Origin of the sequence: Neobacillus dielmonensis (assembly GCF_000612665.1) — a bacterium.
Taxonomy (GTDB): domain Bacteria; phylum Bacillota; class Bacilli; order Bacillales; family Cytobacillaceae; genus Neobacillus; species Neobacillus dielmonensis.
The window spans coordinates 57672-115342 of sequence record NZ_HG942058.1; the positions used below are offsets into that span (position 1 = coordinate 57672).

Sequence of the window (57671 nt, forward strand, 5' to 3'; positions counted from 1 at the left end):
TGATATTCTCTTTTCGCTTTCTCCGCTGCCAATTCACTATTCGCATTATGAATTTTTTGCTGAAGAGATTGCCAGCTCTTTACCATCGGACCAACTTCATAAAAGATGGAACGCCTTAACAGTGGTGTCTCTTCTTCATTCATATGGAGAGCCTCGCTTTTTGGAAACTCGATATCAGGAAGAATCTCTTTTAAAAAGCCTGTTTGCATCTCCGAATGCATTTTCCAATGTTCAAATGTCTTTCTCCAGTTAGCAAGACGTCCTTCTCTCTCTTGTTTATCCTGATCTAAAGTACCTATACGTTTAACAAGTACCGCTTCTTTTGTCTGAGCCTCCGATTTCAAGTCACTATATTCTTGAAACTGCTTATAAGCCGCTATCCAAGACTCCATCTCGTTTAATTTCCTCAGGCCAATTTGCCGGTCTTGGTCATTTTGCTTCATCTTTTTCACAAGCTCTTTAAGGGTCGAGTCTATCGAAACTAATTCTTGTTCTAAAAGCTTCTTCTGACCTTCGAGATCCGTCAAATGCCCGTTGAGATCTTCCTCTTTCTGAAGGATTTCCTGATAAGTGGTAACGGAAAGAACTTTTACCGTCTCCACCAGCTGACCAACATCCTCTTGCCTGGACCTTACCTTCTCTAAATCACGGGTAAAACCAGCTGTCAGGGCAGACAGATTTTCCTTCCACCGGTTCCATTGATCGGGTTGAAACGCCATCGAAATTCCTTGTTCCCGAATAATCTCAAACGGTAGGGAGAATGCCTGATTCATCCTTTCTCGTATAAAAATCGGTACAGGAGAATGAAGCAATAACGTTTGTAAACTAACTTGATTAATGTTCTTTTCCCAATCCTGCTGATGAACCACAATTCCATAGGCCAATAACGGATAGCGTTCCATAACTAAGGATTGTTCTTCCCCACTCAACTCCTGAAGCAGCTGAGTCCCATACATGGTCGGAATGCCTTCATCCGCCAGCAGGTCGGCAATTTTCTTAACATCATGGTTGGCCACCCAATATTCCCCATTCACCAAAGATGTATCCAATTGGTGATACCAGTACTCTTTTTGGATATGGTCATATTGGGACCGCAATTTTTCTGCTTCCTGTTTCAACTGCTCGGAAATGTCCAGCCAATCATCAGCAGAAAAGGCTTGAAATTCCTGGTCAGATAAAAAGTAGCGGCACCAATTTTTATGAAAGGAATGTTCCGCCTTGATTCGTGCTTCTTTTTTCTGTTTTATTTTATGCAAGTCAGCTTTTTTCCCGCTAATAAGGGCCTCAATTGTTCCTAATTGATGTTTTGCCTGCCCCTGCTTTTGCTGCAGCAAAGTCGTTTCCGCTTGCATGTCTTCTAAAGCCGCCACAAGCTCCTGCATTTCTTTCGAAAGTTTACGCTGGACACTATCCGGGTCACGGTTAACATCCCGCCCGTATTTCTGCTCCATCCCTATCGCCTTTTGGTTATGGGCCTTGATAAAATTCGTATAAGTGCCCAACTTGGACCGAACACCATTTAACTCCTGTTGTTCGAGGTTCATTTGCGATTGGATTGATTTTATTTCTTTTACGAGCCTCGCTTCTAACGAATGGAACTTTCCCAAATCATCTCGTATTTCTAATTCAATCGTCTTCCAGTTTTCCGCAAGCTGCAACTCGATTTTTTCCATCTGAACTTTTTCTTCATTCAAATTCTGGGTTTCTTCTAAAAAATCTATCCGGGCATCAATAGCTTCCAACGCCTGAGTGGATTCAGCATAATCCTTAAGGGCGATGTCCACATTTAATCCATGTTCTTCCGTTTCAAGTACTTGTTGCTTCTCTTCCAATTCCTTGACACGCTCTTCAGCCAGTTGGATTTGACCGGAAATATCCTCATACGAACGACATTCTTTCGCATACTCCAAATTATCCTTTTGCCAAAAAAATTCAGCCTGCTGCTTTTCGGTATTCCGTTGATCCTCTTCCCACTTATTCTGGTCAAATTGATTGGTCTGCTTCTGTTCTTCCATCCCAAAATAAAGATAATTCGCCCGGTCATGATGCTCCTGCACCTCTACCTCCAAGCTTTGCCCTTCTTCTAACGTGGCTTTGATGGGCACCAGCTTTTCCTGGATCAGCTGATAAGCTTCCTCCCGTTTTAAAAGCTGCGGTAATTTTTGAGCAATAATCGAATTGTCCCGAAAAATCTTGATAAGATTTTCTTCCTGGTCCTCTTGCAAATAGGCACTAATTTCCGGAATAATCAGATGGTGAAACAATCCAAAGTTATCCAGGCCTTTTTTAAAATAATGCTCAATCCCTCCCTCATCCCGGTTAATCTCTTTCATCTGGCGCCATTCCGCTTTTTCAATGCCATAGGAAGAGAGATATTGGAAATAAGCATTTTGTTTCGAGCGGGAATAAAATTGAAACTGCTGCTTATGTTTCTTCAGCCAGTTCTCCCACTCTTCATATGTAGTGGTCAGCTTTTTCTCCTCATCGTATAAAGGAATGGTATCAATGGTCCAATCCTCTGGTTTGCGGTATTTGCTCGTATATAAAAAGTACTGGGGCTCTGTTTCAACTTCATCGTTGTCTTGGGCCGTCTTGCGTGCCGTCACGCAAATCCCGGTCACTAACCACTCAGCGGGATAGGTATCTAACCGCCATTCCAGCGCCACATGAAAGGTATAAGGATTAAACTGCTGCTTTTCATTATAAAACAGGGCATCAATATGGTTCTCCCCATTCTTTCCCCAAGTCGAAAGCGGCATCAACGCTTGAAACATCATCTGCAGCAGCATCCCTTTACCGCCGCCATTAACCAAGGTTAACAAGGCATGCTGGGGCTCTTCCTCATGGATAAAATCAAAAATCGTATTTTCATAGTGCTTTTTCATCTTGTCATACCGCACACCGGTAATCCGGACTTTTTCAATTCTAGGCATCTGTTTCACCTCCAGCCCTTAACGTCGTCAGCACAATGTCACGCATTTCTTCATAGCGCGCTTGCTGGTGATAGCCTTCTTCCAAACGTTCATATAACTCTATTCTAGGAATCACGCGCTTTTCATCCTCGATAATATAAACGAGTCCTTCGTCTCTAAGCACCCTTATGGCTGTATGGATAAGTCCAATATGTGTCCTTCTTGTAGAGGAAATTCGTTCGTCCTCGTTTTCTGTATCCGAATCGACTGCCATCGAGCCCCACAGTTCGGCCATTTCATTGACCGCCAGCCCATAGGCCTCACTGAACTTCCCTTCGGTATCCTTATTCTCCTTATCCCACTCGGCCAATAGCTGGGTCATATTTTTTTCCAGCAAATAATAAGATACACCGGCATGTTCCCAGCGAAGATTGGAGGTGGAAGGTATATCAATTTCCGCTAGAAAAACGAAAATAATCAAATTCATCAGGTAAAAATGCTTCTTCGTTTCCACTTCCCCATATCGTTTCTTAAATTGGGTATAAGAAGTGGCAAAGATCGATCCTTCCGGGCGGGCAACCAAATGAATGCGGTCGGCCGTTTGGATAATCCGTGTCCTCGATTCCTCCGCTAAAACTTTCAAGGCATCCCGAACTCCGTCCTCTTCAAAATATGGACTCATCATCGGATCATTCGTTAACACCATTTTCCGATTCAATAATTGAAAAAAGATCTTGGCCGCATCCTGCAGCTGCTGTGTTGAAATACTCAAAACATCACTTCCTTTAGGTGCCTGGCACCATTACTCCGTTATCCGCAAGACAAACGGGGAAATACTTACACCCTTCCACTGAATCATGGGCTGATTGGCGTCAATCAAAGAGGAAATGGTCTTCCCCTCTAGCTTGAAAAATCGATCCTGTCGGCGGACTAAATGAGTGAGCAGGATTAACCGTTCATCCTCATGCTCTTTCTCGGCATCCAATTCAGGAACCGCCAAAGACTCACTGTGAAACAGCATCCACAAATCGACCGTTTCCTTTTGTTCCAGCCACTTCTCCTGTAGCGACTCAGGAATATCTCGCAATCTGGAAAGATAGAACTCTCCTTTTTCCAGCAGTTCAACAAAAAGCGGCTCCCACAATCGGACTACCTTGTCCCAATCCACTTCCCGCTTATGATGCTCTACTTCTTCGGTATCCTCTTCGACAACGTCTTCTTCTTCATCTATCAGAATATCTGTTTCCTGCTCCATCCAACCCCAATCCAGCGGATAAATAAAATGAGGTTGTGGCGAAAACAAAGGTTCTAACAGCATTCCCATATCATCCGGGTGTGGAAGTCCTTCGAGCACCAGCCAATCCTGAAAATAACTCTTCTGAAACGTCACATTCTGCTGTTTCCAAAAGAGATTGGGAAATTCATAGCGGAGCTCAATTTCCAAGCGCATATTCTCCACCACATAACTTGCCAGCTGGTCATGAACCCTTCTGGTTTGTTCCAGTTTCTCGGCTATTTCATAATGCTGATTGGAAGACGAAATCCGTTGCAGCAGCTGTCGCATTTGCTGAAAGCGGGTTCGCTCTTCCTGAAATTGCTCCTTTACCTCTTGTTCACGGCCGCTCCTGAGTTCATGCTCTTGTAGAAAAATAATCTTCGGATTCCGCTTCATGCTTTCCCGATAATCCAATTCCCTGGCAATCATCCGTTTTACCCGTGCCATCAAATCATCTAACCCGGAAAGCGCCTGTTGAAAATGGCCATTTTTCACTAAGTGCTCAATATACAGCTGGTCAATCGTAATCTCCAGTTCCTGAAGGATTTCCCGGCTCATAAAAATTAATTCTTTCGCTTCATCCGAGCAGCGATACACCGTCTTGCCGCCTTTTTCCCACTGGGAGGTTTCCCGGTCTTCCACTAAATATCGAAAACGATGTTCCTTGATTTCTTGTTCCTTTTCATCAAACCACTTGGCGGTAAACGGCTGATGCAGTTCAGCTTGTCCGCTCCAAAGCAATCCGTCTACAAACCTCTGAATCAACTCATCCTGATTGTCGGGCTCCAGGTTGATCTGTAATTCGTTGATACAAGATTTCGTGATTCCTACCAAATCCTGCTTTTTTCGATCTGGATTATTTTCAATTTCGCGGTAAAATACCTCCAAGAGGACACTTAGGGCCAGCATTTGTGCATAATCCTTCAAAGCTGCAAGCTGCATGCCAGATCCCAAATTCCATATTGGGTTTAACCGCTTCATTCGTTCCCCAAAGCCTTGCCATCGCACTTTCATACTTACTCCTTTATCCGTCCAATATTATCAAGAGACAGCACTTCCTGCGGAACTCTCCGCTTCTCCTCCCAAAGCTGTTGGATCCGTTCAGCCAAGTCCGGTCGTCCATGCTGCTGAAAATCTTCCACCACCCGTTGCAAATAGGTACGATTCTCATTTTGATTCTTTTCTGTGTGGTTAGTTAAATATGTATCAAGCATTGCTTCATAAATTGATACAGCCAGACCAATGTTGGCAGAAGGATAGGTTTCTTTTAACCTCACATAAATCCCCCATCCTTCCGGATCAATATCCCCGACATAATCAATCGTTACAGCCTCCATGTTGGTGATATCATGTAAGAAATTAAAGCTTTTCTCAATCTTCTTACCTTCTCCATAAATCACCAAATCCGGTTGAATCCCCTTAATATCCTTGCCACGATTGATTAATAATCTACATGTATGATAAAAAGATTGATTCTCTACGATAAGAACGGTTTTGGCATTTCGAATGTCACCATGAGGCGCTAGCCAAAAAGCAAACGGCTCCCCATAGACTCTAGCTTTCAAATCATCCAACGTGATCTGCAATCGCTGCAACAATCCAGTACCCTCATTGGCAAGGAATTTTTCTTCCCTAAACAACTGAAACGATCGCTCTTCCCTTGTCACCCAGGTGTATTGTTCGATTTGTTTTAAAAAAGAATAGAGGATTTCGATTCGCTTCCATTCTTGAACGGTTTGCCATTCGGGATGCTGCCGGTATTTGCTTAGATTCATAAGGTTAGATACAGCCATTATTTGTGTATCACTCCACTGAGTCGCTAGGACTGCCTTTTCCAGCCACCATTCGGTATGCAAGCTAGGTCTTCTCCCGTTCAAAGGACTTTTCTTAACGGGGGTAACAATACCCTCTTCTGTTAATTCATTCATGATTTGAACAAAATAACGGTAACCGTTCTCGGCTTGATAGCGGATGGGTTCTTTTAGTTTATCTTTGATGAGGTAATTTTCTAGTTGTTGGATATGTATCTTTTTTCGTTTGGTTGGCAATTGAAGCGCTTTTAGATATTCCTGTAACCACGTCTTCATCTTATCCTTCATCCGGTTTCCACCTTTCCAACTCCTCCTACTATTTTACTAGATTTGACAAAAAGCGCCAATTGAAAAATACCAGTCCCCGATGGGCCTGGCTATTTGATATATGCTAAAACATATTAATTAACATGTAAGACTTTTTATTTTAGTTTTATTATACAGTTTATGTTAACTTTCAGGACTTCTACTAATGCAATGTAAACCTTCCTTTATTATTATTAAATTCTTTTACTTTCTTACTTTTATTTACTGTTTTTTTTTGACAAGACTTAAACGAGAAAGTCTTCAATTTTGTTGCATAAAGTTCGATATTAACTTGTGTTATATTTCCTAAAACTTATTCTAATTTCCCGTTACTTTTCTCAACCATATATTTTTCCAAACTCTTATCACAACAATAAACATAACAACCTTTCATTCCTCTTGTCATTAATGTCTTATATGTATTTCGGATTAGTTCCTCAAGTGGGTCAGTTTGACCTTTTTTTGGTTTAGCAGGTTTTGCACCTTTATCTTTAAACTCGTCCCGCCTAATAATAGTCTTTTTGGTATCTTCATTATAACCCAGGTCATTACCGATGATGACACCAACATAATCCATTTCTAGTCCTTGTACGGTATGAATACAACCTATTTGATTTGAACATTCAGGGTGAATGGCCCAATCAATTCGATTAGGGTCATTCCATGGTAAGGCAAAATTATGCTCCTCAATAATTACATCATCGGGGAGTTTTCCATTCACACTTACTTTATTCCATCCCCAAGAATAACCAGCTAAAAGTCTTCCACCACGCTTTACAACAATTTCCTTAAATAATTGTTGAGGAGTCGAAATGACTTTAAAATCAAAATCCCCTTCAAGCTTAAATGTTTCTTTTTCATTGTTGAGTATGCTATCTAACCAAGAGATATAATTTCCTGATCCTGAACAGCGGTACTGCGACTCCAGCTCAATTTTATGGATTTCGGCTCCAAATCTCGCAGCTTCTTTTTCTACTTCTTTAACACTTCCAATGTCTTTCTTAGAAATTTTTTGTAAATCATCTATAAAAAATACACTTATCCTTGATGATCTAATTATTTGTGTAACCTGATTTTCCCCTTCAATCTTTTTTTTCATATGGCCTTGCTCTTTTAATCGATGGGCTTCATCGCAAATTAGAACATCAAAATAATTTTCAGGTGCATTCACATAAGAGGCTGATCCTTTAAATAAATCCCTTACCTCCAAATGACCTGAAGATCCGATTAACTTTTTTCTAAGAACTTCTCTAAATGCTTGATTTGGAGTTATATACTCTACATATGCTTTTTTGTTTAACATATAGCCCATCAAATTTAACCCAATGACAGATTTACCTGTTCCTGGGCCGCCCTCAATAATAATCACGTGTTTTTGTTCAGTTTGTTTTCTAAATTGATTATATTTGCTTACTACCTTTTCATACGCTACTTTTTGTTCATCTAATAACACAAACTCTTCATTGCCCTTTAATAGTGAACTAACCGTTTCCACTAGTTTTTTTGATGGCCTAATTTTAGCCTTTTCGATTGCTTCAGCTATTTCCCTTCCATTACCTTTAGAAACAAGTTTACGAATATTTTTTGACAATTCCCGATCTCCAAATTGGAAATACAGCGGAGATTCTTGAAGATAGTTGCTATACCTTTTATCAAGAAGCGGCTCCCCGATACTTGCCATAATATAGTTATGTAAATAAGCACAAGAATGAAGTTGAATATTAGATGTATCACTATATAATGACTCGTTAAAATTCTGTAAATATTTCTTATAGGATGAGGCTTGGTAGGACGGATGCACTGTCTCCCGTTCCCTTCCCCCTAAAAAGGTGCTAACGATTCCATCCCCCTCAGCAGCCTTTGCTTTTTGCCATTGTTTCAATTCAATAATGACAGCATTTTTCCTTCCTTGTTCATCTTCCCCTGCCACTAGAAAATCAATTCTCTTTTCAGAAGACGGAAGTTTATACTCTAATAATACATGTGTATCATCTTTTAAATCGGCATCTCTAATTACCTTTGCCATTTGTGGAAGTGAGTTTTCCCAAGACCTTAGTTCGCTACCGGAAACTACTTTATTCATTTTTGTTAAGACATTTTCTTTTAGGACATAACCGATTTTTTTCTCATAGATATGGTGTAGAAATTTAGAAGAGGTCTCATTATAAATAATCATTTGCTTACTTCCTCTTTGGTGATAACTGGATATTTTACTGCATTTTTATTAAGCTTACTAAAGACTTCCTTTTCTAGATCAATCTCCATTTTATCGGCTAGTTGCACGAGATAAATTAATATATCCGCCATTTGTTCTCTAATATTTTGGTTTGACTCAGCGATTGCTTCTTCACTTGTCCTCCATTGAAAATTCTCAAGCAACTCACTCGCTTCCAGAGATATTGAAATAGCCAAATCCTTTTCAGTATGATATTGTTTCCAACCTCTTTCATCACGAAAGCTTAAAACTTTGTTGCGAATGGTATTCATCTTTCTCTCTCCTAAATTCAGCAATATACTTCATTATTACCTTATTTTAACACTTCTTTCCTAATTCGACACCAAAGAACAAATGCTAATCAAAAAAGCTTTCTAAGAGTTTATACTTTATTCACTATTTAGTATTAATTAATTACTTATCAAACAATAATGTAACATTTTTTAACAATTTCTTATAATTCACATCCGGTCTCATACGAGAGTTAGAAACAGTATTGCGAAATTCATACTTTTTCGAGATCTACATTGATCTAATATTTATTTATGTAATTCAGCATAACCCTGAGAATAAAACTTTGACAAATTACCACTAGGGTGGAGTTAAAAGGTAATTGGGACGTGTTTATGGAAAAATACCTACCGTAAAGAAAGGGTCTATAAAGGAAGCATCTATAATTTAATAGTAGTTGAATTTTCTCATTTTGCCTTGGCCAAGGATCCAACATGAATTTCTCACCTATTGGCCAACAATCAACATCGACTCATCTTCTGCAATTAAGTTGGTATTATTCTTGATTAATTCTTCTACATCGTGCTCATTCATGCCTAAATCAGAAAAACTTGTAGGCTCAATAGGCACTGCCTCATTGTTCCTTATGTAAAACAATTGTCTCCCTCCATCCTTTAAGAGGTGTAGCTAATTGAAATTCTTTATTACCACTCATTATTAAATCATTCCTTATTTTAGTTTTTCCAAATGATGGTCAAAATTACTTTTTCCCCGCTCTAAATTTTCTTCCCGTAAATTAAATTCCATCTTGCGTAACCGATAAGTTTCATGCGGCGGGACATCTTTTAGTTTTATATTTTCTTCATTTAAAATCATTAGCAAATCTGCTTCTGATGAGAACAAGTCAACATCTATTAAAGACCTGCCTGTATTTTTATAAGCCCGAATGGTAAACACGTATTTTTGAAATTCTCCACGTATGTAAGATGTTTGAACCTCAGCTGGTCGAAAATCAGGAAAATCATGTCCATCGGCAGTGGGATTATATGAAAATTCATAAGCATCACTTTCTCCATATTCCAATGTCAATGGCTTGTTTCCTTTTCCATTTCGCGCGATGGCAATGATAAAAAATTACGGTAAATTTAAGTAATCCGCTGAACCGCAGTCCCCATTACTGGGATTGGCCCAACCTTCGAATGGTTCATCATACGGATGGCTATGATAGGTGCCCAAACAGTTTGAAGTTGAAAATAATTGTTTAGCAGATTGAATGGCTAAATCTACCTTCGAATCCGGCATCACGGAAACATCGTCCCGTCCAGCTACGCTACCAACAGGAAATGCGTAATCACACTCCACTGACTTTTCTTTATCCATTCCAAAAATGAGCCCATGCGCTTCAGAATGAACCTTTTTTGTAGTGTGTGGAAAAAATTGTACTGCGTCTAAGATGATTGTTGATAGGACATGGTGAATAAATTCTACTGGTTTATTATTTTTACTTAAACGTGACTCCTTCTTAACTTATCTCATAAGTTACAAATTTTTTTAAAACGTTCGGTTCTTCTTCTGATACGTATACCTCTTTACATGGAACCCCAAGTAAACGATCCGCCAAGTACATAAATCGCAACTGCGGTTCACGCAAAAAGTCTTTTCCCTTTTTGACTTCGGCGAAAAAACAGGAGTGGGTATTGAAAACAAATAAATCTAGGTTTTCAATTTTGTAGCCTTGATCATATAGGGTTTTTCCCTTTTGGCTAAAAGATTCATATTTATCATTACCAACCATCATTTTAATAAGATCATTATACCGTTTGTATTTAGATGTTTTTGAAAATAAATCGAATTCATTATTAATCACATAATATCCAAGGGAACGGAAATATCTCTCTGCCATCCACTCTCCAAAACCATAACCATTCGCCACACCATTCCCCTTCCAGGCTAAAGCAAACTCTGGTACGATAGCCGGATCACGCTCTTTCCAGCGAAACAATGAATCTTTTTCCGTTGGAATCATCAGTTGCTCTATTTCAATTCGCACTGTATCTCCCCCCGCAATTTTGGATTAACTTGTCTCTCATTGGAACTCAGTTCTTAATTTTTATTTTCTCTCCCAATAGATGCATTAAGCTCTTCCATCAGCTTTAAAAATAGGTATTATTTCGACAAACCTTGAAAATATCCCTTTAATATATAGGAATAAACTCCTATAATATCTGTTAGGACTAGAATACTTTTACACTTAGAGGCTGAAATGATATGAATCACTGAAAGAAAAAGCGTTAGAATGGCTTACCCAGCAATGCGAAAGTAATGGGCTCAATGAACAAACAAAAGTCTTCATGAATGTTCCGGTTTATTTTCAGGTAACAGGATTTGCTGATGGACCTAAAATTTACATACATCCGACTGATCTCGGATTAGAATTTGGTTATGAGGCGGTTCAATGGCACGGTCACATCCCCTATCCAGGTATGATCAAGAAAAATTTAGTAGGTTGGGAAACGATGGAATCAATGAGTAGGGAAATGCAGCAACAGATATTGCTTGAACTGTTAATGAAGACCATTAACTCAAGAAAAAGACAATATCGGAAATGTCAATTTTGCGGAGAAAAGGTGGCGATTGAACATCGATTTGATCAAGATACTTGCCATGGATGCGCCACTGAACAATATGGGGTTGTCTATTAAATAAAAAGTTGGTTCAAATAAAAACTACTTTTCTATTAAAATTATTCCCTTTCACGGATATTAATTATTTAAGTTAAAATCTTTATGTATAGTAAAGACACCTGTTGTGTTTCCCTAAACAGGTGTCTTTAGTAAATTATTCGTTGTATTGAGTTCTCCATCCATTTAATTTAAGTCAATGAAAGAAAAAAAACAGAATAATACATATGGATGTAGCGTTTGCGATATCTTATGGTATACCCGAATTAAACATCCCATCAGAAAGACATATTATCAGATATTCCTCACTCACATTTTTCTTTATTTTTTTCGCAACTCTAGTATCTTCCTTACTAAATAAATCCCACCTAAACCAATGCCCCCCCATAACGGTGTGGCGATCCATGGAGTATACGATTTATTGGCCGGCCAATGTGAATTATCTATAAAGGAAATGAGCCCCGTGCTGTCATTTATCGTTGATAGGATAACAAAGCCAGTAGTAACGGCTAAGATAATGTTTTCAATTTTTTTGCTTCTCTTAGATTTTTCCATCTCTGTTATGGACGAGAGAGCTTCAATTTCAAGATGCAATTCATCCATTAAGTCCTCAATTCTTAGTACCCTGCGGAACATCTCATACAATGCCGTCTGATGAGTAATAAAACTAACTTGTTTAAAGGAACATCTTAAAATAAAGAAAACCATCTTGGATTTTAGGCTTTCCATATCCTTTTGGGCATCTTTTTTATCCTCTAAATACTCTTCCAACGTAGCCGGAAGTCTTGAGGCCAAAATAGAAAAATATTGCAAGGTATAATATTGATTCAGCACTAAGATATATAAATAAAAGTACACGTCCCTGATATTTGCTGCATGGGTCTCTTTAAAAAATGTATCGGATTCATCATTTTTCAAGTAAGCAATGTGAGCCGCACCCTCTAGCGAAACACCCCAAAAGCTGTTTTCAAATAACTGAATAATTTCATCATTGTTGTCCGGATCATATTCTGATGGGGCCGCCGCATACGTTTCCTTAAACGACCGCCTCATTCGAAATAGATAGGTAAGTAACTGCTTATTATTGTCTTGAACACTATTATAATTAGAATCCATTAATACAGAACTATATATCAAAGCATAACTTGGCAGCTTCTTTATTTCTTCAAAATAGGTATCTACGGTGACGTTACTCAAAAACTCTTGAACTAGTTGACAAAAAGAAACTTTCTCCTCATCATATGTATTCTTGCCCGTTCTCTTAAAATAACGCAACTCATCTTTATATTGGTAGATTTTCTTCAAATAATAATTACATAAAATAATATCATCAATCTCTTGACCAATCGGGTACTTGATATCGAAAACAACAAACCCAGTTTGTGTTTCAAATAGGTAAAAGTGAACACCAGAAATGGCAAACTGAAACTTTTGCCCATCAGGTGTAAATTCCATTAAATCATTATTATTTTTGGGAAGGTTAAAGGTCGCTCGTGCCTCGTGTTTTAAGGCAAATCGTGTACCAATCGCTTCATTTTTATGGATGGAATCCTTATCAATTAACCGATTAATGTGGGCAAATAAACGATGTTGATTAAAACTTTCCTCTTTCCAAATTTTTTCTGATTCGTTATTTTTCTTCTTTACAAACTCCGCATTGGTTATTTTTTCAATCGTTTCCTCATAGCTTGACTTGATGGCAAAAGGTACAATCAGGAAAGTTGATTGGGTTTCACTTTTATACCTGTACATTTTAATGCCTGCCTTTCTTTCCATTTAGTTCAGATCCAATATACCCCATCGACTTTCATTTCAAGAGCCGAGATTTCGTTGTAACAAATGATTGGCAATCCGCCGAACATATCCTACACTTCACTACTTTAGCTTCGTTTTTTCTCCTGGACCCATTCTTCTAAGTTGGCAAAAAAATCTTGATTCAGCTCATTTTTGCTGTCAGGTTTTAATAGGTTCGTAATATGCTTCACATTATTTTGCCATTCGAATTCGATAACTGGATAGGAATTCCAATCTCTATCAAATATCCCGTCACTATATATATCTGATTGGCAAGTAACAAATACGTCTTTATTTAAGGCACTCGCTATTCCTGCTTCAAGATGCAGCCAGCCGGAAGAGTATTTTTTATGTATTTTATCTTTTTGTTTTTCTCCACCTACTCGATCGCGTAAAAAGTAAGCATGGCTTCTCTCAAGACCAATCACAATCATTGCCTCACATTCTAAAACAGTGTCTGTTACTCTTCCTATGGGGTCCTTCTTTTGATATTTGCCGATCGTTACCCGAACAGGTTTAATTCCCATTTTTCTGAGTCGGTTAGAGAAAGATTCTAGGAAAAATCTTTGGAACTCTGTGTCGGGATTGACGGTACTAATGAAAACTGGGATTAAGTCTTCGTCATTTATGGTTTCATTTTCCTTGATAATTCGTTCTAAATGATTAGAAAAGTTTTTTGTATATACCTTTAAAATAGTCTGTATAGAATCAAGAATCATATCTGCAGCACTTTGCGCAGAATCTTTGGAATGGCCTGTATCATGCACTAAACCATTACGGATTTCTCTGATTAAGTTACATCTATAAATGATTTCTTGTGGAATTTTTATTTCATTATTTCCTTCTCGATTATTGAAATTTCTTAAATGTTCTATGTAGTCATTTAATACTTTAAAATCGGTTTTCTTAGCCTTTAATTCACGCATGAAATCAGCTAAAAACCCTTCTAAAAATACAGCCCCCCATACTGCCGATGCAAAATATTGCTCCGTGTTAAAGTTCATCGAACAATTTTGCAAATGATCAAAAGTAGATTCGGAAAGATACGGTTCATATTCAAAAAATTCATATCTTTTTTCTGGCATTAAACTCACCCTTAAACAAATAGTTGTTATGTACTGCAAAAAAAGTTATAGGCTAATTATAGTACAAAATGACCATTCAAAGAATAGATTTCTACCTATCTTAGTAATAGATGGTTCTTACAAGCATAGATAGAATTAGAACCCCATACCGTTACGTTTCCTACTTATCTGAGTCAACGGACGCCATAAAAGTGGATTATCGTGTGGCTATGAGGTTCATCCTATTATCTTACCTTTTTATATAATTTTTGATTAGGTACCACTTGTTCAAAATGGTTAGCGACATTCTTAAAAGCAATCGTTTCTTTATCTCCGAGCCCCAAGATTCCAAACATCCCTAAACTATCATAGAAGAGCTTCAGTACATGATCCTGCAAAGTATGATTAAAATAGATGAGAACATTCCGGCACAAGATTACATTGAACTCGTTGAAGGATCCGTCCGTTACGAGATTATGCTGGGCAAACACCATGTTCTTTGTAAGGAAAGGATGAAACTGCACCCCATGACTCGTCACACTATAGTAGTCAGAGAAGCTCTTTTTGCCGCCTGACTGTAAGTAATTGTTTGTGTACTTCTTCATCTGATTTAGTGGAAACAGCCCTGTTTTGGCCTTTGTTAACACATCGGCATTAATGTCGGTGGCATAGATGGTCGCTTTTTCGTAGAGCCCTTCTTCAAGGAGCAGAATCGCCATTGAGTATACTTCCTCTCCCGTTGCACAGCCGGCATGCCAGATGCGGATGGTAGGATAAGTCCGCAGCATCGGGACAATATTCTCCCTAAACTCACGGAAAAAGGTCGGATCCCGGAACATTTCCGTCACGTTTATCGAAAAATCAGCCAATAACCGCTTCAAGCAGGCCGCATCATGCAACAATCGTTCTTGCAGACCGGAAATCGTCGAAAGCCCCTCAGCTGAAACGCGATACCAGATCCTTCTTTTAATAGAATGATAGGCGTAATCTCGGAAATCATAACCATACCACTCATACAGTGCTTGAAGAAGCAGAGAGATTTCCAGCCTTTCCAACCGTTCCTGCAAGCCGGTATCAGTTTGTTTTTCCATCGGCAAATAACCACACCTTTATGAGCGAAATTAGCTGTTCAGGATTGACGGGCTTCGTGATATAATCTGAGGCCCCTGCTTCGATGCATTTGGCCCGGTCATCCATCATCGCTTTCGCTGTTAAAGCGATAATCGGCAAACTCTCAAATTCTGGCTGTTTCCGTATTTGTTTCATGGTTTCATAGCCGTCCATTTCTGGCATCATAATATCCATCAATATTAAATCAAAATCAGTTGGGTGCTCCGAGAGCGTCTGCAGGCACTCCCTGCCGTTCTCAGCAAAGGAAATTTCCATTCCGCACCCTTCTAAAATATTCGATAGCGCAAAGACGTTGCGGACATCATCATCCACTATCAGTGCTTTCTTGCCTTCCAGATAGTTCCGATTGGATGAGGTTTTTACCGTATGGGAATGCTGCATAATTGGCTGTGAGTCGCCTTGATCACGTAAAAAGAATTCAAGCTCTTCCAATAACCGCTGCGGCGCAAGGGCATCCTTCATGATAATCGTATGGGCCTGTTTTTTCAGCCACACTTCCTCTTTTGCAGTTAACTCCCGGCCTGTATAAATGAAGATTTTAATTCCTTCGTTTACTGAATGGGCCCTGATTTCCCCAAGGACTTCGAATCCGGTTGTATCCGCTAAGCCTAAATCGAGAATCATTCCGTCGAATGCCCCTAGCTTTAACTCTTCTAGTGCTTCTGCACCTGTGGCAACAGCTTTCAAAACCACATTTCGATTGCCGATCAGCTCCATCAAGCTGTTTCGCTGCCTCCGATCATCATCGACAATTAACAGCCGTTTAATGGGCTGAGCGACATCTGTTGAGATAGGCTGATTAACTTCTTTTGTCTCTGGATCTTTAACAGGGATCTGGGTTTCATGTTCTTCTGCGGCAGAGGAGGCTGCCACTTCCTCCGCTGCAAGACGCCATTCTTCTTGAACAGATTGATAATCTCCTAAATAAAAAGTAAACGTACTACCCTTTCCTTCGACACTATCCACCGTGATTTTCCCGCTTAATAGGATAGAAATTTCACGACAAATGGATAACCCTAAACCGGTTCCGCCATATTTTCGGCTGGTTGTACCATCAGCCTGTTGGAAGGCTTCAAACACCAAATCATGTTTGGACTCTGGAATTCCGATCCCCGTATCGGAGACCGCGAAATAAACGGAATACGGATCAGCCCCTTGGCCGATTTCCAAAGTGACCTCTCCCTGATGGGTAAACTTAAACGCATTAGATAACAAATTCATTAATACCTGCTGAATGCGCTGGGAATCATTATAAATGAATGTCGGCGTTCCTTGCTTTCGAACCACATGGAAGGTGAGTCCTTTTTCATTGGCGACCTGCTGAAAGCTCCTTTGGGCGAATTCCATTAGGTCCTCTATAGACACGGCAGCGGGTTGAACGTCCATTTTTCCCGACTCTATTTTCGCAAGGTCTAAAATATCGTTAATGAGTGTGAGTAAATCACTGCCAGAGGAGTAAATCGTTTGAGCAAATTCTACTTGCTTTTCGGTTAAGTTCTGTCCTTGATTATCACCAAGAAGCTTCGATAGTATGAGCAGACTATTTAACGGCGTCCGTAATTCATGAGACATATTCGCTAGGAACTCAGATTTGTACTTGGAACTTAACGCCAGCTGTTTCGCCTGTTCTTCCAACTCCCTGCGGGCCCTTTCCATTTCTTGGTTCGTCTGGGCTAATCTCTTATTTTGCATTTCAAAGATTTCTGCCTTTTCTCTTAACGTCACGTTCGTTTCTTCCAGCTCTTCCTGCTGGGCCTGGAGTTTTTCCTCTGACTCCCTAAGCGCGACTGTTTGTGACTCAAGCTCTTCATTCGTGGCTCTTAATTCCTCTTGCTGGGTTTGCAGCTCTTCCGATTGAGCCTGGAGTTCTTCTGTCATTACTTGTGATTCCTCAAGCAGTTCTGCCAAGCGGGCTCGGCTTATGATGCTTTCCATCATGATTCCGACATGTCCAACCAGTTCTTCTAACAATAATTGCTGCTGGTGCGAAAACCGGTTGAAGGAGGCAATTTCCACTACCCCTTTTACGTCGCCCTCAAAACTGATAGGCAAAACATAGATTGTGTTCGGAGAAGCCTCACCTAGGCCGGATTGGACTTGAAGATAATCACTAGGAACATTGGTTAGCAGGATTGGATACTTCTCAACAGCAGCCTGTCCAACGATTCCTTCCCCAAAGTAAAAGTAGTTGGGCCGGTTACCACTTTCGTAAAAGGCGTAACTGGATAATCGGTTTAACAACGGTTTCTGTTGCTCATCATATTCTTTCAGATAAAAGACCGCTTGGCAGGCTTCGATGAGTGGTACAACCTTTGATAAAAAGGTGCTTGTAAAGGCCTCAAGTTCGTACTTGCCGCTTAAAGCAGCCAGTATATCGGCGAGATTGGCCTTAATCCAGGCATATTCCTGATTTTCTTTTCGAAGTCTCTGCTCCTTTTCAACCTGCTCGTCTAAGGACTGGGTCATCCGATTAAACGACTCCGCCACCTCACCGATTTCATCCCTATTGGTGATAACAATCCGCGTTTTCAAGTTGGCGGTTCCGGCCGAAACATCGGTCATGACATCGGCTACACTTTTTAAACGTCGTGCGGCTCTCCAAAGGCCTCGAATCATCACAACTAGTCCTAATAGGAGAACGGCTAGCGAAATCATCATTCCCCAGATCAAGTTACTCCGGTACTCCTCGGATGCTTGGTCTAGTGACGTTTTCATACCCTTTTCAAAGGAATCAATAATGTTCGTAATACTTTGAAAATACTCATCATGAAACTGTCTACTATTGGTTTCCATCAGTTCGATTGCTTCATCGCTTTTCCCTTCGCTTACGAGGAGTAGGATTTGGTCCTTATAGGCCATAAACGTTTGATTGGTCTTGTTTAGTTCTTGGAGCAGTTGCTTCTGCTCTGCTGTTACTTCATATTCTTGAAGCGAAGCAATCTTCTGATTAATCGTCTCACTTTCTTCCTGGATGCTGCTCATTTCCTTATCAAGGGATTTCGTTTGGGGGTAAATGACGAGATTTCGTAATTCGATCGCCACATCTTTCATGTCCGTTTGGACCGCTTCGGTCTTAAAGACCATTTGGTATTTTTCTTGAAGTTGATTGCTCGTTTTTGAAAAACTAGCAATTTGATACCAGCCCACCCCTACTAGAAGTATAACCACAAGCGGAAGTACACTAAGGCCCCATACTAATTTTGTCTTCATTTTCATGTTCATTTCCTACCTGCTGTTCTTGTTAGTAGTTTCTCCATCACTTCTGGTTCCACTGGAGGGCTATAGAGGTAACCTTGCATTTCTTCGCATTTCAGCTGTTTTAGTATAGTAAGCTGTTCTTCCGTTTCGACCCCTTCGGCTACCACCGTCATGTTCAAACTGCCAGCTAAGGAAACAATCGCAGCCACTAAGGCGGCCGCCTCTTTCTCTCGATTCGAAAGGTCCTGAATAAATGATTTATCTATTTTAAGGGTATGGAGCGGAAACTTACGCAAGTAGTTTAACGAAGAATAACCTGTTCCAAAGTCATCCAAACTAATCTTAATCCCTTTGCGCTTGATCTCCTCCAACACAGTCGTCACCATCTCTACGTTCCGCATGATACAGGTTTCAGTAATCTCTATCTCCAGCCATTCAGGGCTTAGACCCACTTCCATTAGGATTCGCTCAATTACTCCAACGAGTTCTTTCTGTAAAAACTGCTTTGCTGAAAAATTGACCGCCATTCGAATCGGTATCATGCCTGCATCTTGCCAAGCTTTATTTTGGCGGCAGGCCGTTCGTAATACCCATTCGCCTATTTCTAAAATCAATCCGGTTTCTTCGGCCAATGGTATAAATTCCAGTGGAGAAACCATTCCAAGACGAGGATGGTTCCATCTTAGAAGCGCCTCCACGCTTGTGATGGCCCCGGTTTTCCCATCGATTCTTGGTTGGTATACCAGCCGCAGTTCCTTTTTTTCCACCGCTTTGCGCAAATCATTTTGCAACGTAAACTTTTTATAAGAATTAGGATTCATCCCGGCATGGAAGAATTGGTATTTATTTTTCCCCTGCTCTTTGGAACGGTACAGAGCCGCATCCGCATTTTTCATTAACGTAATTTCATCTTCACCGTCAAAAGGAAAAACGCTGATGCCGATACTGGTTGTGACATGCAATTCGTATGCGTCAAGATGAAAAGACTCTTGAAACGCAGAAAGAATGCCTCCTGTAATTTCAACCACCCTTTGTTCGCTCGTATTAGGCAAAAGCATCACAAACTCGTCCCCACCTAATCTGGCTGTAAAATACTCGTTGTTCGAGCATTTTTTTAACCTTTTAGCGATTTCTTGCAGCAATTGATCGCCTAGCAAATGCCCAAGTGAATCATTGATATACTTGAAATGATCCATATCCATATACAACAAAGCAAGATTGTGATTTTTCGCCTTTCCTTCGGCGATTAATTGGTTGACCTGATCGTGAAACATCCTGCGGTTTGGCAGCCCTGTTAATCCATCGTGATATGCCATATAGGTAATTAATTCCTGTGATTGGTTTAGATGCTGATTGACCCTCTCTAACTCAACCGTTTTTTTCATAAGACTTTCGGTTTGCTCCATCAGCTTTTGGTTCGTTCTGTAGATGTCGACAAACCCCTCAACTTTCGCTTTCAAGATATATGGGTCAAAAGGCTTGAGTATGTAATCCATTGCCCCGACAAAATAACCTTTGAAAATATGCTGCGAATCCATATTATTGGCGGTTATGAAGATAATCGGGATATTTTTCGATTTTTCCCGTGATTTGATCAGTTTTGCGGTTTCGAATCCGTCCATTCCCGGCATTTGCACGTCGAGTAGAATGGTGGCAAAATCATATTTCAGTAAGTATTTTAATGCTTCTTCCCCTGAAAATGCTTTGATGAGTTGGTAATTTTCTCTCTCAATAATTGCTTCTAATGCTAATAAGTTTTCCACACGGTCGTCTACCAATAAGATATTTACTTTTTCATCCATTTGATTTCCATCCTCATCTGCCGCGATTTTGTCACTCGCACATAAATCGGTATTTTTTCACATTGATTATTTCAAAATAAGGCGTAATCTTTAAAATTTACGCAATATTAGTCACAAAATGTGACTATTTAATCATATCATAGTTCACATTTTGTTTTGTAAAGAATTTTACGAATGATTTACTTTGTAATTTGCGTTATGTTATACAGTAAATAGAGATTAGGTGGTCATAGGATGTTTCATTTATCATTTGGGGAACGACTGGCGAAATGTCGGATTAAGGTTGGTCTATCCCAGGCGGAGCTGTCTGAGCGAGTGCAGATTTCAAAAAGTACATTAGCCATGTACGAAACCAACAAACGAGAGCCAAGTCTTGCTACGATTAATAAATTATCGGAAAAGCTTGGCGTTTCGACTGATTATTTAATTTCTGGAAAGGAAATGGATATTTCAAAGCTGTTAAGCAATTATTGGGGCGCCATCCCCCATGTCAAAGAAATTAGCTATAACGATCCAATTATTAAACATAAAAATATTGAAACGTATTTTAGTACTCCTTATAGTTGGCTGAATGGAGATGGAGAGTATATCTGGTATACCCCTAAGAGCCATGACTATATTACGGATGGAAACGATGTTGAACCGTGGGTGCTGATTTCCCTGCAATCGGAGGTGGATAATGGTGACTTGGCTGCTGTGTGTGTGAATGGGGAAAGTGCGATACTTAGACGGATTTATTTTACGGATGAGCAGCTGACCCTCATCCCTTTTCATCCCGCTAAAGATACGGCGCCGATTTTTTGCCACAAAGCGGAGATCAAAATTCGCGGGAAGGCCATTGCCATGCTGGAAACACGGCTTTTTACATAACCCATTTAATATATTGTTGCTAATGTGCCACTTGTGGATGGCGAACAGTGCCTATCACTGTTCGCCTGAACCACTAGAACCGTCCCTGTGGAGCCGCCTGTGGTTCCGTGGTTCCTGTGGTCACTTTTGAAGGGATTTTTGCAGGGAAGTTAACTCATGCTGGATGCTTGGATACCCGTTTATTTCAGGAATGGGTTTTATGGCGGGTGATTTTTTGCGATTGGCGGCATTCGCCATTGTTTCACAAGCATAAAGCATTTGGGAAAGGATTGGATCTGATAGTATCGGACGTTCTTCATTTCTTGAGCAATTTTCTAGTAAATATCCTAACTGTTCGATGGTAAATACGACTGGCCAGTAATAGTCTAGTGCTTGTTTATCTACTGGAATCTCACCAGAAGCTGTATCATATAGTGTTTTTAAATTATTGATGTTCGTTCGCATTTTTATGACTTCTCTACTTTTTCTCGCCTGAAAACCTGGTCCTTGGTCAGAAAAAAGAATGAATAAAAGCTGCGCCTGACTTCGAATTGTTTTGGTTATTAAATGAGGCAGCCGACTAGAAGCAGATTGTCTTCCTACGAAAAATACTCCTATTAGACCAATGACACTACCGACCAAGATATCCATTAATCTGGCGGATGCAAAATATGTAAAGGTAAAGCTTCCATGGCTCGTGCTTTCCGCCATAAGCAAAGCATTCGGTGTAAAGAACAGAGCAGCAAGCCCATAATTTTTTACAATAAACAACTCTGTTATAAATGTTAAAAGCAATATAAAGACAGCAATCATGTATCCAGAAGGGTGAGCCATTAGAATGAGACTTGCGATCAATATCCCTAGGATGGTACCAAATGCTCGCTGAATCGCACGATGATAGGTAGCGACAATCGTAGAGCCTGACATCACCGCTACACAGGATAACGGTATCCAAAAGGGCCGGGTAAATTCAAACTGATACGCAATCATCGCAGCGATAATAGTGACAATCCCAAACCGTACAGCTGTAATAAAAACGATGGAGTTTTTATCAAAGGCCCCCATAAAAATAGTCCTAAGTGATCGTTTGGAAATGAGAATTTCTTGATTAATCTTAGAAGTAGGTTCACTCATGATGGCATCCGCATCGGTCATTTGTTTGAATAAATGTAGAATGGATTCATCCATCTCTTCCGGCAAAAGATTTTGTTTAGAAACACGTTCATTCTTATTTTTCAAATCAAGGGAATGAGCGATTCCCCGAATAAATTCCCCTAATTGTGGTGGCAATGTGACGTTCGTTTTTGAAAAGTTTTCAAGGACATACAAAAAAATCGAGTTGGCATGCTCCTTTAAAAGTACTAATCGATAAAATTTGTCTATATTTTCCCAAGGGATATATCCCACTGCTAGTGTTTCTTCTGCTTCCTTTAAGCTCGACATGACTTTATGTCTTGACTCATGATAGTTTTCTGTACCAACTGAATCAAGAAACGAAGCCAATTCTGCATATACTTTTTTCACTACACCTGTTTCCGGGCCATGTGGATCAAAAAACCAACCAATCATGGCAACCACGAACGAAAATGCCCCTCCTAGAAAGACGAGGCCGGCACGCAGCCACACAAGTTCTGGATGAACCGGCATGCCCGTTGTCATGGCGAATACTAATACGAAAAAAATCGCAGAAGGTCCGGTAATTTTTAAAGCTCCAAAAATAAAAATAGCCACTGCTCCAATAATCCCCATTAAAATCGCGACTGCCAACGGGAAAGGCGCCGCAAGCGTCCCTAAACAGGAGACCAACATCATTCCCAGTATGACAAAAAATAGCTTTTTGGCTCTTTGGGCATAAGGGATATTAAATACATAAAGATAAGTAAATCCTCCCATTCCAGCGATCAACCCATATTCGAGATTCCCAAGAACTAATCCAATCATCACCGGCAAAGAGGCAGCTATTCCAGCAGAAAATGCCTTTAACCAAGGAAATGGCCTCTTATTAACCTTTAATGCCTGTTTGATAATCGATGGAGATTTGGGATTGACGGATTTAGGCGTTTCATTCATTCCAATTGCTCCTTTTTAACATCATTTAGGTGCTATGTTGCCATGGGGACGGTTCTTCTGGCGCATGATGAGCCGGGAGGTCCCTTCTTAACTTGTCTTACTATTTTTTCCTTGCATATTTTATTTTACAACTACTTTATTCTTCTCCATTTCCTTAAAAATCAGGCTCAAATCCATAATAATTCCTTCTAGGTGATTAGGTACTCTGTCATGATTACCTTAAAAGTATGTTTCGGGTTTACATTTTCATGCTTAATGCAACAAAAAAATGGCCCACACTACTCCTTTCCAAAGGAGTAGGTGTGAGCTATTTTTTAAAGTATTTTAGTTAACAGTTAAAATAACACAGTTCTCGAACAAGGAGGAAAGATGAAAACTAATTTGTAGTAGTTTAAAGTACTTGATAACTTAAGTTATTTGATTTGGGATGGCAAAATAAAATTATATATCCAATAATTGTTATGAGGTTTTCTGAATAAGCCAGTCATTCTAGAGGTTTAACAAGAGATGTATTATATCCAACATTCGACTATTAATAGAAGGTTTAAGATAGAATTTAACAATCTAAATCAATCACCGCTTAAATGTCTTACTATTTGGTTCCTTTCTGCTTGCACATACCTTGCACGTGAAGGATCCACCCTATGAAATGTTATGTACAACTACATTGCAACGGATGAATTTGTATATTTTTTTAAAAGAGCCGCTTCTTCCAGAATGCGTTCACTATTTTCATTTGTAAAAGCATGTATTTCCCCTACTTAAACCCATTGATCTGGAAAAGCCTGACGAACTTCCTCCCCATTCATTTCATCACACCTCCTTTCATAATTTTATCTTCCATTTTGATTGTAGCCAATATTAGTTCAACACTCTCTATAAACACTAACATCTATTATTTCTGCAATACAAATCACCCAAAAAATAGAAAACATTACCTGTAACTATTTGCCAACTCCATGAGAACCGTCCCTATGGCAACCTAGCTTACCTGATGAAGACAAAAAACCCTTCTCAATGAAGAGAAAGGTTTTTTGCTATTCTTCTAAGGTTAGTTAGGCGGATTTGCGATATTATCAACCATGTTTGTTAGCGTAGGAAGTTCGTTGTCTGCAATATAACCATATGATGCAACAACACCCTCTAATGTAGCACCATTATCTCCTTCAGCTAAGGAAGTATCTTTTGCTTGTGCTTTTGCGATAAAATCTTTCGCTGCATGCAGGTGATCAATAGCCAATTTCACCCTACGATTAGATTCTTCCAAATACGCTTTTGCTGCTGGATTTGCCATAACATTCTCCCTCCTTTCATTTTAAGATACTTTTAATTTTATGAATTGTTATGAACAATTGATTGGACAAGCGTCGGAAAACTCAGCCTATTTTTTCCCTCTATCGAATAGACATTCCATTGTGTTGTAACTGATAGTGTATATAAGCCCCCTTCAACTTCTTAAAGATTATTTTAGATTAAAATTCACCAATCATGATTTTACAAGTTACCTACTGCCTATTTCCTGGATAGTCTTAAGTGTACTAAAAAAAGTGCCAAGCACCTCCGAATTTCTAGGAAGTGATAGACACTTATTCAAAAGTAAAAATATAAAATTATGTTTAGTTATCTAAAGTGCTCATTCTATCTGCATACTCTCTTCAGGTCAGGACTTCCAAGAGGATATGAGTGACATCAGGGAATCATGTCTGACGTCATTGACACAGACTTTGGAGAGATCGAGGAACAAATGGAAACTGGCACTAAATATGTCAACAGCCAAGGGGATACTTCCCATGTTTGCCAAAAGAACCGTCCCCATGGCGACCAAAAATTAAACTGTTGTGGTAGCGTATTTTTCTTCTAATGTTTTCTTTAAGAATGACGCTACTTCGAGCATTCCGTATTTTCCGGCTTTTGCTTCTGCAACCGAGTTATAGTTCGTGTTGGTATTGATATCGTACGTGTAAATTTCACCTTCCGCATTTCGGATAAATTCAATTCCAGCCACTTGAATTTGATTGCCAGCCAAAACCGTTTTATATTTTTCTAAGATTTCGTCCTCAAAGCCTTCAATGATTTGGAACTTAGGCTTCTCTTCTACTTCTTCTCCTACCGGGCAGAACAAGTCACCAATTTGGCAGGCATCCGCTGGGCAAAGTTCAAATCCTTCTGAAGTATCCACCCTAACGGCATACACAAAATTTCCTCCCACAAACTCACAACGAGTGATATAACTTTCAGGAGATTGAATGTATTCCTGGATAAGTGTAATGCCATCTACTGGTTCTTCGAAAGTAGGTCCTTCCACATATGCTTTTAAAGCTTCAAGACTTTGGAATAATTGAACTCCTAATCCTTTACCGGCACGGTTATGCTTCGTGATGAACGGTTGTCCGGCAAAGCTTTCTGCTGCCTTAATAATGTTTTGTTTTCCAACCGCCGCAATCGTTTTAGGAGTCTTCACACCATATTTGTTTAACTCTAAATACTGCAAAACCTTACTAACTTCCAGCCTTAGCGCGCTCGTCCCATTTAGCACTGTACGGCCATGTGCTTCAAGCCAAGCCAATACTTGTCCAGTAAATTCAGCTGCAAAACGATGGTCTCGCGTATGAGAAGAAGCACTCATCCGGCTATAGAAGATTCCTTCTGGTGGTTCAGCTGATAAATCTAGTGTTCCTTGGTCTAAATGCCACTCTTCATAAGGAACACCCAGTTCCTCTAATCTTTTGGTTAAATGGACTGTCCACTCACTATTTTCATGGATCACATATACCTTGCTCATTTTTACGTCCCCTTTCTAGTTCTTTAGTAAACTACGTTTTTGTTCCACTAATGGCATAACCTGTTGGGCAAAGCGTTCCATTTCCTCTAGTTGCGGGGAAAATTGTAATAATAATAAGTCTAAGCCAGTTTCTTCATATTGTAAAATTCGATCCGCAATTTGCTCCGGCGTTCCTACTAAATTAGGACGGAGGCCACGATTGGAAACCGAGTAATCCTGTAATTGGATTTGCTGCTCCAAATGGGATTTGGTCGTGAAGTCTTTAAAGCCAGCATAACCGCTAGAATCCTTCACCGTCGTAATTTTTTCAAGCTCCGCCTGCGCCTCTTCTTCTGTATCGCGGCAAATCACATACGCCGCCATTCCGAAAGATTGAAATGGCACATTGCTAGTTTGTTCACGGCGTGCCTTCATATCGGCAATTTTCCGGTCAATCTCTTCAACGGTTCCCCCATGCATCACGTATGCATCACACTTTTCTGCAATGGTTTGCTTGCCTTTTTCGCTTTCACCGCCTGCATAAAGAATTGGATTTGGCCTTTGAACCGGTTTCGGAGCAAGTTTCGTGTCTTTTAAATCATAGAATTGGCCAGAGAAATTAAACGTTTCTTCTGTCCATAACCCTTTAAGTACATCGATAAACTCCTCGGTACGAGCATAGCGCTCATCATGTTCCGTAAAAATTCCGCCATATTGACGCGCTTCTTCCGCCCACCAAGCAGAAACCACGTTTAGAGTAAAACGGCCATTAGAGATTTGATCAATATTTGCAGCCATTTTTGCGGCTACAGCCGGATTATGAAAGCCAGGGCGAATAGCGGTCATGATTTCAATTTTCTCCGTCACCGCTGCAAGTGCGGCGGCTGTGGACCAAGCTTCAAGAGAATCATGCTCCGGTCCTTTAATATCATTTAAATATAATTCAGCTATTAAAGTAGTGGAATATCCCCATTTTTCAGCTGATTGAATGACGTTTTTTGCATATTCAAAGGTTGGCGGCATACTTTCGTCATCAACATTACGTAACCAGCCTCCAAAAATCGGTAACCAAAAACCATATTTCATGTCTATTCTCTCCTCTAGCAATCTAATTATCTAGTTTTCCTATTTACTTAGTTGGAATTGCGTATAAATGAAAAACTCTCTTCATCAAGAAGAGAGTCTGATAACCCTCTCCTCATCTTTCAAGCAAGCGCTTGATGGAATTGGCACAGTATTCAAAAGAACCTGCTGCCGAGGCTTCAAAGGGCCAGTCCCTCCACCTCTCTGGATAAGAAGAAAAATGTAAATTCAAATTTATTATAATGCGATAATAGTTTAAATTCATCAAATTGTCAATCAAATATTTCTAGTCCCTAAATTTGTTTTACGTTCCCTCCCTCTTTGTTATGAATGAGGTAGGAATGGCCCTCAATTCTAGATATGAAAAAGCCCCGACCGTCCACCCTTCCCGATCATCTAGTAAAAATTTTAACCGCCCTGTCCTTTCCCCCTATAAATCTATATATAAAGGGAGAAAGGAGGTGAGGTAACATGGCACAAGGATTTCTTGAAACCACAAAGCTTCGTTTAGTTTTTCAAACTGGGATGGATGATGAGGGCAAACCGATTCAACGTTCCAAGACATTCAGCAATGTCACAAAGGCGGCTACAGCTGACCAATTGTATCAAGCTGCAAATGCTCTCTCTGTTTTGTCTGTCGATCGGTTAAACAAAATTGAGCGCAATGACAGTTCAGAAATTATCGGTTAATGGCACTGGAAAAGTGTAACGATGGGAGGTGAAAACAATGGCAAAAACACTGGAATTGGAATTTGGCACGGAGTTTGGAAAAACGGCCCGGATTTCCCTCGAAAATCCGAAGGAGCCGATTGATGAAGAAGTCGTCAAACAATCCATGGCTCAAATCATTGCATCTGACGTGTTCGTATCACCCAGCGGCAAGCTGATTGCTGCAAAAGGGGCAAGAGTCGTCGACCGCAATGTTGTCGAATATGAACTAGCTTAATAGAAAAACGGAAAGGCCGGATCAGCAGAAACCGGCCTTTTCATGTAGCCCAGGGGAGTCTCCAGAGGGACGGTTCTCATGGCGCTAATCTAACAGTTTAGTAGAGAAAGGAGTGAACGCTTGTGGAACAGATCATTCCGCTCATCAGCGAGGTAGGCTTCCCCATCGTGGTGACCATTTATCTGCTTTACCGGATTGAGGCAAAGCTGGATTTGGTGGTTCAGTCGATTCAGAGTCTTCCTGAACGAATGAAGGGGTGACGCAACAACCTAGCATATACTTGCTTTGAATATGGCTGCAACTTCTTTTGGGGTGGCAGCAATTGGTTTTACTTGACACTTCCAAGACAACTTAGGAAACACAGCCAAAGCCCAGCCATTTTACGGTTGGCATTCCCATAGGAATGTGGCGCAATATTAAATTGAAATAAAAACGCCCGTCATGTTCAAACATTTACGGGACGTTCATCATGAAATCGTATTATCCAACCTTCAGTTTCTCCTCATTTATGATGATACTCCATTTCAAATATATAACGGCAAATCGCTTGGGCGACGCCGTTATTTTCATTGGTGTCCGTAACCGCGTCAGCAATCTCTTTAATGGCTGGGTCGGCATTTCCCATCGCGATGCCTAAACCTGCTGCCTTCAATAACGATAAATCATTGAATCCATCACCAATGGCCAGCACTTGACTCATGTCAAAATCTAATAAGTTACAGACCTTCCGAATCCCATATTCCTTCGTGGCTCCTTTAACGGAGATTTCCAGACTTTTCGGTTCGGATTGGGTCACCTCTAACCCCAAATTGGTGATAACCGTTTTTAATTCATTAATGACAGAAATGTCTTCATTACTCAGACCAAATTTAGTCCATTTCTCCTTTAACAATGCCTTTGTCCATTCATCCTTTCTAATATATCCCTCAGCAGTGTACCCCCAAAACCAGGAATTACTTTCAATGGCCAGATGGTATAACCGTTCGATATCGCTGGACTCCATAAACCTCCTTTCCAGTAATACTCCCGGTGCTTTCCAAATTTCAGCTCCATTCAGCAAAACCATCGGCGAGGTTAATCCAAGCTGGGTCCGGTAATCTGCTGTATTTCGATCGCCGCGGCCTGTAGCAAACGAGACACCCCCCCCCGCCTCTCCTGCTTTCTTAATCCAATATTGAGTCTCAGCTGAGATTTGTTTATTATCTAAAAGTGTGGTTCCATCTAAATCTAGTGCAACTAAACGATAATTTGGCAAAACCAGGTGCTCCCTTCCAATTTATTAGACCCCTCTTGTCCTGCCGAGAAGTCTATTAACTTTTTCACGCGATTGATTGGCATCATTTAACGTACTCATTTCAAAATTAACAAAGTCATCCCGTTCCTTCGAAGAAATCAACTCCATAATGCTTTCAAACGGAATTTCTCCGTCTCCAATCGCTAAATGCTCATCCACTTTTCCATGATTATCATTTAAATGAAAGCCTTTGATATACGGCTTGAGTTTTTGAAGTTCCGAATCGAACTCATCTCGGTTGGCCAGAAATGCATGCCCCGTATCAAAACAGACCCTAATCTTTTCGTTATGAACAGCATCAAGAATTTGGATTAAATCATCACTGTTGGTACCAATTTGTTTCTCATAAGGAGGGACATTTTCTAACAGGAGCAAAGAGCCATCTGGTAGGTCATGGATCTTCTCACTATAAAACTGCTGAATGTTTTCGATGCCTTGCTCATGATTCTCAGACTTTCCCGGGTGAAACAGGATATACTCACTGTTAAAAAATGCAACCAACTCCATGCATTTCTTCCAAATTTCCTCCGTCTTGAAGCGAACAGCTGGATTATCAAGTGCCGGATTAAACTCGATATACGGTCCATGAAAGTTAATCGATGCTCCGTAATGTTGTAACAAACGACGAAGTTCCTTCCGTTTGGTTGGATCCCAGTCCAGCATGTCATATCCAAAACCTTCACACATCACTTCGATAGAACTCCAACCATTTTCTAATAACTTAGCAATGCTCTCTTCGATTGGCAAATGGCGTAACGCAAACGTCGAAACAAGTGACTTCATTGAAATCCTCCTATTCTTTCGAAAACGCAAAGGTCAAATCAAAGCCCACTTCAAACATCCGCTTCCACGGTGAATACACATTCTTGAGATCAATCTTCCCTTCCTTTATATCAGAAAGATTTTCCTCAACAAATGTTTCCAAGTAACCTTTGATAATTCCTTGAATTTCATTAAGATGGCCGGAAATATCAAAATACGTTACACCCAGACGAGGTACATCGTCCATGGCCACGGCCTTTCTGGCAATGGTTTGATAGCCCCAATCTTCTACGAGTCTTGAATAATAAAATTCTCGGCTTTTCCGCCTTCTCTCCCCATTCTTTTCAGTACGCTGATAGTAATAGGATTCAATAATCGTATGAGCGATAACCGTTCCTAACGTATTTCCGGAAGTATTCCATCCAGCATAGGCGTCCAGTTTTTCCAGCAGCCCCTGTTTTTTCAACATAAACATTAAGGTTTGGTCGCTTCCATTGCAGGTGGCAACATCCGCTAATCCAATCACTTTCCCCCAGTCATATTTTAAGGCCTGGACAAATTCCCGATAGTTAATTTCAGAAAAATATGATCGGTGCCTCTCCCCAAATGTTTGGAATGGTTCGGCCACTCCTGATTGGCTGACTGCAGGGGAATGGGTAAATAAAATGGCATCTGCCTCACTGGCATAATCCACGATGACACCGCCCATTGCCGTGATATGGGACTTGATGCTTTCTTGCAAACTGCGGTCTTCGTATTTTGGAATGATATAAGGGCCTTTCGTAGATGAATAACGAATAGACAGTGCCGGCGTATAGTGATGGGCTTCACAAAAGACCTTGGCCAGCAGGGTGCAGCCGATTTCGTCAGCACCTGGATAGATGGCCACCTGATCCCATAGATTACACTTTTCCACCTTGCACAACAGCTTGCTTTGTTCCTGGGAACTAAACCCATATTCGGCATTGTCGTCAAGAGGGATAATCAGAAAATCAATCAGCCCTTGATCAGCCATATCGATCGCATACTCGTTGGTAAAAGCATTGACCTGCCGTCTGCCGATAAAATCAGTGATCACATTCTGTGGTATTTCATCCGTAAGGAGCTCAAGAAGCTTCGCATCATCACCTGTTAATTCCCCGCGGGATTTTTTATCCAACAGCTTTCCATAGTTAGAGATTCTCTCCCCATAAACTTCATAATAATCTGGTTCTTCATCACTGGAATTATAGCCTGGCACCCTCATAATCAGATTAAAGGCAAAGATTTTGAGCTGCGGGTTTTGTGTTTTTAATGCCTTGATCACATCCAGCCTGTTTATGCATTCTTCTTTCGATAAATGATGAAGCCTTGAGGGGACGATTCCTCCATATACCAGCATATCTAGGGATAGGATTAAATAGTTAGCAGTTTTTGTCTCCTTCATTAGCCATTTTTGGAGTCCCTCTACATTGGCAGGTTGTTTCTTTGCCCCTAACAACTCCCTATCCGGGACATGAATTTCCAGGTCTGTCATGGCCGCTAATTGTTGCGGATATTTTAAATTGCATGGCCGTTCATCAAGTGGTAAGTAAACGACTTTCATAACCTCAACCCCTTTTTCTTATATGACCAATTGTTCCGCTTTACGGATGGTCCGCTTTGTTACTTGATAATTCACCAAGCTTACGATGCTAAATGCACATAGGATCGGTAAAAACTTGGCAAATGTGGATAGAAAGATCATCAAACAAGTAACCATTAGTGTGATTGTTGGTGTTGCCGGTCTAGTAATAGTTAGTAAAGCAGCTTTTCGAATAAGCTGGCTCATTGGCAGGTCCAAATCAATCAACAGCGGGTAAATATATAAGGAAATAAATAGAAACAAAAGTCCTAATAACACGAGAATCGGGAAGAGCCCGTACTTGATAATAACACCATCCATCTGCCAAACGACGAAATAATCTCCTACCAATAAAATCGCAACAATGGTTTGTAAAATTCCAATCATAGAACTTTTGAAAAAGTACTTTTTAAAGTTAAGAAAAAAAGTTTTGGTGATGGGTGGTTCCTCTTGATGCGACCATTCTTTCATGACCGCTGTCATGGCTGCGGTCGACGCAAAGACCGTCACAATCGGGAGGGATGAAACAAGCCATAAAATATTTAAATAGCAATAATTACCGATTAGCGCCATTACTTTGTATAAAGTTCCCTCTGGAGAAAACATTTCTCTCACCTCCGCACTCTTGATGAAACAAGACACCACAAGCCCGCTTGCGGTGTCTATTACAACTTGAAAAGATTCAATCTGTTTAGCGGGCAGCCAGTAAAATCGTTTTTAGGTTGGCAACAGATTTCTCCGTTCCCTGCTTGGCATCACCTGCCCCTTCAAATTCGACAGACAACCAGCCTTGATAATCCGCACTTTTCAGTTCAGTAATAACATGGTGCAGATCAACGTTGCCTTCCCCGGCTGCTGTTCCGGCATATCTTTTTCCAGCTAACGATTGAAAAGCGTGCTCCTCATACGTACTGTCCACTTGAATAAAGTCCTTAAAATGCACGTGGACAGCATCGTGTTTCAGTGCCGTAACCGCATCCTTAGGATTTTCATCCACTAACAAAAAGTTCCCGGTATCTAAGGTGCTCCTCACATTAGGTGACCCCACCGCTTCAATTAATTCTGCAACCTGTGCACTCCGGCCGGCAAAATAGCCATGGTTTTCAATGCCTAATAGTACACCCTTCTCTTCGGCATATTTCGCACTTTCTTTCAATCCTTCGATGATCCATTGTTTGCCCTGCTCGAAAGAAATACCTTGGTGCACGTCTCCACTAAAAATACGGACGACTTTGGTATCCAGCTTTTTGGCGATATCCACACTTTTTCGTACCCTTGCCGTCTCCTGATCCCGTTCTTCTTGACTTTCCTTCACAAAATTATTGGTAATATCATAGGCACTAACCTGAAGATTCTTTTCTTTTACTCTTGATAATACTTGGGGGATTTCCATCTCTTCATCATTCCAATAGATATCCAATAATTCTACGCCGTCAACCCCAATGGAGGCCGCATAATCAATAAACTCCAAAATAGACATTTTCCCTGCAGCCACATATTTATGTAAACTATACATACTGACACTCGTTTTCATTACACCTCATCCTTTTCAGTTTCTTCTAGCCTCTTGCCAGCAAGTACTCTGCTACAAATTTGATTCTTTCCTCTTCATGAAATGGATTGGGTTCATGGCCGTTTTCCGGATAAATCTTTAATTCTATTTCCTTGTTTGCCAAATGGTTGTAGGCAGCGAAAACGGTAGAAGGTGGTGTCACGATGTCTTCCAAACCAATCGACATTAACGTTGGAATCTTAATGTTCGGGCAAAAATTCATGACATCAAAGTATGCTAGATTCTTCATTAACTGGTCATAGTTCTCCATTCTTGGGTCACGGAATTTTACATAGCTTAATAGTTCGAGATAGGGGCCACTGCCTGCCACTTGAACGGCCCTGCTAAAATGGGACAGAAAAGGATAGTCAGCCATGGCCAAACATAGTTCGCTGCGCATTGCCGCAGCAATTAAAGTTAAGGCTCCGCCTTGCGATTCACCGTAACCCCCCACCCGTTCTGAATCAATCTCTTCCAATTGAAAAGCCCAATCTACACAGGTCAGTACATCCCGATAGACATTTGCATAATAATAGTTTTCTTTTTTCTCAATCCCTAGTGTCATCCACCCGGGGATTTGATTTCCATTTGGATATCGCGCGTAATCTGGTGAAAATCCTTGCCCGCGCACCTCAAAGCTGATAACCGCTATTCCCTGCAGCGCCCATTTCAGAAATTCACCGACTTGGCCCCTGCTTCCCGTATAGCCATGAAAATGCAACAATGCAGGAAAAGGACCGGGTCCCTGATTCGGAACGATCAGCCATGCGCGAATCGGAGTTTCATCCCAGGACTTAATGGAAACATCGGCAACCTTAATCGAAGCTACAGGATAATCAAGCCAAGTGATTTCCGAATCAATAGTTTCTGGGATAAAGGAATTCATCTCTTTCCAGAAAGAATCAAAGTCGGCTGGTGCCGTTAAAGTTGGTAGATATGTTTTTAATTTTTCTAAGGGAAAATCGCCGATTGAACGAAGCAACGTAAGCACTCCTCTATTAGATGTTAGTACATCTTATCTAAAACAGCCTTAGCCGTTTTTTCGATTGATTGAAAAATGTTTTCTTTTAACCTTAAAGCAACCACTGTTGTTAGAATATCCAGCAAATGCAGCTGCGCAATTTTTGAAGAAAAGGCTCCGCCTTGAAGCGGCGTTTCCTTTGATGCAGCGAGCAAAATGACATCGGCATATTGAGTAATCGGGGATTTCGCATGATTCGTTATACAAATCACATAGGCCTTATTTTCTTTGGCAATCCGAATTGCATCCACAACGTCCTTTGTACTGCCGGAAGTTGAGATTCCAATCACCACATCTCGTTCTCCCACAAGTGCTCCATGCATGGCCATGATATGGGAATCGGAGGAATGCTCCACGGTAAAACCGAACCGCATAAATCGGTATTTGGCATCTAAAGCCGTAATGCCTGAAGAGCCAATGCCAAAGCAATACAGCCGTTTTGCCAAGATGATGGCATTTACCGCCTTTTCTAAACCTTGGGATTGCAGCAAATTGAGTGTATTTTCAAGGGCGTGTGTATTCTGATTGGTAATCTTTTTTGCCACCACCTCCAGATCGTCAGATTCCTCAATTTCCCCGTGGACCTGTTCATCTGGACTGACAAGATTTTGGGCAACTGCCAGCTTGAATTCTTGGTACCCGTGGTAGCCAAGCTTCCGGCAAAACCGGATGACGGTCGTTTCACCGACGCCTGCCTTTTCTGCCAGATCAGTTACGGAGGAATACACGGCTTCCTTTGTGTCGGCCATAACAAAGTCGGCTACTTTTTGTTCTGCTTTGGTCAGGGACTTGTAAATGCTTGATATCATGATAATGGGGCTAGACGTAGTCGTACTCATTTTGTTCCCTATCCTTCCTGTTATTCCATCATTTGACTATGAAAAGGGTGATGATTTAAAAAGTAATTTCCATCCCCTTTTGACTAGATTCATAGATTCCGCACAAAATTTTCATAATCTCGACGCCATCTTCCACAGGACTAATGGTTTCTTTTCCGGTGAGGCAGCAATCTACAAAATGATCAATCTCCGCCTGAAATCCTTTAACGAAATCAAAGGTAAGCATATCTACCTGCGGAGTTAAATTGACGACTGTATCATACTTTTCCGAAACAATCAGCAATTCCGGTTCGATTTCTGCCCCGCCTTTGTCTCCATATAATTTGACAGACATTTCATCCTGCTTGGCATGCAGTGTGAAACTGACATCCACCATTAAAGAGGCCCCGTTTTCAAAACGAATCAAGGCAATAGCAAGATCCTCTACCGTATTGTTGGAGGCATCGAAATCAGCTGCTTTGTAATAAGACAGGTTTTGTACATTTGCCCTGTTCCCCAATTTGTTATAGGTGTTTCCACTTACCGATTTCACTTTGGGACGCCCCATTAAATACCAGCATAAATCAATGACATGGACCCCTAAATCAATCAGCGGGCCGCCGCCGGAACGCTCTTTATCAGAGAACCAGCCGCCGGGATTGCCCAAGCGGCGCAGGCACGAGGCTTTCGCATAATAAATCTCACCAAGTTCGTCATGATCGATAAACTGTTTCAGAATGTTTGTATTGCTGCCATATCTTCTGACAAATCCGACCTGAAGGAGCTTCCCTGTTTCTTTTACGATCTGTTCCACTTGCAAGGCATCCTTTACGGTCGTACAAAGCGGTTTCTCCACCAGTACATGCTTTCCTGCTTGCAGAGCGGCCATACTGATTTCCGCATGGGTGTGATTCCAAGTGCAAATACTAACGGCCTCCACTTCCGGGTTTGCTAAAAGTTCTTTGTAGCTGCTGTAAGTGTATTGGGCCCCATATCTTTCTGCTTTCTGTTTTGATCGTTCGCTATTCAAATCACAAATGGCAATAATCTCGGCCTGTTCATTTATCGAGTAAGAATCTAAGTGGAGATCCGAGATACTCCCGCCGCCAATCACACCGATTTTCAACTTTCTCATTCTCAAAACCTCCAATCGTTTTTAAGGCTGTCTTCATATGCCATTTTTCCTATTTGAATAAACATTAAGTGCTACTCTATTAACGACTGTGCTGGCGTTTTTTTCAGAAGATCGGTCGTTAATAAAGGCTATTAGCGACCGATCTGGCGATTTTTTCGAGCGTTCGGTCGTTTATATATAGACCATATGTTTTTACTTCTTCTAATAGTAGAAAAAGAACCAATCTATTAGAAAATGGTTAGCTACGGTCCAATGAAACATTTCGGTTATCCTGGTATACCCACGGCTGTATGGCCGCACCGATGAGACCAGCATCCCCGCCAAGCTGTGTTGCTTGAATGGCTACTGGCTTAACAAGAGATGGGATTCCAAGCGTTATTACTTTGGACCGCACTTTCTCAATAAACCAGTCCCCATCCTGCAGCACCCCGCCGGTCAATAGCACCATGGTAGGATTGAAGGTATGGATCATGCTGACGATCCCGTAAGACAGGGCACGAATGGCTTCCTCTACTACCTCAGTAGCAGCTTCATTGCCGGCTTGCATCCATTCGAAAACATGCTTACTGTTTAATTCATCGGGATGGTGTTTGTAATAGACCAAGCCGTTATTCCCAATCGATTCATCCGCCAAAATCTTCTCCCTCATCCTTCGGGCCATACCGGTGCCTGACGCGTACGTTTCCAGGCAGCCATTAAAGCCGCAATTGCAAGCTGGACCATTCATATCCACCACAATATGTCCAAGCTCTGCACCGCCACCCCAGGCACCGCGGATAATCTTCCCTCCGGAAATCACTCCGCCGCCGACACCAGTACCCAAGGCAAGGCAGATTACGTCATCGTTGTTTTTTCCGGCGCCGAGCTGCTGCTCCGCAAGGGCAATAACATTCACATCGTTATCTATATAAATAGGAAGATTCGTTTTCTCAGATAAAATTTTTTTAATCGCCACATCGTTCCAATCCTTGATGTTTGCGGTCCCCGATAGTACCTTCCCATGAACAAAATCAATTTGTCCCGCAGTCCCAATTCCAATGCCAATCAGCTGTTTATTTTCAAAATGGGCGGATTCCGTTAATGTAAAAATAATATTTTCCAATAATAGCAAAATCGAATCTCTCGTTCCCTGAGGAGTTGAAAATACCTTTTTCGTTATAATCTCACCAGATTGATCCACGATTCCCGCAGAAATCTTCGTTCCGCCAATATCGATGCCAATTGCGTATTCCATCCTTGTTTCACTTCCATCCGTATCGTGTCATGCTACTTTTGTCCTTTAGGACCCTAAATTAGGTTCTTCTCGTTTCAGTTCCTCTACAAAACGCTTGGTGATTTCTTGCGGCCGAGTAATGGCCGTACCTACAACCACTGAATACGCTCCATTTCGATACGCTTCAATAGCTTCGTCAGGCGTTGAAATTCTTCCTTCGGCGATAACAGGTACCTTGCAGGAAGCAGACAGCTCCTTAATTAAAGAAAAGTCAGGCCCGGTTAATTGGGGGCTATAAGGAGTATATCCGGAAAGTGTGGTAGATATCAGGTCACACCCGAGATTTACCGCCTCGATTCCCTCTTTGACCGTTGAGACATCGGCCATAATCAGGCTGTTGCTATTTTTCCTGATATAGTTCACCAATTCGCTTAACGTGACTCCGTTTGGACGAAGCCGTTCAGTGGCATCTAGTGTAATGACTTCTGCGCCGGATTCGATTAACTCCATTACCTCTTTTAAAGTTGGAGTAATAAAAACATCACTGTCCTGGTAATCCCTTTTAATGATACCGATTACGGGCAGGCCGGTGGCTTTACGGATAGCAATGATATCTTCTTTCCCATTTGCGCGGATCGCAGCCGCCCCTCCCATTTTTGCTGCAAGGCCCATTTTCGCCATAATTTCTGAACCATGCAGGGGTTCATGCTCCAGCGCTTGGCACGAAACAATTAATCGTCCTTTAATGATGTTTAAAAACTCCTGTTTTTCCATCGTCTCACCCTCTTTTTGGTCAGAATCCAATTGTTTTTCAACAAGGAAATTTATCCTTTTACTGCGCTGCTATATGCGCCTTTAATAAAATAATTTTGGAACATCATGAACACGACCAAAATAGGTATTAATGCAATGATCGCACCGGCTGATACTAACCTGGTATCCGTAACAAATGTCCCTTTTAAATCATACAGACCTACTGTCAGTGGATAGGCATTAGGATCCTGAAGGACAAGCAGCGGCCATAAAAAGTTATTCCATGAACCAATGAAGCTTAAGATGGCTAAAGTGGCTAGCATCGGCTTTACCATTGGAATCAAAATATACCACCAAATTTGCCATGGTCTGGCGCCATCAATAATGGCCGACTCATCAATTTCCTTTGGGATCCCCAAAAAGGCCTGCCTCATTAAAAAGATACCAAAGGCAGACACGGCCCCTGGAAGAATAACCCCAGCAAATGAATCGATCAAACCTAATTTCTCTAAAATTAAATAAATCGGAATCATCGTTACCTCGCCGGGAATCATCATCGTTGCCAGGATGACTAGGAAGACCGTATTTTTCCCCTTAAAATTCATCCGCGCCAGCGGAAATGCTGCCAAAGAGCAGAACAATAAAGGGAGAATCACTCCCCAAAAAGCTAATATAATGCTATTCCATAAATAAAGCGGGATGGGAAGGGTGTTCCATACAGTCATAAAGTTTTCAAGGGTAATGTTTTCGGGAATAAAATTCGGGGGAAACGAAAAGATTGCTTCATTTTTCCCTTTTAGGGCAGTGGACAATGACCACAAAAATGGAACAATCATGACAACTGCTGCCAAGGTCAAAAAGAAATAGGAAACAATTAGGCGTCCCGCTTTCCGCTTATTCGGCAGATGGCGTGTTTGTTTGGTTTGATCGATTTTAGGGACTGTATTGATGTTGGTTTGTGCAGGTTGCATGGAACTGCCTCCTTTTATGTCTCTTGATCTAACGTTCGTTTATTTAACAAGGTTAGTATTAAAATAATAATAAATAAGATAAATGAGATGGCACTTGCGTAACCCATTTCCAGCTCCTTAAACGCCTTTTCAAACACCATATAGACAACTGTCTTTGAAGCCCCAATCGGTCCACCCTCCGTCATTGTCAGCATTAAGGTGAACTCTTTAAAGGCTGACATGGTGGAAATGACGGCCGTAAAGAAGATGATGGGCTTCAGCATTGGAAAGGTAATATGCCGATGTTTTTGCCAAAAATTCGCCCCGTCCAATTCCGCTGCTTCATATAAATCAGTCGGAACCGACTGCAATCCTGCCAAATAAAATAACATATAATACCCAAGCCCCTGCCAAATAGTCACCATGGCCAAACTCGGCATGACGAATTTTCGACTGGTCAACCAATCAACCGGATTAACTCCGACTAAGCTTAATAAGTAATTAAAAATTCCATCACTAGCAAACAACCAATTCCATAAAATAGCGGTGATGACGACGGAGACTAGCGCCGGGAAATAGTAGATTAGCCGGTATAGTTTAATAGCCCGTAAGTTTTGATTCACTAGAATGGCCAGAAAAACAGGCAAAACGACGAGTGCAGGTGTTACTAAAACCCAAAAATAAAAGGTATTGCGTAACGCACTCCAAAATTCTTCATCCTGGAATGCCGTTTTAAAGTTGTCCAGTCCCACCCACTCGACTGGCTGGAATACATTATAATTGGTGAAGCTAATTCCCAGTGCCGCAAGGGCCGGCAGCAGGGTAAAGGTTGTTAACAATATTCCCGCCGGCAGTAAAAAGGACCATGCGTGTCTTGCTTTATACATACAACCACTCCTACGAATTTACGATTGCTGTTACAAGAAAAAGGAGGCATTCACTAGACTTATTCCATCTGGTGAATGCCATTAAGAATGTTTAACCTATCCTTCGATCCTGTTCTTTATGGATGCCTTTGGAACTATTTCAGGAGATCATTGATACGTTTTTCAGCATCATCCAATGCTTTTTGCGGGTCTTTATTTTCTAGTAAAACCTTTTGGAATTCTTCATTTACTGCCTTATTAATCTCGGAGATATTTTCAACTGGAGGGAAAATATTTTTTCCAATCTCCAATTGTTTTGCGGCGTAAAACTTGCCTTTTTCTGCCGGGTCATCTGAATTTTCACCTTGGGTAAAATATTCATCCGCGGCTGCTTCCTTTACAGATGGCAAAATGGCAACAATTTTAGAGAAAGCTAACTGGCTTTCTGCATTGGTCACAAACTTAGCAAATTTAACTGCCTCTTCAGGGGACTTTGTTTTTGCTGATACGGCAATATTCATAATCGCCATATGCAGGAATCCTGACGAGCCACCCATTGCTGGAGCTGCATCTGATTTTTCATATACCTCTGGAGATAAGTCTTTAACTTGACGGAAGAGCTGAGGACCGGTTAACCACCAAGCGACTTTTCCTTGGGCATACCATTCATTTGTTTTTGCCTGGCCTAATAACAGTTCCTTTGGAATCAATCCCTTATCGAATCTTGCCTTAAACTCCTTGAAGATTTTCAGCGCTTCTGGCGTATTGATAGCTGCCTTTTTCAGGTCTTTTGAAACGATTTCGACTCCATTTTGCGGCAGGTATTTGTGGATTTCGTTTGGAACACTGCCGTATACACCTAACTTATCATAGAGGACTTCGGTCATTTCCCATGCTTCTTTTTCCGTTGCTGGCGGATGATTGAAGCCTGCTTTTTCCAACAATTCTTTGTTGTAAAGCATGCCTCCTGTGGTCACATACCAAGGCAGGGCATAGGTTTTATCCCCTAAATTTCCAGCATCCCACACACCATCAAAATAATCATCTTTCACATCGGCTGCTTTTTTCGTCAAATCCATAACCGCGCCAACAGCCGCAAGCTTTTTCAAATAATCGGTATTCAAATTCATGACATCCGCGAGTTTTCCGGATGCTGCTGCAGTCAATGTTTTTTGTTCAACCGTGTCAAAGGGGAGATCTTCCCAAACAACCGTCACACCTGGGTTTTCTTTTTCAAATTGATCGATGAGGCCATTGATGTAATCGTCAAATGTCGGGCTTAACGCAATCGTCCAAAACTTAATCTCAACATCTTTTTTCTTCGTCCCTTCACCGTCGCCGCTAGCACTTTCTTTGTTTGAGCATGCGGTCACCAGAAGAAGAGAAAAGACAAGCAATAGAATTGAAAGCCTTTTCAGTTTCTTCAAGATTTTTTCCCCCTTAGTAGATAAATAGAATGACTCCACCTCTCCAATTGAACATTTACTTCAATTTTTTCGGAAAATGGTGGAAATATTCTTCATTTTTAATTTTATTTGAGAAAAATTGCCATGTCAATACAAATGTACTAATTTTTGGAATAGTTTCAAATTACTACAAATGTTCTTTTATAAATTGAATCGTGGCATCTATATGCGAACTAATTCCCGGCGCATCATGGCCGGAAAACGGATAAGCGATAATCGATTTATCGGAATGAATATGATTATAAACACCATAAATGGTTTGAGGAGGACAAATTAAATCTTTCAATGCTGCCGTAAGCCTTACTTTACTGGTGATTTTGGAGGCCAAATTCAAATTGTCAAAATAGGAAAGTGTTTGAAAGACTTGGGCACTTTTTTCCGGAAACCGGCTTAAGTATTCTTCTATTTTTACAAGCGAGCCCTCAAATTTTTGCTGAATCGCCAGTTCGAGATTGCACATATTGGGAACATCGGCCACTACCAGCTTCGGACGCTGATCAAGGGCGGCAACAGCCAATGCAATCCCCCCGCCCATACTAGCTCCAAGCAGGCAAACACGATGGTGATCAATCTCCGGTCTAGTAAACACAAAATCGATTGCCCGTTTACTGTCCATATATACTTTCCGATAATAATACTCGTTTTTATCTAATAAGCCTTGTGTGGCCCATGTTCCAGCAGAACCTGAGGAGTAGAGCGAGTCGTCCCCACTCTCGCCATGCCCGCGGCAATCGACAGCAAAAACAGCGATTCCTTGAATGAGCCATTTCAAATAGTTGGAAACAGAACTTTTATTTCCACCATACCCGTGAAACGTAATGATACAAGGGAGTTCCTGATTCCTTTCTTTTGGCACCATATAGTACCCTTTTATTAACGTGCCGCCGAAACCTTGGTAGGTAACATGGAACGCCCGAATTTGTTCAATCGGGTAGTCTATTTCTATGAGTATCGGCTGTAGCGGAACCTGAGCGGATTCTTCCAGTGTAGACGTCCAAAAAGACTCGAAATCCTCCTCTTTTGTCATTTCTGGTTTATAGGTTTTGATGGTTTTTATCAACGTTTCGATTGAATACAATTTTGTTTTCCTCCCGTTTCACTCTTTAATCTCCTCAGTTTTTGGACTTCAAACACATAGCAAGATGCCGTCATATGCCACCTGAATGCCAATAGGGGCAAAGATTTCTTCCAAATCCTCCTGCATCAGCCCAATATTATGGGAAAAGTGGGTCACGATGATTTGGCTATTTTCATCGATTATGTTGTTTTGTTTAAAAAACGTTTGGATTTCCTTCACTGCCTCAATGTTTAGATGATTGCGCCGTTCTGGCAACAGTCCATTCGTGCAATCGAGAATCGCTGCATCCAATTTTTTATCCTTAAGCCAATCCCAGGTAGCATCCGGAAACCAGCCGGTATCATGGCCGTAAAAGATTGTTTTCCCGTCTTTTTCAATGTAGAACAGCAGGCATGTTTCAAGTGGGTTATGGTCTGCAAGCAGCGGTGTGACTCGGGCAGTCCCCACTTGATAGGTCGTAAATGGCTGCATCAGCGTGTAGGAAAAGTAAGGTTCGGCGTGCAGCAGGGCCTCTTTGCATTTAAGAATAGCCACGTCATGTCCGTAGATTTCCAGTGGGTATGGGAAGTCGTGGGCAAAACCAGGTGTTCTCATGCCAAGGTCCTTGGGATTAAAATGATCCATATGGGTGTGGGTAAATAATAAGTGTTCCACCTTTGATAGGTCCAAATCATGGGTAAGGACATGATGGTAGGTATCAGGTGGAAAATCAATTTTTATCGTATCGTCAATGATGGCCGAAGAACGGGTTCTGATATTTTTGCCGCCTAACTCTCTGGCTTTTTTGCAATGCAGGCAATTGCAAAATATGCCTGGAAACCCCTCAGCTGCCGCTGTTCCAAGGATCTGTATTTTCATAACTATCATCCTCTCATTCTCATAAAATAATGTCTTCGACCAGTTGAATAAAAGGACAGGTTATAGAACCTGCCCCCAATCCATCTTACTTATCACTACGAATCATTTTTAAGAACCCTGGATTATGATGCGGAGGTTTAGATGGTTCTGCAAACTCCTCCTCTACAATATGCCACCAATCGAACCACTCGAGATAAACCAGGTCAAATAGCATGACGCCGTGAGTTTTTTCCATGTCCTTCCTTAATGCTTTACGGAACTGCTCTGGATTATTACTATATTGGTTTAAATATAAGCTGCCATAAACAAAGGTAGCCTCGTTAATGACGTCCATGGCAACCTCCGCTGAGCCTTCGACACTATGTTCCGCAGGTCGTCCGTTTGCCAATGCCTCTTCCTTTGTCACATCCTCAAAATACGTTCCGGTCATAATAAAGTCTAATGTTTCGGCATAACCGGTTTTGTTATAATCTGGGCTGGTCCAGTCGTAGGTTGGCACATGTGTCCGGCTTGCCCAGTTGACTCCCTCACTATAATAATCGGAATACCAGGCACCAACATAGGTGCTGAAATAGACGTCCTTATTAATCTCGTGGACTCGCTTTTCCGCTTTCTTAAAGAAGGACTGGATGTTCCCTGCCCTCCACTCAATCCATTTTTGATACAAAGGGCCTGGAACTATTTTTTGGCCGCTATCATCAAATTGGATTTGGAAAATGTCATTTGGGAAATTGGCCACTTTTTGGCCGATGTACGCTTCAAACTTTTCACGGCTTAGATCACTGAAATCTGCGTAAATACTATTATATCTGGCACGGTCTAACACAATTCCATCTACATCATAGTTCTTTGTTAATTCTTCTATGATCCCTAATTCATATGTTTGAACATCGTCACGGATCGGATTGACGAATGTAGCATTACCGGAAGCCTGTGAAGCTGGGACCAGCTTCGTTTCAGATTTGGAAATATCAATCGTATCACCGACTTTCACATTATTGAGAAGCCATGTACGAGCTTTTCCATGTCCGGATAATACGTAACCGTTTTCAGGCACCTCTAAGGCTGGACCATTATACGTATTCCGATCAGAAACTTGCGTAACCGTGTTGTTTACAACTTGTACTTCCGCCCCCCAGCGATTGGCAGGAGATACTTTGTTTTTGTCTGGTGTGTATACAACGAGGTAGTCTGTTTGGCGAACAACATTGGAACCGTTAATTTTTAATGTGCTTCCATTGGCAGCTGTCGCGATTCTTGCCCCTTCATAGATAACGGATTGCCATTCTGGATGTTGGTATGCCGGGCCTTCTTGGTCAAAGGTGCTTCCCTCCGAGAAGACGTTAATCGCGGCATGAACCTTGATGCCGTGTTTATGGGCTTCATCGATGACTGTTTGCAGGAGGTCGTAATCTTTTGGATACCCTTGAAATTTAGCTATTTTCTGTGAAGTGCTTGCATGCGGGGCCAGATTGCTTTTGTAGGCAACAAATCCTGTGGAGTTCTTTATATCCAAAATGATGGTGTCAATATTGGCTCTGGCTGTCTTGCCGACAATGTCTTTCACCTTTTCTTTTGTGTTGAGGTATTCTATGTTGGCGGATAAGTCATACCATAGCATACGTGCTTTTTGGTCTTGGTTGTTGACGAGATTTTTTAATACCTGATGCCTTGAGTTATCATTTCCACCCTCCGCTGCGGCTGGAATAAGAGAGAAAGTTACCAAGAGTAAAGCTGTCAAAAAGGCAAACCATTTTTTCATCCCCATGCTCCTTTTCTATTCTTTATTAACCCTTCGAGTATGTAACCCACGGTGTAAAAAGACTCACCTCCTTTCCAAATATTGGTACTAATTAAATAATAGCATAATTACTGAAATGGGTGAATATTTTCTCTTTTTTTAATAACAAAATAGGATTTTTTTACCACTTTTTATCACTGATCATTATCTCGGTAAAAAAAGATGCTCTTGGTTTTTACCGGTTCCTACCCCACGGAAACTCCTTGTATACGATTAACCAAACGGATTATCTATTAACAACCATGCTGGCGATTTTTCCGGCTGTTCGATCATTTATATATAGGCAATATGTTTTAAGCAGTTGAATAAGCAACAACCCTAAAAAAACGAGGTGGACCCAAATAATGGTACACCTCGTTTTTTATAACCTCCCATGTTTCTAGCTATTTCTGCTTAGCTCATAAGTATCCAAAATGGTGTTTATGATGTTATGAACCTTGCTTGAGTCACCAATGAAGTGTAGTTAAGTCTCTCCGTTCATTATAAAAAGCTGGTCGTTTTTTTATTATTTAATAGGAACCGCTTCTTTCATTAACCTGTTGCCCTCTGAGTCATAAACCATCAGGAAGTACTCCCCATTTTCTAACGTCACTCCATTAAAACGTGAATAAGACAAATCCCCTGGTTTATTTGAATTAGATGCCGAGCTAAACTCTCCCTTAACTCCCGCTTGAGATTCAATTTTAAAATGAATATCTTCACTCTTGCTTTGAGATAAATCATAATAAACTGTTGTTGACATTGGGGTTGTCACTACTTCCCGGATCGTGATTAAATCTCCGGAATCAAGCGTAATTTGCTTATTCAATTCAAACACTTTTTTCTCTTCCATTAACTGCGACTGGTTCACTTCTACTTTAAAAACCCAAGGTCGGTTAATGACTTCACGGTCCCAACTATCGTAACTAATTTCTATGTTTACCTTCTCCGAATTGATTTCCTGGCTTAACTCTATGTCATTAAAAATGGTAAACATATGATTATTTAATTCCACCGTTTCTCCCCCAGTTGAAACCGCAGTATCTTGCCCATTTATTTTTACTGTGGGGGTAATAGCGGTTTGATAATCCATATCTACATGACTGGTTGGCTGAAAGGTGGAACTTACTAATATCCGATGATCGTCTATCATCACTTCATTTAATGTCAATTTGCCCAGTTCATTTTCTGCAGTTTGTCCTATTTCTGTTTTATAGGAGGAATAATCAAGATTTTCATTACTGTTAATATATTTCTCTATTTTCTCACCTATAAAAGGCATATCTGCAACCGTTCCCTTATCAAGTGTTACTATTACACTCAACAATAGAGCAGCCACACTCATGCTTATCGGTATCCATTTATTTCGAGATCCCTTAGAAGAGAGGTCTTTTTTAACCTGCTTGAGAATTCTTTTCTTGTCTATTTTTGATAGTTCGATTTCTTCAAATTCCTGCAAATCAACTTTTACATTATTTAACTCATGATAGATGGTCATTGTTTTACACCTCATTTCTCATTAATAAATTTCTCAACTTTTTTCTCCCCCTGGAGAGTCTGTTGTAAACCCAGGAATCTTTTGCTTTAAACTCAGTTGCAATCTCCCTTGATGAAACTCCCTCAAGATAATATTTTTCAAATATGGCCCTTTCTATATCCGACAGTTTTTCTAACAAGCTCTGCAAATCAAGCAATTTACTTTCAGACACGGTTTGGTCCATACTATTCTCCGTCCATTCTGATTTGCTTAAATATGTCATTTCCTTTGCTGCTTTTCTTACATAATCGATCGCTTTGTACTTAGCAATGGCAGCGATCCAATTCTTAAACTCGTTTCTTGATGAGTCGAATGAATCAATATGGTACCAAATCGACACAAGAACATCTGCGACGCACTCCTCTTGGTCTTGACGATTTCCCTGAAGATAGTTTTGAATGATGGCATATAGTAAGCCGCCATATTTATCAAGTAATATGGAAATGCTTTTTTCATTTTTCAATTTCATCTGTTCCACTATGTATGAATCATCCACTTTCACCTATACCCCTCCTTTGTTTGTTTTTGGTTTCATAAATTAATACGGAATCCGTTTATCATTCCTATCACCGATAAAAAAATAATCCGATAGAAATATCTATCGGAAAATCATAAGTTGAATGATCACCACCATAAAGGTTCTTCTTTTCCCGACTAACCGGTCGCTACGTTACACTTTATTGAAAAATTTATACGTATAAAGCAATAATCCCATAATCCAGGAACCTTACCCCTCAATTAAGCTATTTAATCCAACTTGTATTTCTTGTTCAAATGGTATATTCTCTGAATCTACGTCTTGCTCGTGTATATAAAAGATTAATACATTCCTTTTTTCAAACAAACTATATGAAACTAAATTCATGGTTGCCGTTTTTTCAGTAAACTCTTCTAACCCTTTCTCACGGGCTTGTTCATTTTCAAACTCATATATATAAAAACGCTTTCCGCTTAACTGGTATGCTTCTGGCTCCGCCTTATTCAACTCCGAGCCAAACGAGTTACTATGTGAGAATGTTGTTTCTATTAAGTCTACTTTATTCTCCTTTAAGACCTTTACTACATCTTCTACTTCTATATGCGAACTATCATTTACTTGTTCAGATTGACATGAAACCAATAATAGCAATAGTAAACATAAACATACTATCCTATTCATTCATTCACCGTCCCCGTTCGTACAAAATGGGTTCGCTTTGGCCAGCTCATTGATAACATAAAACCTCTTTTGTTGATTCATAGGGTTATATGTATAAACTAATTAATCCAAGTCCAATACCAAGTTTAGCCCAGTTGATGAGGTAAACTTTGTATTCACTCCTTGTAATAGACAATCTGGCTCGTGGTAGCAAGTAATTTCCCTTCCGGCGTCCATATCTCCGCTGTCTGATCGAAGAAGCCATCGTGAAATTGAAGTGCACGGGCATGGCCTAACACCTCTTGATCGGCATGCGCGTTGAGTTCAGCTGAGTCAATATGGAAGTAAACGGTCAGGGAAACGGTGCCAATGGGTACGACTTGTTTTCGCCGCACGAAAATACGTGGAAAAAAGGCGTCGCAAATCGCTGTCAGTGATAGGAAATCCATGGGTCTGCGCGGTTCATCACGAATCCATTGGATGGTAACAGAATCGGCTGTGTCTTCTGTTTTGGGTTGTGATGGCAGCGAGAGCCCTCCTTGGATAATCCGTATGTCGTAGTTGTTCACCCAAGCTGGCCGTCCCTCTGCCGGCATACTCTCTACTTCATTTGCGGTTGGAACGGACGGAAATTGCGCCTCGGTGGAGGACCAAGTCTTGCGCCGATTTGCGAATACGGCTGTTCCCGTGATGATCACTTCGTCATCCTGAGTAAGCTCAATCATCCAATGCTGCGTTGAGCGGTTTGTTCTGGCCGGCCTTGCTTTGATGACAAAATCGCCCTCCGCAAGTGGCGCTGCATAGTTGACGGTTAGCGCCACTGGCTCTCCTTGACGCGCTGGATGGTTCATTGCGGCCCTGAGAAGGGTGGCCGCAGTCACTCCGCCAAATGGTCCAATCATGTTGGCATAACATTTTGATGTCCGACCGTGGTAGTTGCCTGACTCCTCAGTAAGCCGTGTGGCGGCATCAAAAGGATGGTTTTGTTCAAATAGATTCATAACATCATTCTCCTAGCCCTGATTTTTATTCTCTAATTGCTCCACAATGCCCTTGATCATGGTGCCGTATAAAGGCACTTCCGCTATTTCCTTATTCTGATAAGTCCGAATATAACATATTTACAAGTGTCTTGTACACACGTCGGGTCCTTTCCATACTAGTTCTTTCAAGTATGGTCTTACCCTAATTTTAAAAAGGAAAAAAACCAGTCCTCTTAATAACTCACTTTTAAAAATCAAAAGCCCCTGGCTCACACCAGAGGCTTTACAAAAAGAGAAACCAATATCTATTCAATTACCAGCAAAATTGGGCTTTCCCGTTTCCCCTGCATGATCTGGTTTGCCGACTGCTTTCCCTTGATTATAAGATAGACCAAAACCATACTCATATTTATCCCCAGCTTTATTTTTATAGGCATAATCAGGATATTCTTCTTTTGCAAAGCTAGGAACATCACCGACTTCTTTAGCAACTGCATCCGCACTGGCCGGTATTGCCATTGGCAGCTTGCCGATTGGGTTAAATTCGCCGCGAATCACATCGATGATGGCTTCAGGCTTCGTTCCATAAGTGGCTAGAACGGCAGCAGCATTTGGTTCAATCTTGTCAATCAACCATGGACTGATAAAGTTAATCGCCGTGATGGTTGGGACGGTTTTTTCAATCTCTAGGATCCGGTCTACATTTGCAATCCCTGTTTCAGGACCTATTGTAATCCGTGGATTGTTGTCCCAGTTGGATTGAGCCGGTTTCACCCAAACGAACGCATGAGTGGCGTCTTCAAGTTTATCTACAATCGTGATCGAGCTGTCATACTTTTTGATTGCTTGTTTAAACTTCTCGTTTTCCTCCGCATTGACGCTGCCCGTAAATAGTTCCACATACAGTTTTACCTTCTTCAGCTTGGCATCTTTTAAAGGCAGGATGTTTTTATCGTTGCGTAATAGTACGATGGACTTTCGGTGTGCTTCATCCGCTTCCTTTTGTGCTTCTGGATTATTCACCACATCCAGTGCTTCTTGTGGATCTACATATGGGTCTTCAAACAATCCCAGATTCATCATCTCACTAAGCAGCAGGGTAACGGACTCGTCCACTTCTGACTCGGAAAGTAAGCCTTGATTGACAGCGTCGATAATTAACTGGGGGTCAGAGGAACCTGAAATCAGATCGGTACCCGCCTTCACTGCTTTTGCCACCTTTTCTGCAGGTGATAAGTTTTCAGAGCCCCAGGCATTGGATCCTACTGCTCCAGTATCGGAGTTGACATAGCCTTTAAAGCCCAAGCCGTTCCTGAGGAAATCTAAAATCCCCTTGTTCAGGGCAAATCCGACTTCTTCAAATTGCTGGTTTTCACTATACCAAGGTAATCCTTGGTCAGCACTTGTATTGCTTGGGTAAGCATAATACGGCATCACCGCAGTGACATTGGCCTTAATGGCCGCCTGGAAAGGAGGGATATGGTACTTTAATAGACTGCCTGGAGTTGGATACGGATTGAATTTTCCTTCTTCAAAGTGAGGATCCAATCCGTTATCACGGGCCCCTCCGCCAGGGAAGTGTTTCACTGTAATCGACACACTGCCTTTGCCCAGTTTTTCTCCTTGGAAGCCGGTTATCACATTATAGACCATTTCGGAAGTTAGCTTTGGATCTTCTCCAAAGGTATCTTCGATTCTTGCCCATAGAGGATCGGTGGAAACATCCGCTGTATAGCCGTATACCTTGCGAATTCCGGCCGCTCTCCATTCTTTGGCAGCAATTTCACCAAATTCTTTGACCGCTTCCGGATCGCGTGCAGCGGCCAAGCCTAATGGTCCAGGCCAGAAGGTATGTACGCCCGTACCCTCACTATTATTGGTATAATCCGTTGAAGCGTGGTTTCTCGGGTTGGAAGTGACGACAACCGGAATACCCAGCCTCGATGCTTCTCCCAATTCCTGCAGCTGATTCGTATATTTGGCAATCACATCAACAGTTGGAGTCTGCCGGAAAATGACATGACGCATGTTCTTGGCACCAATCATCGGGTCATTTGCCCGCACATATCTTCCATCTGTTGGGTTGGAGATGGGTGTATGGGTATCGATCAGCATCATTCCTGCTTTTTCAGCCAGGGTCATTTTTCCAACGAGGTCTTTCACCCGCTCACTGACCGATTTTCTCCAGTCTTCATAAGTATCCAGGCTCTTATCGCCATCTAGATCTCTAAACTGATATTGCCCGATTTTCAAGACACCTTTTTTGGCTGCTTCAATTTCTGGCTGGCCCGTTTCAGAGTTGGCAGGAACACGATACGTTTCTACATTGGCGCCCGAGTTTCCTGCGTTGCCTGCAGACGGGTCTACATATCCTAAGTCCTCATTGCCGCCTGCACTAACAGAAGTCACCATCACCGGTGCCACAAGTGATAATGCTAAAGTACTAGTCATCATTGTCTTTTTAAGTTTTGAAGATTTCTTTCTGATTCTTGAAGATATTGAAGCCATTTTTTTACTCCTCCCCTTATTTTAAAACGCTTTCATTTTTTTAAAAAAAGAAAAAGAAATTGCACCTCCTCACACCTAAAACGAAGGTTTAGTTTGTTCACTTAACAAACTATTAAAAATATTCTAACACTTCGAAATTCCTGTTTCATGGGAATTTTTTCCTATTTATACAACCTTTATTAAGATCTAAAAGAATAGAATACGGCTGATCTTACGCAATGGCTAGCCGTTACCAAAAAATATCATCCATAGGGGGAATCGGTCTATTTTCAATTTCTTTTACTTTCTTTGTTATGTCCTGTATCCCATCCACCATCACCTTTTCAATAATCGTTGAACGATATCCGGTTTGCCGCTTAATGCTTTGAATATACTGAAAAGCAACACTTGGAACTCCAGCTTGATCCCTTGCTGCAAGATATCGGCCACAAGAAATTCCCGTTCCTTCAATATTTAAAGACACTTTAACGTAAAACCTCATTATATTACCTTCTTTATTTTGTATATATACTATATTATAGAACGTTTGTTCCTATTTTGTATATAAAAAATGAGGTGATATCCTGTATTATGATTACCTACCGGTGTACGCGAAGTATGTGACATTGTACTTTAATAAATGCTACTACGATCATTATAAAATTGGAAACAATGTTCTGATGGTCAAAATCGTTTCATTCATCCGGTTGAACCAATATTGAATTTGGAAAATTAAGGATAGAGGGAAATGTGTGTTAAAATAGTGTTATAAAACGTAATTTTATTTTGAGGAGATGATTCTTTGGTTAGTTTATTGGAAAACATATTCCAATTCTCAGCAATAATACTACTCCTTTGTTCACTCTTTTATTATAGACACTTCAAAAAGGTTAAGAGAGAGAGAAAACTAACCTTATTTGAACTTTCAATCTATGTCATTACACAAATCTCCATTTATCTTTGCGCAGGCAGTTATCTACTGTTGTTTTTGGATAAGAACTTCGGGTAAGAATTGTTAAAGAAGAAAAGTAATAAAAACAGGACGGTGACCACATCAGTCATCGCCCAAGATATTTTTTATGTTCTAGTAGAAACCGATTTGTTAGTCTATTTGGTCTCCTAAATGAACTACTTTCAACGTTTATTCATTGCCCACTGGGAATTCAATCGTAAATGGTTTTAATTCTTTAGATGGAACAAAGCTGGAAAAATCAAAGAGCAGCATGGTGTTTTCTAGCTTAAAATTCTCAATCCTTTCTTCTTCACCGTTTAAGTCAAAAGTTGATTGGAAGTGTGCTGCTGCTTCATCTATCATTTTTACCTTATTAAAGGGAATCCCGTGGTTTTTAGGAGGCCATGGATTGTCCGGGTCGATTTCGCTAACATAATCCTTATCTACCAACCAGAATTGGTATGCTAAATTGTGGTTGATGGTTTCAAGTTTTTCTTTGCTCAAATTCTGTGGAAGGCCTGTAAGCTGATAATCGATTACCAAATTCCCACCTTTTTGCGACACAGCATTTACCTGCAGGCCTACATTGTACCGTGTGCTTTTAATTGCAAATGACTTTTTGTCTACTAACTGCTCAACTTTTGGGTCTGCGAAATTTATCTGTGGATAAAAAGTAAGGGAAGTAATATCTGAATTGAGCTTGGTCATCTCTGTACGAACGGTACGATGATATCCATCTTCTTGTTTTGATTCCTCGAGATATGTTGGGTTTCCAAGTTTATACACTTTTCCTTTATTATCCACTGCTTTTATATAAATTTCATCACCCTTGTACTTCTGCACCGTTTCATAAACAAATGAGGATGACGCTTTTGCGGTTAGAATCTCTTTTATACGGAGTTTGACCCCATCATCCAGGTATTCTTGCTCCTGATTCATCACAAGGGAACGATTTTTTTCTTGTTTTATGGGAATATCAAAATTCCATTCACCTTCGATCCCGTTAATATTATGAATCGTTATAGGAAGAGTAAAATTCTCCTTAAATGTTTTATACGGATATTGCATTTTCCATTGAAATTCATACCCATTTTCCACTTTCTTAAGGTCATTTGATTTTCCCCTTAGCCAAGGGTCATCATCACCTTTATTGTGTTCGAAGTTCATATCAAAGCTTACTTCTCCTTTTTCGTTTCCCCCCTTTTCAACTCCTTCATCTACAAATCCGGTAATGGATACGACACTGCCATCAAAATAAGCGCTTGTCAGCTTTACGGTCACTCCATTTTTTGTAATGGCTTGGTTTAATTCTGTCACTGCATCCTGATTTGCCAACTCTACACCAGTCTCATCATTAAATTCCTGAAAGATCCCGCCAATTAAAGGTGCCTTGGCCAAAACTTTATTCATGGTCGGATTAACAAAGCCTGAGGTAACGGTAATTCCAAGTAGTGCAGCTGCAGTTGCCACACCTGTAAGAACCTTCTTTTTCTTTGCCGTTCCCTTATTGCCATCCTTGTTAATCCCTTTGGAAATGGCGCAAAATACTTTTTCTTTCGGCACAGGTATTTGCTCTATGGCTGTGTTGAACTCCTGGTTATCCATGGCATTTGTCCTCCTCATTTTTATAGAATTTTTTCAACTCTGCTTTGCCTCTACTTAGATAAGTTTTTACCGTGCTCTCCGGGATTTCCATGACACTGCTAATCGTTTTTATCGAGTAATCGTAATAATAAAATAAAATAATCGCAGTTCGATAATTCTCACGTAACTGCTGAATGGCTTGAAGGAGCTGTAAGGATTCCTCCATGTTTGGATTTACCGTACCCTGCAGGTTTGACAATATCTCATCACTCATCGGAACAACCTTGCTTTTCCTCTTTAGGATTTGTCCCGAACATCGTATGACAATTCTGGTGAAGCAGGTCATAAAATACTCCGGACTTTTTAATGAATGGATGGATATAAAGGCCTGATAAGTTGCTTCTTGAACAACATCCAACGCATCTTCCTCGTTATGTACATAAAGATAAGCCGTACGGTAAATTCTTTCATAATGTAGCTGAACCAATTTTTCAAAGGCTCTTTTATTCCCTTTAATGGCTTTTTTAACCAGCCGGTAGTTTTCTATTTCCATCTAATGTGTCCCCCTTTACTCATTAGTGGGATCAATCAACAAAAAAAGTTTCAAAAAGTTTTAATTGGATACCAGGGTACCAAGGGGACGGTTCTGGTGGAACCATCCATTTCATGGCAATAAAAAAGCCATGAGAACCGTCCCCATGGCAGCTAAATCGTAAAAATCTCCCCATCAATGGTCCATTTATCATTAGGATGTTGCGCTTCTTTAGTGATTGTAAAGAATTGAAACGCATCATCTTCCGGATTCCATTTTACCCTATTTCCATATGGTTGAATAAGGTTTCGTTCTCCTAAAATGCTAATGCTATTATCCAGCAAAAAGTGTGCGATTTGTTCTTGTGGCAGATTGATAGATGCATTTAATCTACCGACAACTTCGTCTAGATTGGATGAGTCATGATGATGAAACGCACTGATTATTCCATCTAAAAGTGGTTTCATCACAGAAACGATCTGAACATGCTTATCTATAGGAGCTTTAATACTTATTTCCAGTCCATAAAAATCAATATTTGTACGATCTAGAATGCTGACCGTTCCCATTTTCATTGCGTGCCATATAGAATGGGGTTTTATCTCACTAGATAATTTTGGAATTGGAATATTCCTCCATGTTGCCAATGTCCTTTTCTTTATCCTAAACTCTGAAACTTGCTTCTCTTCTTTTCCAATTGTATAAGATTGGTAATGGTCAAAATGGTTTCCATTCACAATTGGGGGCTGTGAGTATTCTCTTTCAAATTGAAGGGATGTTATCTTTAAGTGACTAAAGGCAGCAAGGCCCACGTTATAAAATAATACAATTTTCAACATCAAAAAAGCTTTGGTCCATCGATTTATATACAGCTTTTAAGGATATGCCGTCCCCATGTAACATCTTTAACTGATTTCTAATCATATCCCGCAATTCCAACTGCCAACCCCTTGGTTCAAATGGAAGTCTCTTTGAGGTATACACTTCCAGCATATTGTCTTTTGAACCGTGGATCATATAATGGGATTGATCGATTGGTTGTTTAAAAGTTCTTTGCACTCGACTAATTTTCCCAAACTCTTTTTCCTTATTGCTTTGAATTAATATTTTCCCTTCTTTCATGTTTTCATTATTAATGAGGCAATACGTTCCCCTTGCTACTTTATTTAACACGCGGTATTTTGACTGAATCGATGAAGAGCCATTTCCTCCATGTGATACAGGTACCATGTCTGCCATCGCTGTCCCTATATCCTTCCATCTTTCCCCGTACCGCTCGTCTATCCATTGTTTAATCTCTTTTATGGTTCGCTCCCCACTAAGATCATCAAATGCTGCAAGTATGGCTTCAGGAAGTGTAGGCATCATTATCGCTCCCCTTTCGAACGGCCTATGGGGGCTCACAGGTTGTTCACGATTTTCCGGTTATCTATCTTTATTGAATTAATACTAGACCTATTGTGACAAAAATACTCAATATTGTTATCGCGGCCAAGTACATCCCTCTGATTGCTCTACTTTTTGCTGAAAAGTAAAAGTCACTATCGTTGTATTTTTTCATCAACGGATGCGAACTGAAAACCTTGTTCCAAATGATCGTTAACCAAGAACGCAACATAAATAGGAAGCCGAGAAAAATCAGTACTTTTATCCAAATGGGTGGGACCCTAACCATCGCTATGGTTGTCACACTGATGAGAGTAAGATAGCCCCTTACATATGACTTGTTTCGGATAAAGGTTTTGATAAACAATTCCATAAATCCAGTGATGGGTGTACGTTTCTTAAAGATTCTTTTGGACTTTCGGAATAAAAGTGGTTTGTTTCTCTTGATCACAACAGGCTTTTCCATTTCCGGCGCGGCCGCAAAGAAAAATTGGATTAAACTGGTTTTCCGTTCCTGTTCCATGTCAATCAGCCTATCCATTGAACGGTTGAACCTTAATTGCCGCAAACTGAAGTAAACCAGTACAGATAGGACCATACCACAACCTATAAAAAGAGGAAGGAAATTTCCCTTTCCAATTATGATAAAAATCCACTGGTTAATCCAGCTGAAGACAAAGAATACGACGATTCCTACGATGATTTGACTGATTCGGGATAAAGTGTTCCTTAAAAGATATTTTATAAACATAAAGCATGCCTTTAACGAAATAAAGTAAATTCCCCATGAGGTAATTTCTAACCATCCCATGTGATAATGATGGAGTAAAAAGGGCAATAGGATGAAGATGGCTGCTACCACAGTCAAGGTTTGAAGAATTATAGAGTAATAGTAGCCGTATTTTTTTAACTTCCAAATTAAATCATTCTTTTTAATCAAAAAGACTTTGTCCGCTTCCTCCACATATGTTCGAATCGTTCCTGCCCATGAGATGAGATAAAAAATAGAAAATATAAGAATCAAAGGTATGTCATGAAACCAAGTCGGAAGTTCGCTCCACCATGAACGGTAAATGATGGAAAAAAATACAGCAGCCGGTATGATGATATATAACATGACGGTCCAGTCAGCCACCGATTTAATGACATTGTATTGATATTTCCAGCCTTTTACCCAGCGACGAAAAAAAAGATCCTTACCCTTCATTATCGTTACCTTCTGCTAGGAAGTGAAAGCAATCATACAGTGAGCCCGATGGCAGCTGGCACTGACGCTGTATCTCCTCTAAAGTCCCTTTCGCTACAAGGCGCCCCTTGTGGATCATAAGAAATCGGTCACATATTTTTTCCGCTGTATCTAATACGTGCGTTGACATCAAGACGCCAGCACCGCGGGCTCGTTCCTTATCAATTGTTTCAAGAAATAGTTTCATGGCATTAGGGTCAAGACCCATAAACGGCTCATCAATGATGTACAGTTGTGGATTGGTGATGATCGCAAGGATCAGCATGGCTTTTTGCTGCATACCCTTTGAATACTTGGTTGGATATTCATCGGCCTTAACCAATAGATTATATTTTTCTAGCAGATCCCTAACTTGTGTTTGGTAAACTTCCTCTTGAAGCCCTTCCACTGCAGCAACAAAATCTAGATGCTCCCATAATGTTAATTCATCATAAAAGATAGGCCGTTCCGGTATGTATGAATAATTGATTCCAGAACCGTAAGCCACTTCGCCCTCTACATGATCAAGCAGCCCTAAGATGGTTTTAATCGTTGTACTTTTGCCAGC

General features: G+C 40.7%; 52 protein-coding genes and 1 riboswitch (2 of these 53 cut by a window edge). Of the genes, 5 read left to right on the forward strand and 47 right to left on the reverse strand.

The window, feature by feature from the left end:
• From BN2425_RS10755 to BN2425_RS10795, 10 genes are all read right to left on the reverse strand, one after another.
• Window positions 1-2933, reverse strand: partial view of a coiled-coil domain-containing protein gene (locus BN2425_RS10755; RefSeq protein ID WP_042458828.1) — the 5' portion only. 1528 nt of this gene lie to the left of the window's left edge; the window shows 2933 of its 4461 coding nt (coding positions 1-2933); it begins with the start codon at window positions 2931-2933; its stop codon lies off the left edge, out of view.
• Window positions 2926-3684 (reverse strand): DUF6063 family protein, encoded by a 759-nt coding sequence (locus tag BN2425_RS10760; RefSeq protein ID WP_042458832.1) that lies wholly within the window; start codon window positions 3682-3684, stop codon window positions 2926-2928. Before BN2425_RS10760 ends, BN2425_RS10755 begins: the two co-directional genes overlap by 8 nt.
• Window positions 3685-3714: 30 nt before the next feature.
• Entirely contained in the window at window positions 3715-5202 is a 1488-nt protein-coding gene (locus BN2425_RS10765) for a hypothetical protein (protein WP_042458835.1), read from the reverse strand.
• 2 nt (window positions 5203-5204) lie between these two features.
• Entirely contained in the window at window positions 5205-6287 is a 1083-nt protein-coding gene (locus BN2425_RS10770; RefSeq protein ID WP_042458838.1) for a Wadjet anti-phage system protein JetD domain-containing protein, read from the reverse strand.
• Between the two features lie 331 nt (window positions 6288-6618).
• The gene (locus BN2425_RS10775) at window positions 6619-8481 is read right to left on the reverse strand and encodes a DUF2075 domain-containing protein (RefSeq protein WP_042458841.1); all 1863 of its coding nucleotides are present in this window, start codon (window positions 8479-8481) and stop codon (window positions 6619-6621) included.
• Window positions 8478-8792: a nucleotide pyrophosphohydrolase gene (locus tag BN2425_RS10780; protein WP_042458844.1), complete on the reverse strand. Its 315-nt coding sequence runs from the start codon at window positions 8790-8792 to the stop codon at window positions 8478-8480. Before BN2425_RS10780 ends, BN2425_RS10775 begins: the two co-directional genes overlap by 4 nt.
• A gap of 466 nt (window positions 8793-9258) precedes the next feature.
• The gene (locus BN2425_RS22505; RefSeq protein ID WP_154663490.1) at window positions 9259-9408 is read right to left on the reverse strand and encodes a hypothetical protein; all 150 of its coding nucleotides are present in this window, start codon (window positions 9406-9408) and stop codon (window positions 9259-9261) included.
• A 72-nt stretch (window positions 9409-9480) separates the two neighbouring features.
• A complete protein-coding gene (locus tag BN2425_RS10785) occupies window positions 9481-9840 on the reverse strand; it encodes a hypothetical protein (protein WP_042458848.1) in 360 nt (119 codons plus the stop codon).
• A gap of 45 nt (window positions 9841-9885) precedes the next feature.
• Complete coding sequence (locus BN2425_RS10790) at window positions 9886-10131, reverse strand: hypothetical protein (RefSeq protein WP_042458851.1); 246 nt, start codon at window positions 10129-10131, stop codon at window positions 9886-9888.
• A 142-nt stretch (window positions 10132-10273) separates the two neighbouring features.
• Window positions 10274-10801 (reverse strand): hypothetical protein, encoded by a 528-nt coding sequence (locus tag BN2425_RS10795; RefSeq protein WP_042458853.1) that lies wholly within the window; start codon window positions 10799-10801, stop codon window positions 10274-10276.
• Between the two features lie 301 nt (window positions 10802-11102).
• Between BN2425_RS10795 and BN2425_RS10800 the strand changes: the two genes are divergently transcribed.
• Window positions 11103-11453: a hypothetical protein gene (locus BN2425_RS10800; RefSeq protein ID WP_042458856.1), complete on the forward strand. Its 351-nt coding sequence runs from the start codon at window positions 11103-11105 to the stop codon at window positions 11451-11453.
• Window positions 11454-11753: 300 nt separating this feature from the next.
• Here the strand turns inward: BN2425_RS10800 and BN2425_RS10805 are convergent, their stop codons facing one another.
• The 5 genes from BN2425_RS10805 to BN2425_RS10825 all read right to left on the reverse strand — a co-directional run bounded on the left by BN2425_RS10805 (window position 11754) and on the right by BN2425_RS10825 (window position 20421).
• Window positions 11754-13184, reverse strand: coding sequence for a hypothetical protein (locus BN2425_RS10805; protein WP_154663491.1), 1431 nt, complete (start codon window positions 13182-13184; stop codon window positions 11754-11756).
• A 128-nt stretch (window positions 13185-13312) separates the two neighbouring features.
• Window positions 13313-14311, reverse strand: a complete 999-nt coding sequence (locus tag BN2425_RS10810; RefSeq protein ID WP_042458863.1) for a hypothetical protein — start codon at window positions 14309-14311, stop codon at window positions 13313-13315.
• Window positions 14312-14535: 224 nt separating this feature from the next.
• Window positions 14536-15381: a CheR family methyltransferase gene (locus tag BN2425_RS10815; RefSeq protein WP_042458866.1), complete on the reverse strand. Its 846-nt coding sequence runs from the start codon at window positions 15379-15381 to the stop codon at window positions 14536-14538.
• Window positions 15365-18643 carry a response regulator gene (locus tag BN2425_RS10820; protein ID WP_052352831.1) on the reverse strand — a complete coding sequence of 1093 codons (3279 nt, stop codon included), beginning with the start codon at window positions 18641-18643 and terminating at the stop codon, window positions 15365-15367. The genes BN2425_RS10815 and BN2425_RS10820 overlap by 17 nt, the downstream gene beginning before the upstream one ends.
• Complete coding sequence (locus BN2425_RS10825) at window positions 18640-20421, reverse strand: two-component system response regulator (protein ID WP_042458869.1); 1782 nt, start codon at window positions 20419-20421, stop codon at window positions 18640-18642. Before BN2425_RS10825 ends, BN2425_RS10820 begins: the two co-directional genes overlap by 4 nt.
• Before the next feature lie 234 nt (window positions 20422-20655).
• On the opposite strand from BN2425_RS10825, the gene BN2425_RS10830 reads away from it, so the two are divergent.
• Window positions 20656-21291, forward strand: coding sequence for a helix-turn-helix domain-containing protein (locus BN2425_RS10830; protein ID WP_052352832.1), 636 nt, complete (start codon window positions 20656-20658; stop codon window positions 21289-21291).
• A 120-nt stretch (window positions 21292-21411) separates the two neighbouring features.
• Here BN2425_RS10830 and BN2425_RS10835 read toward each other — a convergent pair whose 3' ends face one another.
• From BN2425_RS10835 to BN2425_RS10850, 4 genes are all read right to left on the reverse strand, one after another.
• Window positions 21412-23340: an FUSC family protein gene (locus BN2425_RS10835; protein ID WP_042458872.1), complete on the reverse strand. Its 1929-nt coding sequence runs from the start codon at window positions 23338-23340 to the stop codon at window positions 21412-21414.
• Between the two features lie 1051 nt (window positions 23341-24391).
• Window positions 24392-24634: a hypothetical protein gene (locus tag BN2425_RS10840; protein ID WP_042458874.1), complete on the reverse strand. Its 243-nt coding sequence runs from the start codon at window positions 24632-24634 to the stop codon at window positions 24392-24394.
• A 534-nt stretch (window positions 24635-25168) separates the two neighbouring features.
• Window positions 25169-26122, reverse strand: coding sequence for an ATP-grasp domain-containing protein (locus tag BN2425_RS10845; protein ID WP_042458877.1), 954 nt, complete (start codon window positions 26120-26122; stop codon window positions 25169-25171).
• 15 nt (window positions 26123-26137) lie between these two features.
• Window positions 26138-27187 carry an LLM class flavin-dependent oxidoreductase gene (locus tag BN2425_RS10850; RefSeq protein ID WP_042458880.1) on the reverse strand — a complete coding sequence of 350 codons (1050 nt, stop codon included), beginning with the start codon at window positions 27185-27187 and terminating at the stop codon, window positions 26138-26140.
• Between the two features lie 109 nt (window positions 27188-27296).
• Window positions 27297-27399, reverse strand: a riboswitch (SAM riboswitch).
• 256 nt (window positions 27400-27655) lie between these two features.
• Here BN2425_RS10850 and BN2425_RS10855 point away from each other — a divergent pair.
• The 3 genes from BN2425_RS10855 (at window position 27656) to BN2425_RS10865 (ending at window position 28390) form a co-directional block, all read left to right on the forward strand.
• A complete protein-coding gene (locus BN2425_RS10855; RefSeq protein WP_042458881.1) occupies window positions 27656-27874 on the forward strand; it encodes a DUF1659 domain-containing protein in 219 nt (72 codons plus the stop codon).
• Window positions 27875-27911: 37 nt separating this feature from the next.
• Entirely contained in the window at window positions 27912-28130 is a 219-nt protein-coding gene (locus BN2425_RS10860; protein ID WP_042458884.1) for a DUF2922 domain-containing protein, read from the forward strand.
• A 122-nt stretch (window positions 28131-28252) separates the two neighbouring features.
• Entirely contained in the window at window positions 28253-28390 is a 138-nt protein-coding gene (locus BN2425_RS10865) for a YvrJ family protein (protein WP_042458887.1), read from the forward strand.
• 242 nt (window positions 28391-28632) lie between these two features.
• Here the strand turns inward: BN2425_RS10865 and BN2425_RS10870 are convergent, their stop codons facing one another.
• From BN2425_RS10870 to BN2425_RS11010, 28 genes are all read right to left on the reverse strand, one after another.
• Window positions 28633-29385 (reverse strand): Cof-type HAD-IIB family hydrolase, encoded by a 753-nt coding sequence (locus BN2425_RS10870; protein ID WP_042458890.1) that lies wholly within the window; start codon window positions 29383-29385, stop codon window positions 28633-28635.
• 24 nt (window positions 29386-29409) lie between these two features.
• Window positions 29410-30207: a sugar phosphate isomerase/epimerase family protein gene (locus BN2425_RS10875; RefSeq protein ID WP_042458894.1), complete on the reverse strand. Its 798-nt coding sequence runs from the start codon at window positions 30205-30207 to the stop codon at window positions 29410-29412.
• A gap of 10 nt (window positions 30208-30217) precedes the next feature.
• Window positions 30218-31771, reverse strand: a complete 1554-nt coding sequence (locus BN2425_RS10880; protein ID WP_042458896.1) for a DUF4127 family protein — start codon at window positions 31769-31771, stop codon at window positions 30218-30220.
• A gap of 18 nt (window positions 31772-31789) precedes the next feature.
• A complete protein-coding gene (locus BN2425_RS10885; RefSeq protein WP_042458898.1) occupies window positions 31790-32395 on the reverse strand; it encodes a YesL family protein in 606 nt (201 codons plus the stop codon).
• A gap of 85 nt (window positions 32396-32480) precedes the next feature.
• A complete protein-coding gene (locus BN2425_RS10890; RefSeq protein WP_042458901.1) occupies window positions 32481-33323 on the reverse strand; it encodes a sugar phosphate isomerase/epimerase family protein in 843 nt (280 codons plus the stop codon).
• 25 nt (window positions 33324-33348) lie between these two features.
• On the reverse strand, window positions 33349-34323 hold the full coding sequence (locus tag BN2425_RS10895) for an acetylxylan esterase (protein WP_052352833.1): 975 nt from the start codon (window positions 34321-34323) through the stop codon (window positions 33349-33351).
• Between the two features lie 23 nt (window positions 34324-34346).
• Window positions 34347-35201 (reverse strand): MurR/RpiR family transcriptional regulator, encoded by an 855-nt coding sequence (locus BN2425_RS10900; RefSeq protein WP_042458903.1) that lies wholly within the window; start codon window positions 35199-35201, stop codon window positions 34347-34349.
• Between the two features lie 55 nt (window positions 35202-35256).
• A complete protein-coding gene (locus BN2425_RS10905; RefSeq protein ID WP_042458905.1) occupies window positions 35257-36315 on the reverse strand; it encodes a Gfo/Idh/MocA family protein in 1059 nt (352 codons plus the stop codon).
• Between the two features lie 238 nt (window positions 36316-36553).
• Window positions 36554-37549, reverse strand: coding sequence for an ROK family protein (locus BN2425_RS10910; protein ID WP_042458908.1), 996 nt, complete (start codon window positions 37547-37549; stop codon window positions 36554-36556).
• Window positions 37550-37594: 45 nt separating this feature from the next.
• Window positions 37595-38302: an N-acetylmannosamine-6-phosphate 2-epimerase gene (locus tag BN2425_RS10915; RefSeq protein WP_042458910.1), complete on the reverse strand. Its 708-nt coding sequence runs from the start codon at window positions 38300-38302 to the stop codon at window positions 37595-37597.
• A gap of 50 nt (window positions 38303-38352) precedes the next feature.
• Entirely contained in the window at window positions 38353-39252 is a 900-nt protein-coding gene (locus BN2425_RS10920) for a carbohydrate ABC transporter permease (RefSeq protein ID WP_081798048.1), read from the reverse strand.
• A gap of 14 nt (window positions 39253-39266) precedes the next feature.
• Complete coding sequence (locus BN2425_RS10925; RefSeq protein WP_042458913.1) at window positions 39267-40118, reverse strand: carbohydrate ABC transporter permease; 852 nt, start codon at window positions 40116-40118, stop codon at window positions 39267-39269.
• 134 nt (window positions 40119-40252) lie between these two features.
• A complete protein-coding gene (locus BN2425_RS10930) occupies window positions 40253-41524 on the reverse strand; it encodes an ABC transporter substrate-binding protein (RefSeq protein ID WP_042458916.1) in 1272 nt (423 codons plus the stop codon).
• A gap of 166 nt (window positions 41525-41690) precedes the next feature.
• Window positions 41691-42641 carry an acetylxylan esterase gene (locus BN2425_RS10935; RefSeq protein WP_052352834.1) on the reverse strand — a complete coding sequence of 317 codons (951 nt, stop codon included), beginning with the start codon at window positions 42639-42641 and terminating at the stop codon, window positions 41691-41693.
• A 48-nt stretch (window positions 42642-42689) separates the two neighbouring features.
• Window positions 42690-43499 (reverse strand): MBL fold metallo-hydrolase, encoded by an 810-nt coding sequence (locus tag BN2425_RS10940; RefSeq protein ID WP_042458918.1) that lies wholly within the window; start codon window positions 43497-43499, stop codon window positions 42690-42692.
• A gap of 85 nt (window positions 43500-43584) precedes the next feature.
• A complete protein-coding gene (locus BN2425_RS10945; protein WP_052352835.1) occupies window positions 43585-45261 on the reverse strand; it encodes an alpha amylase family protein in 1677 nt (558 codons plus the stop codon).
• 544 nt (window positions 45262-45805) lie between these two features.
• Entirely contained in the window at window positions 45806-46777 is a 972-nt protein-coding gene (locus BN2425_RS10950; RefSeq protein WP_042458921.1) for a DUF4179 domain-containing protein, read from the reverse strand.
• A gap of 4 nt (window positions 46778-46781) precedes the next feature.
• The gene (locus BN2425_RS10955; RefSeq protein WP_042458923.1) at window positions 46782-47318 is read right to left on the reverse strand and encodes a sigma-70 family RNA polymerase sigma factor; all 537 of its coding nucleotides are present in this window, start codon (window positions 47316-47318) and stop codon (window positions 46782-46784) included.
• A gap of 225 nt (window positions 47319-47543) precedes the next feature.
• Window positions 47544-47975: a hypothetical protein gene (locus BN2425_RS10960; protein WP_042458927.1), complete on the reverse strand. Its 432-nt coding sequence runs from the start codon at window positions 47973-47975 to the stop codon at window positions 47544-47546.
• 155 nt (window positions 47976-48130) lie between these two features.
• Window positions 48131-48955 carry an acyl-CoA thioesterase gene (locus tag BN2425_RS10965; RefSeq protein ID WP_042458930.1) on the reverse strand — a complete coding sequence of 275 codons (825 nt, stop codon included), beginning with the start codon at window positions 48953-48955 and terminating at the stop codon, window positions 48131-48133.
• A gap of 291 nt (window positions 48956-49246) precedes the next feature.
• Complete coding sequence (locus tag BN2425_RS10970) at window positions 49247-51445, reverse strand: glycoside hydrolase family 3 protein (RefSeq protein ID WP_052352836.1); 2199 nt, start codon at window positions 51443-51445, stop codon at window positions 49247-49249.
• A gap of 229 nt (window positions 51446-51674) precedes the next feature.
• Window positions 51675-51926 carry a hypothetical protein gene (locus tag BN2425_RS10975; protein WP_042458933.1) on the reverse strand — a complete coding sequence of 84 codons (252 nt, stop codon included), beginning with the start codon at window positions 51924-51926 and terminating at the stop codon, window positions 51675-51677.
• 639 nt (window positions 51927-52565) lie between these two features.
• Window positions 52566-53981, reverse strand: coding sequence for a DUF4179 domain-containing protein (locus BN2425_RS10985; RefSeq protein ID WP_042458936.1), 1416 nt, complete (start codon window positions 53979-53981; stop codon window positions 52566-52568).
• Window positions 53974-54513 carry a sigma-70 family RNA polymerase sigma factor gene (locus BN2425_RS10990; RefSeq protein WP_406603190.1) on the reverse strand — a complete coding sequence of 180 codons (540 nt, stop codon included), beginning with the start codon at window positions 54511-54513 and terminating at the stop codon, window positions 53974-53976. Before BN2425_RS10990 ends, BN2425_RS10985 begins: the two co-directional genes overlap by 8 nt.
• A 152-nt stretch (window positions 54514-54665) precedes the next feature.
• Window positions 54666-55334, reverse strand: a complete 669-nt coding sequence (locus tag BN2425_RS10995; protein WP_154663492.1) for a hypothetical protein — start codon at window positions 55332-55334, stop codon at window positions 54666-54668.
• A complete protein-coding gene (locus BN2425_RS11000) occupies window positions 55306-55860 on the reverse strand; it encodes a hypothetical protein (RefSeq protein WP_042458941.1) in 555 nt (184 codons plus the stop codon). Before BN2425_RS11000 ends, BN2425_RS10995 begins: the two co-directional genes overlap by 29 nt.
• 67 nt (window positions 55861-55927) lie before the next feature.
• Entirely contained in the window at window positions 55928-57085 is a 1158-nt protein-coding gene (locus BN2425_RS11005; RefSeq protein ID WP_042458943.1) for an ABC transporter permease, read from the reverse strand.
• Window positions 57075-57671, reverse strand: partial view of an ABC transporter ATP-binding protein gene (locus tag BN2425_RS11010; RefSeq protein ID WP_042458947.1) — the 3' portion only. 120 nt of this gene lie beyond the right edge of the window; only the last 597 of its 717 coding nucleotides appear in the window; its start codon lies off the right edge, out of view — the gene reads right to left on this strand; its stop codon occupies window positions 57075-57077. The genes BN2425_RS11005 and BN2425_RS11010 overlap by 11 nt, the downstream gene beginning before the upstream one ends.

Bases quoted from the DNA above. Each gene is read 5' to 3' on its own strand.
- BN2425_RS10910 (WP_042458908.1), bottom strand. From the start codon at position 37,549: ATGGAATACGCAATTGGCATCGATATTGGCGGAACGAAGATTTCTGCG.
- BN2425_RS10900 (WP_042458903.1), bottom strand. From the start codon at position 35,201: ATGAGTACGACTACGTCTAGCCCCATTATCATGATATCAAGCATTTAC.
- BN2425_RS10950 (WP_042458921.1), bottom strand. From the start codon at position 46,777: ATGACCATCTATCATGAGTTAAATAATGTAAAAGTTGATTTGCAGGAA.
- BN2425_RS10885 (WP_042458898.1), bottom strand. From the start codon at position 32,395: ATGTTTTCTCCAGAGGGAACTTTATACAAAGTAATGGCGCTAATCGGT.
- BN2425_RS10825 (WP_042458869.1), bottom strand. From the start codon at position 20,421: ATGGATGAAAAAGTAAATATCTTATTGGTAGACGACCGTGTGGAAAAC.
- BN2425_RS10805 (WP_154663491.1), bottom strand. From the start codon at position 13,184: ATGTACAGGTATAAAAGTGAAACCCAATCAACTTTCCTGATTGTACCT.
- BN2425_RS11000 (WP_042458941.1), bottom strand. From the start codon at position 55,860: ATGATGCCTACACTTCCTGAAGCCATACTTGCAGCATTTGATGATCTT.
- BN2425_RS10790 (WP_042458851.1), bottom strand. From the start codon at position 10,131: ATGGATAAAGAAAAGTCAGTGGAGTGTGATTACGCATTTCCTGTTGGT.
- BN2425_RS10880 (WP_042458896.1), bottom strand. From the start codon at position 31,771: ATGAAAGTCGTTTACTTACCACTTGATGAACGGCCATGCAATTTAAAA.
- BN2425_RS10970 (WP_052352836.1), bottom strand. From the start codon at position 51,445: ATGGCTTCAATATCTTCAAGAATCAGAAAGAAATCTTCAAAACTTAAA.
- BN2425_RS10975 (WP_042458933.1), bottom strand. From the start codon at position 51,926: ATGAGGTTTTACGTTAAAGTGTCTTTAAATATTGAAGGAACGGGAATT.
- BN2425_RS10915 (WP_042458910.1), bottom strand. From the start codon at position 38,302: ATGGAAAAACAGGAGTTTTTAAACATCATTAAAGGACGATTAATTGTT.
- BN2425_RS10960 (WP_042458927.1), bottom strand. From the start codon at position 47,975: ATGAATAGGATAGTATGTTTATGTTTACTATTGCTATTATTGGTTTCA.
- BN2425_RS10940 (WP_042458918.1), bottom strand. From the start codon at position 43,499: ATGAAAATACAGATCCTTGGAACAGCGGCAGCTGAGGGGTTTCCAGGC.
- BN2425_RS10890 (WP_042458901.1), bottom strand. From the start codon at position 33,323: ATGAAAACGAGTGTCAGTATGTATAGTTTACATAAATATGTGGCTGCA.
- BN2425_RS10920 (WP_081798048.1), bottom strand. From the start codon at position 39,252: ATGCAACCTGCACAAACCAACATCAATACAGTCCCTAAAATCGATCAA.
- BN2425_RS10860 (WP_042458884.1), top strand. From the start codon at position 27,912: ATGGCAAAAACACTGGAATTGGAATTTGGCACGGAGTTTGGAAAAACG.
- BN2425_RS10945 (WP_052352835.1), bottom strand. From the start codon at position 45,261: ATGAAAAAATGGTTTGCCTTTTTGACAGCTTTACTCTTGGTAACTTTC.
- BN2425_RS10845 (WP_042458877.1), bottom strand. From the start codon at position 26,122: ATGAGCAAGGTATATGTGATCCATGAAAATAGTGAGTGGACAGTCCAT.
- BN2425_RS10905 (WP_042458905.1), bottom strand. From the start codon at position 36,315: ATGAGAAAGTTGAAAATCGGTGTGATTGGCGGCGGGAGTATCTCGGAT.
- BN2425_RS10820 (WP_052352831.1), bottom strand. From the start codon at position 18,643: ATGAACATGAAAATGAAGACAAAATTAGTATGGGGCCTTAGTGTACTT.
- BN2425_RS10985 (WP_042458936.1), bottom strand. From the start codon at position 53,981: ATGGATAACCAGGAGTTCAACACAGCCATAGAGCAAATACCTGTGCCG.
- BN2425_RS10780 (WP_042458844.1), bottom strand. From the start codon at position 8,792: ATGAATACCATTCGCAACAAAGTTTTAAGCTTTCGTGATGAAAGAGGT.
- BN2425_RS10775 (WP_042458841.1), bottom strand. From the start codon at position 8,481: ATGATTATTTATAATGAGACCTCTTCTAAATTTCTACACCATATCTAT.
- BN2425_RS10810 (WP_042458863.1), bottom strand. From the start codon at position 14,311: ATGCCAGAAAAAAGATATGAATTTTTTGAATATGAACCGTATCTTTCC.
- BN2425_RS10800 (WP_042458856.1), top strand. From the start codon at position 11,103: ATGAATGTTCCGGTTTATTTTCAGGTAACAGGATTTGCTGATGGACCT.
- BN2425_RS10830 (WP_052352832.1), top strand. From the start codon at position 20,656: ATGTTTCATTTATCATTTGGGGAACGACTGGCGAAATGTCGGATTAAG.
- BN2425_RS10855 (WP_042458881.1), top strand. From the start codon at position 27,656: ATGGCACAAGGATTTCTTGAAACCACAAAGCTTCGTTTAGTTTTTCAA.
- BN2425_RS10765 (WP_042458835.1), bottom strand. From the start codon at position 5,202: ATGAAAGTGCGATGGCAAGGCTTTGGGGAACGAATGAAGCGGTTAAAC.
- BN2425_RS10840 (WP_042458874.1), bottom strand. From the start codon at position 24,634: ATGGCAAATCCAGCAGCAAAAGCGTATTTGGAAGAATCTAATCGTAGG.
- BN2425_RS10990 (WP_406603190.1), bottom strand. From the start codon at position 54,513: ATGGAAATAGAAAACTACCGGCTGGTTAAAAAAGCCATTAAAGGGAAT.
- BN2425_RS10770 (WP_042458838.1), bottom strand. From the start codon at position 6,287: ATGAAGGATAAGATGAAGACGTGGTTACAGGAATATCTAAAAGCGCTT.
- BN2425_RS11005 (WP_042458943.1), bottom strand. From the start codon at position 57,085: ATGAAGGGTAAGGATCTTTTTTTTCGTCGCTGGGTAAAAGGCTGGAAA.
- BN2425_RS10850 (WP_042458880.1), bottom strand. From the start codon at position 27,187: ATGAAATATGGTTTTTGGTTACCGATTTTTGGAGGCTGGTTACGTAAT.
- BN2425_RS10835 (WP_042458872.1), bottom strand. From the start codon at position 23,340: ATGAATGAAACGCCTAAATCCGTCAATCCCAAATCTCCATCGATTATC.
- BN2425_RS10875 (WP_042458894.1), bottom strand. From the start codon at position 30,207: ATGAAGTCACTTGTTTCGACGTTTGCGTTACGCCATTTGCCAATCGAA.
- BN2425_RS10925 (WP_042458913.1), bottom strand. From the start codon at position 40,118: ATGTATAAAGCAAGACACGCATGGTCCTTTTTACTGCCGGCGGGAATA.
- BN2425_RS10965 (WP_042458930.1), bottom strand. From the start codon at position 48,955: ATGAATCTATTTGAACAAAACCATCCTTTTGATGCCGCCACACGGCTT.
- BN2425_RS10815 (WP_042458866.1), bottom strand. From the start codon at position 15,381: ATGGAAAAACAAACTGATACCGGCTTGCAGGAACGGTTGGAAAGGCTG.